Source organism: Defluviimonas aquaemixtae (assembly GCF_900302475.1).
In the GTDB taxonomy this organism is placed as follows: domain Bacteria; phylum Pseudomonadota; class Alphaproteobacteria; order Rhodobacterales; family Rhodobacteraceae; genus Albidovulum; species Albidovulum aquaemixtae.
Genome location: NZ_OMOQ01000001.1, coordinates 1,110,580 through 1,164,909, shown reverse-complemented (window position 1 = coordinate 1,164,909; position 54,330 = coordinate 1,110,580). Strand labels below are relative to the sequence as shown.

Below are 54,330 nucleotides of genomic sequence, written 5' to 3'. Positions count from 1 at the left end.
CCAGAACCTCGTCAACGCTCACGCCTTCGGGGCCGTAGTTGCGCTTAACGATCAGAGTGCCTTCGTGCCCGTCTACCGTCGCACGGGTGTAGAACGTCTCGAGCATCATGCCATGCGGATCGGTGCCTTCGTAGGGAAACGCCATCAGCGCACCGTCGCCAACGAGCTTCTCGGCCACCATGACGTCCCACAGGAGTGCCGCGTAGGCCGCGTCGTCCTCGCTACCAAAAGGTGCGTCTTGCGCCATGGCGCCCGTGGCCGCACAGATCGCCGCGACGGTCGTAGTGATGAGATGCTTCATCACTTCCCTCCCTTGTTTCGGTTTCATCCACGACTCAGCGTAGCGGAACAGGGCGGCGGCCTCGGTCAATCCTGTTGACGCTCATCCACAATGCCGTGAGGCATCGTGAGTCGACTTGCGGCATCGAGGAGGCGCAGACTGCTTCGGGAGGCACCGATCATGCGTACTGCCGCTAGTCTCATTGCCGTGATCGTCCACGCCGCCCCGGTCATGGCCGATATCTGCGTGACGAATGCCGGCGATCAACGGATGCTGTTCGCGGCCGAGACCGACGACGGCGAGCGCATAGTCGGATGGCTCGAACCCGGCGGCCGGCTCTGTGCGCCGGGTGATGGCGCTGGCCGGGTCAGCGTGTTCGAAAGCGAAGACACTTTGGAAGGTTGCACCCGCCTCGTCGCGCCCGGCGGTTCGGATACCCTACTTCGCTACGTTGCCTTCGACCGCTGCCTCTGGCAGTCCCACGTCGACTGACGCCCTGTGCAGAACGTGACGCTTGTCCTGCGACCGCGCTGCGGTTGCAGCAGGCGTGTGGCCGACAGCGAGCGGAGGGTTGCCGTGTCACCGATCCCGAGGCGAATGAGCGTACGCGACCCCGTCGGGCCGCATCGCTCCGCCACGGCGCTTGAGCTTCTCGTCGACCTCGTCAGAGTGATCTCCATCGCGCCGATCGCAGTGGGCATTTGTGCTTCCTTGTCCCGAACACCGCATACGAGGGCACGCGCTGACGGAACTCGACCTGAAGCTGACGCTTCCGGACATCGTAGCCAAGACAATTGTCACTAGTTAAAGTCTGCGACAGGACATCCGGAGACCGCCATGACCGCCGATCCCCTCGTCATCTTCACGCCTTCGGGAAAGCGCGGCCGGTTTCCGGTCGGCACTCCTGTCCTGACAGCCGCGCGTCAGTTGGGCGTCGATCTAGATTCAGTCTGCGGCGGACGCGGCATCTGTTCGAAATGCCAGATCACGCCCGGCTATGGCGAGTTTCCCAAGCACGGCGTGACGGTCAGCGAGTCCGCGCTGTCCGACTGGAATGCGGTCGAGGATCGATACAACCGCATCCGCGGGCTCGCCGAAGGGCGCCGACTTGGCTGCCAGGCCAAGATCGAGGGCGATGTCGTGATCGACGTGCCGCCGGAAAGCCAGGTCCACCGACAGGTGATCCGCAAATCCGCGACTGCCCGGACCATCATCATGGATCCGGCGACTCACGCCTACTACGTCGAGGCGTCCGAACCGGACATGCACGAGCCGTCCGGCGACTTCCAGCGGCTGTGCGACGCGCTTCGCGACCAGTGGCAGATCGAGGGGCTCGAGGCCGATGTGGCATTGCTCGGCAAGCTCCAGCCCGTGCTCCGCAAGGGCGAGTGGAAGGTGACGGTGGCCATCCACCGCGACCACCGCGACAAGCCGCGTATCATCGACATCTGGCCCGGCTTCTACGAGGGCCGGCTCTACGGCCTTGCTATCGACCTCGGCTCCACGACGATCGCCGCCCATCTCTGTGACCTCAGGAACGGCAAGGTACTCGCCTCCTCCGGTCTCATGAACCCCCAGATCCGCTTCGGCGAGGACCTCATGAGCCGCGTGAGCTACGCGATGATGAATCCCGGCGGCGACCGGGAGATGACCAACGCCGTCCGGCAAGCGGTCAACGGGCTTGCGGAGGCCATCGCAAGGGAGGCGGAAATCGACCCCAAGCAGATCGTCGAGACGGTCTTCGTCTGCAATCCGGTTATGCATCACCTGCTTCTGGGTATCGACCCGGTAGAGCTCGGCCAGGCGCCGTTCGCGCTGGCGACGTCGGACAGTATATCGATACCGGCCCGCGATCTCGACCTCCATGCGATCCACGAGCACGCTCGGATCTACGTGCTGCCTTGCATCGCCGGTCATGTCGGCGCCGACTGCGCTGCGGTGGCGCTTTCGGAGGAACCGAACAAGTCCGAGGACATGGTGCTGATCGTGGACGTGGGCACCAATGCTGAAATTCTGCTTGGCAACAAGGACCGAGTGCTCGCCTGCTCGTCTCCAACCGGCCCTGCCTTCGAAGGCGCGCAGATCTCGGCCGGCCAGCGCGCGGCACCCGGCGCCATCGAACGCGTGGAGATAGACCCGGAGACGAGGGAGCCGCGATTCCGCGTCGTCGGCTGCGATCTGTGGTCGGATCAGGAAGGTTTTGCCGCCGCCACGGCCCAGACCGGCATTTCCGGCATCTGCGGCTCGGGCATCATCGAGGTAGTGGCCGAGATGCGGATGGCGGGCATTCTGGATTCCGGCGGACTCGTTGGCTCGGCCGAGCAGGTGGGCACGCCACGCTGCATCGCGACGGGACGGACGAATGCGTATCTGCTCTACGACGGCACCGCGGAGGGTGGGCCGCTGATCACCATCACGCAGGGCGATATCCGGGCGATTCAACTCGCAAAATCAGCGCTTTATGCCGGTGCGCGACTGCTTATGGATGAACTAGGGATCGACAAGGTGGACCGGGTCGTTTTGGCGGGCGCCTTCGGGGCTCACATTTCGCCGAAACATGCTATGGTCCTCGGCATGATACCGGATTGTCCGCTCGACAAGGTGACCTCAGCCGGCAATGCCGCCGGCACAGGCGCGCGGATCGCGCTGTGCAATATTGCCGCGCGCGCGGCGATCGAGGACGAGGTGCGCCGCATCCACAAGGTGGAAACCGCGATCGAACCGCGCTTCCAGGAGCACTTTGTCGCGGCGAACGCGATTCCGCATGCCACCGCTCCCTTCCCCGAGCTCTCGGCCGTCGTGACGCTGCCGCATGTGAGCTTCAACGCGGGATCAAGCGGCACCGAAGGCGGACGGCGCCGACGGCGCGGGTAGGTATATGGCGGAACCCGATCCGATCTCAGGGTTGATCGCAGGATGCGCTCGTGCTGATCGGGCGGCGTTTCGCGAACTTTATTCCGCGTCCTCGGCGAAACTCTTTGGTGTTTGCCTTCGTATGCTCAAGGACAGGGGCGAAGCCGAGGAAGCCGTGCAGGAAGTCTTTACCAGGGTCTGGTTGAACGCCCGCCGCTACGACGCGGCGAAGGGACGCGGAATGACGTGGCTCATCGCCATCGCCCGCAACCATGCGATCGACCGCCTTCGGGCCCGCGCAGTGCCCGAAGGCGACGAAGAGGCGGTTGCGGCCCTGCCCGATCCTGCGCCCGGACCCGAAGCGCGCAGCGTCGCGAAGGGCGAAGCGCGGCGCATCGCCGAATGTTTCGAACTACTTGACCCTGCCCGCGCCGAGGCCGTACGGGGCGCTTATCTCGACGGAATGAGCTATGACGCGCTCGCCCACCGCTACGAGGTGCCGCTGAACACGATGCGATCCTGGCTGCGAAGAGGTTTGCAGAAGTTGAAGGAGTGCCTCGAGGCATGACGGAGCGCAACGGTCATATGCCCGAACGCGAAGCGCTGGCGGCCGAATACGTCCTCGGCACGCTGTCATTCGCCGAGCGTTTGACGGCCGAGGCACTGATCGAGAGCGACGTCAATTTCGCCCAATCGGTCGAGTCTTGGCAGGAACGACTTTCGCCATTGAACGAGGACTATGCCGAGATCGTTCCTCCGCAGGGTCTCGACAAGCGAATCGAAGCGCGACTTTTCCCGAAGGCGCCGCCCGCGCGCAAGGTTGGCTGGCTCTGGGGTCTGCTCGCGGGCGCCGCCGTTGCGGTTGCGGCGTTCTTTGTCTTCGTTCCGCCTCAGGCGCCGCCAGCCACAGTTACCGCGACTCTGACGGGCGAAGGCCAGGAGCTCGTCGTGGCGGCGAACTACGACCCGGATCAAGGCGAATTAACCGTGAGCCGCACGGCGGGCCCAGCCGCGGGCGAAGATCAGGACTACGAACTGTGGGTGATCCCCGAAGGCGAAACGCCAATATCCCTCGGCCTTCTGCGCGAGGAGACGTTGCGCGTCCCGCTCGACACTTTGCCGGCCGGTGCGACGCTCGCCATTACGCTTGAACGTGCGGGCGGCTCGCCCACGGGTGCTCCGGAAGGGGAACTAATCGCCGCGGCCGTTATCGGGGACCAGTAGGCCTCCCGCTCGAATGCGGTCAGCTCTCTAGTTGCCGATCATCCATTTCCCTTTCGGGTGGAACGCCTGAAAGACGAAGGCGAAAACCACGTCATGCACGACATCGCGACCGCTCGAGGCATCGCGCACCCGGACATTGCCGACGTCCTTGCCCTGCGCGATCCGGCCCGAATCCAGCGCCGAGGCCTGGCCCTTTGTCCAACTGATCGTCACACCCGCCTCGGTCAGCGCTCCGGCGCGGGCGACGCGCTCCAGCGGCCAGGCGCGTTGGCCGACGCGCACGACGCGTGACAGCGGCGGAATGCCGTGCGGCGGGTTCTCGCCGCGATAAAGGAACGGCTGTGACGCGCTGTCATAGCCGACATAGGGATTGCGGCCATAGCTTCTCGGCCAGTCGGGCTGATCCATCACGATGCCGTCCGGATTGCGCGCACGGAAGGAACCCCAGCTTTCCATCCAGCCCGGAAGCTGTTTGAGCTGCTTGCCGGTCATCTTCCCGACGATCCCCTCACCCAGCGCCTGCTGCCACCAGCTTTCGGTCTGGCGGTCATACATGATCAGGTCGGAGTTCCTAAGCTTGCCGGTCACGCCAAAGCTCAGCACCTGCCCTCCGAGCCGCCGGTCGAAAATCATCGCTGCATTGCACAAGGGGCAGAAGGTGACGGCGACGGGAGTGCCGCCGACCTGATCGTTCACGATCTCGTGCCAGGTGAGGTATCGGATCGGCCAGGCATGCGCAGGCTGACCGCTGAGTTCGAGCACCAGGACGGGTTCGGTATCGGCAAGCCGCGTTTCGCGCCCGACCGGTATCATACGCGGATCGTCGAGCGCCGGAATGCCATCCTTGGGCGGGCCGCCGGACAGGATCTCGCGAAAATCGACGGCGCTGCGGCCGAAATCCGTCTTCGGCCATTCACCGCGCCATTCGTCGGGCGAGGCGAAAGCGACGGCGCCCGCAAGGATCGCTGCGGCGGCGATCAGGATGAAGCGTGTGTGGATCATGGCGCACCCCCTGTCCGCGAAGTGTTGCGCGGACGGGGCTGCTTGACCAGCCGCCAGGTCGGCGACTCACCCGAAGGTGAAATAAAGTGTAGGCCCGCGCCGCCAGGCGGCGCGGGCACTGAAGCCTACTGCTCGACCGTGACGCGCTGCATGCGGTCGGGATTCTCTACCGCGCCGTTCAGGTCCGGATCGCCCTTCTTGATGGCGTCGATCACTTCCATGCCCGAGATGACGTGACCCACCACGGTATACTTGCCGTTCAGGAACTCGCCCGGCTCGAACATGATGAAGAATTGCGAATTCGCGCTGTCGGGGCGGTTGGACCGCGCCATGCCGACGACACCGCGCATGAACGGAATATCCGAGAACTCCGCCGGAATGTTGGGAAGCTCGGACTTGCCGGTCCCGGCGAGCGACACGTCGCCACCGTACTTTCCATGCTGAACATCGCCCGTTTGGGCCATGAAGCCGTCGATCACACGGTGAAAGACGATGCCGTCATAGGCGCCGGTCCGCGCAAGCTCGGTCAGTTGGGCCACATGATTTGGCGCGACTTCGGGCAGAAGGTCGATGACCACAATCCCGCTCGCAGACTCGCCCGCGACCTCGATCACCAAATTGGGTCCGGCGCCGTCTTCGCTCGCTATCGCCCCGTTGGTGGTCTTCATGTAGATGAAGAGAGCTGCTGCGATCGATGCAAGCGCGGCCAAACCCGCGCCGACGAATACCCTGGTATCAGACGTCATCGGCGGCCACCTTCATCGAAATCATGCGATCGGGCGAGGCAGGCGGTTCACCGCGTGCGATCCGGTCGACGTGGTCCATACCCGAGATCACGCGGCCATAGACCGTGTATTGCCCGTTGAGGAAATGGTTGTCCTTGAAGTTGATGAAGAACTGGCTGTTCGCAGAGTTCGGATTTGCCGAGCGCGCCGCACCCAGAGTGCCTCGGTCGTGCGGAAGCTTCGAGAACTCGGCCGGAAGGTCGGGAAGATCCGAGCCGCCCGTGCCGGAGCGCCCGGGGTTGTAGCTGTTCTCCATATTGGCGTGCTGGACGTCGCCGGTCTGCGCCATGAAGCCTTCGATCACGCGGTGGAAGGCCACGTTGTCGTACTTGCCGGCGCGCGCCAGTTCTTTCATCCTCTCGGAATGCTTCGGCGCCACGTCGGGCAGAAGTTCGATCACGACGTCGCCGTCCTTCAGCGTCATGATGATCGTGTTTTCGGGATCCTTGATCTCTGGCATGGACGCCTCCTTCGATGTCGGGCGCGACCCTAGTGCGACAACCGCGCGGAGAAAAGGGCAAACCGGCGTGATCGGTTGACCTTCGCCGAGGCTTGGGGTGATTTGACGCTCAAGCCGACGCCCGGCCCCGTGCACAAGGACGCTGAAGATGAACTGGAAAACCCTCGACGACATCGACATGGCAGGCAAGACGGTGCTTGTCCGGGTGGACATCAACGTGCCGGTCGAGGCGGGCAAGGTCACCGACGCCACGCGGATCGAAAAGATCGTGCCGACGATCAAGGACATCCAGGCGAAGGGTGGCAAGCCGGTGCTCATGGCGCATTTCGGACGGCCCAAGGGCAAGGTCGTGCCCGAGATGAGCCTCGCGGTGACGCTTCCGGCGCTTGAGGCGGCGTTGGGCCAGAAGGTCGCCTTTGCGGAGAATTGCATCGGTGCGCCGGCCAAGAAGGCTGTGGCGGCGATGGAGACAGGCGACGTTCTCTTGCTGGAGAACACTCGCTTTCATGAAGGCGAGGAAAAGAACGACCCGGCCATGGCGGCCGCGCTTGGCGCGCTCGGCCAGATCTACGTCAACGACGCCTTTTCGGCCGCGCACCGCGCCCACGCCTCGACCGAAGGGATTGCGCATTTGAAAGTGTCTTGCGCGGGGCGGTTGATGGAAGCGGAGTTGAAGGCGCTGACCGCAGCGCTCGGCGATCCCGCCCGGCCGGTCGCGGCCATCGTGGGGGGTGCGAAAGTGTCGACCAAACTCGACCTGCTCGGCAACCTCGTCGAGAAGGTCGACCATCTCGTAATCGGTGGCGGCATGGCCAACACGTTCCTTGCCGCGCAGGGCATCAATGTCGGCAAGTCGCTGTGTGAACACGAGATGGCCGAAACCGCGCGCGCCATTCTGACGAAGGCGGGCGAAACGGGCTGCGCCGTTCACTTGCCGACGGACGTGGTCGTCGCACGCGAGTTTCGCGAGGGTGCGCCGCACGAAGTCGTCGCCGCAAATGCCTGCCCAGACGATGCGATGATCCTAGATGCGGGGCCCGAGACGGTCACCGCGTTGTCAGACGTGTTCGAAACATGCCGGACGCTGATCTGGAACGGCCCGCTCGGCGCATTCGAGATCGAGCCTTTCGATGCCGCGACAAACTCGGCGGCGCGCAAAGTCGCGGAGTTGACCGACGCGGAACGCCTTGTCTCGGTAGCCGGCGGTGGCGACACCGTCGCGGCGCTCAACAAGGCAGGCGTCGCGGACCGGTTCAGCTACATCTCCACCGCAGGCGGCGCGTTTCTCGAATGGATGGAGGGCAAGACACTGCCCGGCGTCGCGGCGCTGGAAGGTTGAACGGCTGACCCTCATCCATTCACCCGGTCGGCGCCGCACGCTCGGACCGCTCCACCCTCTCCGATGTCTCGCCTCATTGTTTCCCAAACCGCACCCGACGCGCCGGCGTTAGCGCCACCACATTTGCAACGTCCCCAGCTCTCGCCTAGAACCGGCTGAGGCCCTGCAATCGCGCGGCCCATCGGTTTCACGCTTCCGCTCGGAGAGAGACATGTCACGGCAAGAACAGGCAGAAAAGATGCGGTCCGGCAGGGGTTTCATCGCCGCACTCGATCAGAGCGGCGGCTCTACGCCGAAGGCACTGAGGCTCTATGGCATCGGCGAGGACGCGTGGAAGACGGACGATGAGATGTTCGCGCTTATCCACGAAATGCGGTCGCGGATTGCGACCTCGCCCGCCTTCACGGGGGAGCGGGTCATCGGTGCAATCCTGTTCGAGAAGACGATGGACGGGAAGATTGGCGGCAAGCCGGCGGCACAGTTCCTGTGGGAAGATCGCGGCGTCGTGCCGTTCCTGAAGATCGACAAGGGGCTCGAGGAAAAGGCCAACGGCGTCAGGATGATGAAGCCGATCCCGGATCTCGATTCGCTGCTCGACCGCGCGGTCAAGGCTGGGATCTTCGGCACCAAGGAGCGGTCGGTGATCGACGCCGCGTCGGCATCCGGGATCGCCGCGAACGTCGCCCAGCAGTTCGACCTGGCCAAGCAGGTCTTGGCCAAGGGACTCGTTCCGATCATCGAGCCGGAGGTCACGATCACCATCCCCGACAAGGCGGATGCCGAGGACATTCTTTTGACGGAGATCAAGAAACAGCTCGACGAATTGCCCGAGGGGAGCGAGGTGATGCTGAAGCTGACGCTGCCGTCAAAGGCGAACCTCTACAAGCCGCTCATCGACCATCCGCGGGTGATGCGCGTCGTGGCACTTTCGGGGGGCTACAGCCGGGAGGAGGCGAATGCACTCCTTGCCCGGAATAGCGGCATGGTCGCGAGCTTCTCGCGCGCCTTGACCGAAGGCCTGTCGGCCAGGCAGGAGGACGCAGCCTTCAACAGTATGTTGGACTCGACGATCCAGAGCATCTACGACGCCTCGGTCGCGGGCTGAACGGCCCCGGTCGCGTCAGAACATCCCGTTCAGATTGGCACTTTCGGCAGGTACGGTCTGTAGCACGTCCCAGTGTTCGACCACCCTTCCCTCTGGATCGAGGCGAAAAATGTCGATTCCGGCATAATCGTCGCCGCCCGGCCATGTCTGGTGGCAATGCAGCACGACGAGATCACCCTCGGCGACGGCGCGGACAAATCGCACGCTCTTGCCCGGATGCTCACGCGCCATGCGTTCGAAATACGCGATGAACGCCTCCTTGCCGTCGGCGACGTGCGGGTTGTGCTGAACATATTGGTCACCCACGTAGCGCTCCACCGCCTCACGCGGGCGGGAGCGATTGAACATAAGGTCATAGAAGGCCATGACGGTCTTCTTGTTGCCCTCGGTGTCGGTCATTCCTGCCCCTCTGGTCTGAGCCGCGATAGGATCGTGCCGGTGTCCAGCCCGTCAACCGAGCCCATGACTTGGCCGCGCTGGCCCGCCACGCGGGTCGCAACGAAGCCGTCGGCCACGGCGGCGGGGACATGACGCAGGAGGACCGAGGCCGCGAGCAAAGTCGCGAATGTCTCGGCAAACCAGCGCGCCTCGGCTTCATCGGGATGTCCGGGCCAACGCTCGCGTGCGCTGGCCAGCGCGGCATCGTAGCGCCGGTCCGCGCCCTTGGCGGCGTCCAACTCGGCCATCAGCGTCTCGGCCGCGAGGGGTTCCTTCGCGAGTGTGCGGAGGATGTCGAGGCAGATGACGTTGCCCGAGCCCTCCCAAATACCGTTGAGCGGCGCCTCGCGGTAGAGCATCGGCATCGGCGTCTCCTCGACGAAGCCCATGCCGCCCAGAATCTCCATCGCCTCGACGATGACGGTCGGAGTGCGCTTGTTGTTCAAGAACTTCGCAAGCGCCACCGCGATCCGGGCGAAGGCGCGGTCGGACTCGGACTCGCCGTCGAAGGCATGTGCCACCCGCATCGCGAGCGCGAGAGCGCCTTCCCAGTCGAGCACGAGATCGGCGAGTACCGCGCGCATCAGCGGCTGATCGATGAGCCGCCGTTGAAATGCACTTCGCCCATCTGTCCACCAGAGCGCTTCACCAAGCGCAGCGCGCATCAGGCCCGCCGGCGCCACGGCCGTGTCGAGCCTTGTGTGATGAACCATCTCGATGATCGTGGCGACGCCGCGCCCCTCCTCGCCGAGGCGATGGGCAAGCGCACCGTGATACTCGATCTCGGAAGAGGCGTTGGCATGGTTGCCGAGCTTGTTCTTTAGGCGCATGAGTTGGATCGCGTTCCGCCCGTCGGGCAGCCAACGCGGCACGAGGAAGCAGGTGAGCCCCTTGGCCGTCTGCGCGAGCGTCAGGAACCCGTCCGACATGGGCGCCGAACAGAACCATTTGTGCCCGGTCAACCGCCAGGCCCCGCCGTCCGGTTCGGCGCGGGTCGAGGTGCCGCGCAGGTCCGACCCGCCCTGCTTTTCCGTCATCGCCATGCCGAGCGTTGCGCCCTTCTTCTCGCTGATGGGACGCAGGGATGGGTCGTAGTCGCGCGACGTCAAGCGTGGTCGCCAGATCGCTTCGAGTGCGGGATCGGCGGCGAGCGCCGGGACCCCCGCATACGTCATCGTCAACGGGCACGCGATGCCGGGCTCTACCTGGCCGAACATGTAAAGGATCGCGGCATGGCCGAGATGGCCGCCGGCCTTCCCCTCCCAGGGCAACGCCGCATAGCCGGCCTCGAGCCCCAATGCCAAAACACGGTGATAGCCGGGATGGAAGGCGACCTCGTCGAGCCTGCGCCCGGCGCGGTCGAAGGTGACAAGCTCCGGAGGATGATGACGGGCATTTTCTGCCGCCTCATGGATCTGCGGATCGGCCAGTTGCCGACCGAGACGCGCTGCATCCTCGGTAGCGCCGCCAAATGCCTCAAGCCAACCACGGAGCGCGATGTCGGTCACCCAGAGATCGGCGCAGGGGGGCGCGCCGGGCTGGTTCGACACGTCGTGCGTCGGGAGTTCGGATCGCGGGGCGAGCGTGTCGCGGGTCATGGGCGGTGTCCTTAGCCGCTTCACAAACAGGCGCACCGGCATTCTATGTCACAACCCGCACGATTTCCTAAGAAAAAGCCTCGACGGGGGATTCCCTTGGCGAATCGGTTGTGACATGATTCGGCTTACGCGCCCGTCAGAGGCGATCCGAAGAGGCAGTTGATGACCTTATCGAGCACACGTCCGACCCTAGGCGTCGTCCTGTATTTCGGGCTGGCATTCTGCCTCGGCTTCTACTTCACCTTCGCCGCCGTTCAGGGTGAATACGGCGTGTTCCGGCGCGTTCAGGCCGTGGCCGAAAAGCAGGCGCTTGCGGAAGAACGCGGCCGGCTCGTGGTCGAGGTCGCGAGGATGAAGAACCTCACGCATCGTCTGTCGGATGACTACCTCGACCTCGACCTTCTGGACGAACGTGCGCGCGACGTGCTGGGCCTCATTCGCGCCGACGAAGTCGTCATCCATTGATCTGCCGTTTCTCAAGTTGAGCGCCTGCGGTGCAGTGCTTTACTGTCACCGAGGCCTCGCGGCCGCCGCCTTCGCAATAGCCTCAGGCGCAGGTAGTTAGCCCATGATGAAGCTGCCTTCCCTCTCTCCTTGGCTGAGTCATCTCGGGGCTGTAGGGTCAGCGCCCCTCTTCGGTCGCCGCGCGCTCCGCTCACACAAACCGATCCGAGGAAATTCCACTCGCGATTTCTTGAGTTTTGCGTTATAAGATAGTTTAACGTTGAACTACTTTCTTGCCGATGGGAGGTTCTCGGTATGGCCGCAAGAAAAAGCGCCGCAAAATCAAATACATCTAAAGAAGAATTGCTCAACTATTATCGTGAGATGTTGCTGATACGGCGATTCGAAGAAAAGGCTGGCCAACTCTATGGAATGGGTCTGATCGGCGGTTTCTGCCATCTCTACATCGGCCAGGAAGCGGTGGTGGTCGGCCTAGAAGCCGCGGCTGAAGAGGGTGACAAGCGGATTACTTCCTACCGCGACCACGGGCACATGCTGGCCGCCGGGATGGATCCCAAGGGCGTGATGGCCGAACTCACCGGCCGCGAAGGCGGATACTCCAAGGGCAAGGGCGGCTCGATGCATATGTTCAGCCGCGAGAAGCACTTCTACGGCGGCCACGGAATTGTCGGTGCTCAGGTGCCGCTTGGCGCGGGTCTCGCCTTCGCCGACAAGTACAAAGAGAACGGCCGCGTCACCTTCACCTATTTCGGAGACGGCGCCGCAAACCAGGGTCAAGTCTACGAGACCTTCAATATGGCCGCTCTCTGGCAGCTGCCAGTCGTATTCGTGATTGAGAACAACCAATACGCCATGGGCACTGCGCAGAAGCGGTCGACCTCGACGCCCCAGCTGCACACGCGCGGCAAGGCCTTCGGCATTCCCGGCGAGACGGTGGACGGGATGGACGTGCTGGCCGTGAAGGCCGGCGGCGACAAGGCGGTCGCGCATTGCCGCTCCGGCAAGGGCCCCTACATCCTCGAAGTTATGACCTATCGCTATCGCGGCCATTCCATGTCGGACCCTGCGAAGTACCGGACCCGCGAGGAGGTTCAGAAGATGCGCGAGGAGCGTGACCCGATCGAACACGTGCGCGAGCTTATCGTGCAGGGCAAGCATGCGAGCGATGACGACCTCAAGGCGATCGACAAGGAGATCAAGGCCATCGTGAACGAGGCGGCCGAGTTCTCCAAGGAAAGCCCCGAACCGGCGCTCGACGAGCTCTGGACGGACATTTACGCCGAAGAAGTACCGCAGACCGCCTGAGGGGGACACAGATTATGGCAACCGAGATTCTCATGCCCGCACTGTCGCCCACGATGGAAGAGGGCACGCTTGCGAAATGGCTCGTGAAGGAGGGCGACGCGGTGTCGTCCGGCCAGATCATCGCAGAGATCGAGACCGACAAGGCGACGATGGAGTTCGAGGCCGTCGATGAAGGCACGGTCGGGAAAATCCTGGTCGACGAAGGGACAGCGGGCGTGAAGGTCAACACTCCGATCGCCGTACTCGTCGAAGAGGGCGAGAGCGCCGACGACATTAAGGTGTCCGCGCCAGCCGCGAAAAGTGCCGCTCAGCCGACTGCGGCGCCAGCAGAAGCTAAAGCGCCCGAGGCGAAGGCCGCGGCGCCGTCCGCACCTCAGGTCGACAGCTCACCCGACTGGCCCGAGGGCACAGAGATGAAGACCATGACCGTGCGCGAAGCGCTGCGCGAGGCGATGGCCGAGGAGATGACACGCGATGCGGACGTCTACCTCATGGGCGAGGAAGTCGGCGAATATCAGGGCGCCTACAAGATCAGCCAGGGGTTGCTCGACCAGTTCGGCGCCAAGCGCGTCATCGACACGCCGATCACCGAGCATGGCTTCGCCGGAATCGCCGTCGGCTCCGCCTTTGCCGGCCTTCGCCCGATCGTGGAGTTCATGACTTTTAACTTCGCGATGCAGGCGATCGACCAGATCATCAATTCGGCGGCCAAGACGCTTTACATGTCAGGTGGCCAGATGGGTTGTCCTATCGTCTTCCGAGGACCGAACGGCGCGGCGGCCCGCGTCGCAGCCCAGCACAGCCAGGATTACGCGGCGTGGTATGCGCAAGTTCCGGGCCTGAAGGTCGTGCAGCCCTACTCCGCCGCCGATGCAAAGGGGCTTTTGAAGACCGCCATCCGCGATCCAAACCCGGTGATCTTCCTCGAGAATGAGATCCTCTATGGGCGTTCTTACGAAGTGCCCGATCTGGAGGATTTCACCATACCCTTCGGTAAGGCGAGGGTCTGGCGTGAGGGTGCCGACGTGACGCTCGTCTCGTTCGGGATCGGGATGGGCCACACACTCGAGGCGGCAGACAAGCTCGCCGCCGAGGGCATCGAAGCCGAGGTGATCGACCTTCGGACGCTCCGGCCGATCGACACCGCCACGGTGATCAAGTCGGTCATGAAGACCAACCGCTGCGTCACGGTCGAGGAAGGCTGGCCAGTCTGTTCGATCGGCAACCATATCTCGGCCGTGCTGATGACAGAGGCCTTCGACTATCTCGACGCGCCTGTCATCAACTGTACGGGCAAGGACGTCCCGATGCCCTATGCGGCGAACCTCGAAAAGCTGGCGCTTATTACCTCGGACGAGGTCGTGGCGGCCGTCAAGCAAGTGACCTATCGGTAAGGAGGGAGAGAAATGGCAACCGAAATCCTGATGCCCGCCCTTTCCCCCACGATGGAGGAAGGCACGCTCGCGAAATGGCTGGTGAAGGAGGGTGACACCGTCTCCTCCGGCGACATCATGGCCGAGATCGAAACCGACAAGGCGACGATGGAGTTCGAAGCGGTTGACGAGGGCATCGTCGGCAAGATCCTCGTCGCCGAAGGCACGGCGGGCGTAAAAGTGAACACGCCGATCGCCGTTCTTGTCGAGGAAGGCGAAAGCGCCGATGACGTGCCCGCGACCAGGACTGAGGCCCCAAGCAGCCCCGCTCCTTCCCCGGCACCAGCGTCCGCGCCGGCCGCGGCACCCGCGCCTGCTGCCACACCGGCTCCGGCCGCCCCAAGCGCCGCGGGGACGCGGGTTCTTGCCTCACCGCTCGCGCGGAGGCTCGCGAAGGAGAAGGGGATCGACATCGCCATGCTGACTGGCTCGGGTCCGCATGGCAGGATCGTGAAGTCGGATGTGGAGGCGGCCTCATCCGCGCCGAAAGCTGCGGCTCCCGCAGCGGCGGCCACCCCGACCGCAGCATTCGCGACGCCTCCCGCCGGGCCGTCCGCCGAGATGGTCGCCCGGATGTACGAGGGCCGGGAATACGAGGAAGTTTCGCTCGACGGGATGCGCAAGACAATCGCTGCGCGACTCACCGAAGCCAAGCAGACCATCCCTCACTTCTACCTGCGCCGTGAGGTGCAACTCGATGCGCTGTTGAAGTTCCGTGGAGAGTTGAACGGTCAGCTCGAAGCGCGTGGCGTGAAGCTCTCGGTGAATGATTTCATCATCAAGGCCTGCGCGCTGGCGCTTCAGGACGTGCCAGACGCCAATGCTGTCTGGGCTGGCGACCGGATGCTGAAGCTGAAACCTTCCGACGTGGCCGTCGCGGTGGCGATCGAGGGCGGGCTCTTCACGCCGGTGCTGAAGGATGCGCATCAGAAGACGATTTCGGCGCTGTCGGCCGAAATGAAGGACTTGGCCGCCCGTGCTCGGGACCGCAAGCTCGCACCGCACGAATACCAGGGCGGCAGCTTCGCAATCTCCAATCTTGGCATGTTTGGCATCGATAATTTCGACGCGGTTATCAATCCGCCCCACGGCGCAATCCTAGCGGTCGGCGCGGGAGCGAAGAAGCCGGTTGTGAAATCGGATGGGGAAGTTGGCGTCGCAACGGTTATGTCGATGACGCTTTCGGTCGATCACCGGGTGATCGATGGCGCACTCGGCGCCGAACTTCTGAAGGCCATAGTCGGATACCTCGAAAATCCGATGTCGATGCTGGCCTGAATAAACTCGAACGGCGAAAAGGCCGGAAAGCACGCTCCGGCCCTTTCAAGAGTCATGACGCGGCATCCTCAGATGCCGTCGTCGATCAACTGATCCATGTTCAGCGCCGGTTGCGCGCAACCGGCTTCGCCGATCACCTTGGCGGGAACGCCCGCAACGGTCGTGTTCTTTGGCACCTCGTGTAGTACGACCGATCCGGCTGCGATGCGCGAGCAGTCGCCCACCTTGATATTGCCGAGAATCTTCGCGCCGGCCCCGATCAGGACGCCGTTTCCGATCTTCGGATGGCGATCGCCGTCCTCCTTGCCGGTACCACCCAGCGTTACCGAATGCAGCATGGAGACATTGTCGCCCACCACGGCCGTTTCGCCGATAACGATGGAGTGCGCGTGATCGATCATGATCCCCTTGCCGACCCGGGCATTGGGATGAATGTCGACGCCGAAGACTTCGCTAACCCGCATCTGAACGAAGTAGGCAAGGTCGCGACGGTCATGCTTCCAAAGCCAATGGCCAATCCGGTAGGCTTGGACGGCCTGATAGCCCTTGAAGAAAAGAACAGGCTGGAGGAACCGATGGCAGGCCGGGTCACGGTCATAGACCGCTACGGCATCGGCCCGCGCCGCCTGTCCCAGTTCGGGATCCTCCGCATGCGCCTCATCGGCAATCTCGCGAAGGATCTGCTCGCTCATTTCGCCGGACGCGAGCTTCAGCGAGAATCTGTACGCCAGCGCCCGTTCGAACGTGGCGTGATGCAGGAGTCCCGAATGGATGAATCCGCCCAAGAGCGGTTCATCGCGGACGGCGGCCTTGGCTTCCTCGCGGATGTGCGACCAGACAGGATCGACCTGGGTGACATTTGGTTTACGTTCGGCCATCGCGCGCACTCCCGGTTGCTGATCAACTTATATCAGATAGGGCGTACGCGGAAAACCGGAAGGGTGTAGCCGAGAATCATCTCCGATGCTTCCAGTCGAGAAGCGTTTCGATGACGACGGCGAGAGCAGACAGGTGCTCAGGATCGGACAGAAACGGCTCCGCCCGGACCGGGCTGCCCTTCAGGACCGCACCCATCAGGCTCCCGTCGCCCCAGAACGGATGCGCGCGACCCGTCCGCTTCCGGAACAGGTCGGCCGCGTGTGCGCGGTCGAGGAAACGCAGCACCTCCGCACAGCGCGCGTCAGACGGCAAACTCCGGACGGCATTTGCTGCGACGGCTACATCACCATGGGTCAGCGGACGCATACCTCACTGATCCGGCAGTGCAATTTGCATGAAGTGGACGGCAATGCGGACCGATCCGCCGGCAAAGTTGCCACCCGCCGCGTCAAGCTGCATGGCTTCGGGCGAATAGAACGCCGTCGGCTGTGCGAGAACGCCGCGCGCAAATGACCCCGCGCCCAGTCCAAGGCCGGAACCATAACGGCCAACGGCGCCAGGGTTGCCCAGCGACCAGCTCGAAAGGGACCCCGTGATCGCCGTGACGACACGCGCGGTCGCGCCGATAACGACCGAATTTGCGGGGATGATCGCAGTGGTAAGCGACACGGTTCCCGCCGAAATCGAATGGTCGGTCTCGGCGACTCCGAAAGCCAGCCCGGCGTTGCTGGGCGACAACGTCACCATCCCCGCACGCCAGTCGCTGCCATCATGCAGCGCCTGGACACCCTCATCGAGGATCGTCGCGCGCCAGCCGCGCTTGGGATCCGCGAAATCCCATCCGCCATTCGCTCCGATGGCGATCCGTCCATCGTGTCCTGACCACTCGTTCACCGCACCGGACGGCACCCCGTAGCACGCACCATCGGCGATAGCAGCCGGCGGCAACGCAACGCTTCGCGACGCTAGCGAGAGCATGACTAGTCCATCGAGTCGGGCCATCGCCTCATTCACGGTGACGTGCTTTTGTGCCTGCGCCGGCTGAACGAGCGGCAGGCCGAGTTGGTTGGTACTAGACATCGATCGCGATCCTTCTGAAAGGGCCCGGCCCGAAGACATCGGACAGCTGCGCCACATGAATTTCGAACGGCTCGGTAATGCCGTCGGCTGCCTGCATTCCGGCGGGATACGTCCAGCTGGACTGCCCAAGCGTCAGCTCGCGCTTCACAAGTCCGCCCTCGACGACACGCAGCGCATAGGCCTCGCTCGTTTCGCCCAGCGGTACCTCGACCCCTGACCAGCTGTCGCCGTCAATCCGCGTACGGCGGATCCAACTCAGCACGAGATCACCCGCCGCGCTTCGTTGCGCCCGCAGATGAGCGGGCGACAACGGCCGAAGCCCGGTCCCGACAAACGCCTCCACCCGGTGCACAAAGGATGGGTCATCGTAGCCGCGCCGCGACGGCCCGATTCTGTAGTGACGCGCGAGGTCGCGCGCGGCCGCAGGAAGGTCGATCTGCTTGGGTGCGCCGTTCATTAGGACAACGTAGCTACCGACTGGCCACCCTGATGGTGCGACTGACTCGGTACCTGCCTGACCGCGCAGCCGCAGTGTTAGATCGTACGTCCCAGATGCGACCAGAGTGGCATTCGCGAACTGGAAAAGCTCCCAACGGTCAGAGGAGCCGTCGCCGATCGCCATCAAGTTGGCGCCGTTCAACAGCTGGTCGGGCCCGACGGAAATCAGGGCACCGCCCGAGACCTTGACCCGAAGCGCGCCCCCCCTGTCCCACAGTCCTGGCACCGCGACACCGAGAGCGCTCTGAGTCCGCCCAATCACCGAACGCGTGGCGATCACCCGGTTCAACTCGTATCCCGCGTCACTGTCAGAAGAATAGACAGCCGCAGATCCCGGCCAGGGCGTCGCAGTCACAGCCAAATGCGGCTGATGCGGGACCTCCCGTCCGGTCATCAGCGGCAGATCGAGAAACAGCGGGAACACCGGCACAGGCGCGGCGAAACTGCGCGGCGTGACACGTTCCTCCGCCTCGTCGGAGGGCTCGTACACCGTCGGCTCGACTCTGACCGCCTCCATGGCGATCGCGCCCGCATGCTCGACTTGATCGATCCGGTAGCGCCCGGCACCGCCGAGGTCGACCACGTCGCCCGCGCCCAGATGGCCCAGGGACGGCGGCAAGGCGAAGCGCGCGCCATCGCGCGCCACCCGCGCCTCTGCAAGCCAACGCTCGACGATCCGCTGCCCCTCCGACCGTGTGAGAGCCAAGGCGAGCTCAGACTGCGCCACACCACTCGTCACTTCATCAGGAAAGACCGCTTCCGATGCGCGCGCTTCGTAGTCACCCTCCGCTTCGACATAATTTAGCCGAACGCGGCCAGCGACCTCCGCCTCAGTCGCGCGCTGGGTCTCCACCCAGCCGCCGGTTTCCTCACCAACCGCAAAGTCACTACTCCCCAGCGTGGCATCAACCAGCCCGTCGCGCATCGCGAAGCGTAACACCCCGTCTCGCTCGACCGCCTCGAACCCATAGCCGAGCATCAGCGGCTGCAATGCCGAACGCCCGGTCGCAATGTCGGCGACGCTGTAGCCACGAACGAGACCGTAGAGCCCGCCAACGTCGACGGCATCGACACTTGAGCGTGCGCAGATTTCGGCCACGACGCTCGACAACGGCTGCGCCGATACGCGCCCCGTGATCCAGTGGCCGCGAGGGTAATTGTCTCCGTCCGCCCAGACATCGACATTTGCGGGGAACTGTGGGAATGGCCGCGCGTCCCACGCCCAGACGTGGGCGCGGTCCATATCAATCATCGGCGCGCCGTATTCGGAGGAAACCGGGTTGTTCGCCGGATCGCGCCAGAAATCGATCATGGCGCGCAGGTACTGCATCTGGATCAAGTCATCGCGCCGGCCGTCGGAGTAGTTCGGAAGGACCGATTCCGAGGACTTGGGGTCAAGGAACTTGTTTGGCTCGTTCGAACCCTTGTCGATCGCCGCGCAACCGAACTCAGTAAACCAGATCGGCTTCGATTGCGGCACCCACGGGCTCTGCGCACCCATTGCACCGCCCACACGGTCGATGTGGGCGTTTTCCCACCAAGACCGAATGTCCTTGTAGCGCCAGATCCAGTCATCGCCATAGGCACCATCAATGATCGGCGTGCGGATCTGGGCATCGCGATGTGTCTGGCTTTCGTAATACCAGTCGTAACCCTCGCCACCTGCGATGTTCGCCTTCAGATAGTCGAGATTGTAGATCGATCCCCAATCGGCATCGACATGGTCCTCCTCGTCGCGCCAATCGGACAAGGGCATGTAATTGTCGATGCCGATGAAATCGATGTTCGGATCGGCCCAAAGCGGGTCGAGGTGGTAGTAAAGATTGCCCGTTCCCTCCTGATAGCCGAAATACTCCGACCAGTCGGCGGCGTAACTGATCTTGGTGCCGGGGCCGAGGACGGCCCTAACCTCAGCCGCCAGCGCCCGCAGCTCTGCAACCGCCGGAAAGACATCGCCTGCCCCCCGGATCTGCGTTAGCCCGCGCATCTCCGAACCGATGCAGAACGCATCGACCCCGCCCGCCGCGGCACAGAGATGGGCGTAGTGCAGCACGAAGCGGCGATAGGACCACTCCGCAGGCCCGGAATAGCTGATCGACGTCCCGCTGGCCGAAAAGTACGACGGTTGCACGGTCCCGAAGAACGCGGCTACTTCCGCTTCAGCGGCGGCCGTCCGGTCGGGCGTTCCCGCCTGACCCGGCGCGGTCGAAAGCGTAATGCGACCACGCCACGGCAGGACAGGCTGATCTGCCGCGCCGGTCCATGGATCGGAAAGGCCATTTCCTGCAAGTTGCTCCATCAGAATGAACGGATAGAAGACGACCTTTTTTCCCTCGGCTTTTATGGCTGCGATCGCCTCCACGACCGCGCGATCCGCCGGGGTACCGCCATAGATCGGCCGACCGGCATCCCGTATGACCTCTTCCGCCTCGGCGCGCGCGATCCCGCCTGACCGCCACGGCATGCCGACACCGTCGAAGCCGGTATCCTCGACCTTCGGCTTCACCGAACATTGGCCACACCGCAGGTCATCCCCAAACCACGACACGACAAGCGAGACCGAGCCGCAGCCTGGCAGTTCCTCGGCGAGGGTCTCAAGCGACACCGCCAGATCAGTCTTACCTCCCGGTGTGTGGATGTTCGCCGATACGTTCTGCCCGATGCCATGCGCGTAGTGCACTGGCGTCGTGGCAAGCGAGTATTCCCCCGTCCCCGGTATCAGCGCGACGCCACTGATCCCACGCGTAAGGTCGGTCACCTCGTCGATCCCGGTGCCCTGCGCTGGCCGCGCGACTTCGAAGTTGAACTGCGGTACCCGGTTACCGAACTGGCCGAGGTCCAGATCCTCGAACACAACGTATGCCACGCCGCGATAGGCGGGCACCTGCCCTGCGCCTTCGACGGCTTCCATCTTCGGATCGGGAAGCTGGTCTTCGGACCCGGCATAGATGCGCATCGTCACGTCATCGCGTGAGATCTCGACGCCGTCCGCCCAGATCCGCCCGACCCGCGTGATCTCGCCCTCGCAGAGCGCGACCGCAAGGCTCACCGAATAGGAATACTCCGTCACCCGCGGCGTGGCCGGCGCACCCTTGCCGCCGCCGCCCGACGTGCTCGTCGTCTCCAGAAAGCGCGACGCCCAGATCACCTGACCCGCCACTCGCATCCGGCCCCAGACGAGGCCGACGGGCGCACCTTCGCTCGCACCAGTGAGACGGAATCGATCCACGCGCCCGGTCTCGACCGCGCGCGCACCCGACCCCAGCAGCCGCTGATCGATCGCCCGACCAAGCGTCGCACCGATAGCGCGCCCGATCATCGCTCCCGACAAGCCCAGGACAGAGCCTCCGAAACCGGCTCCAGCCGCAGCCCCGGCGGCTGAAAGCAAAATGGTGGCCATGTCGACCCTCCTTCAGGGAAATTCGAACCGCGCCACGACGCGGCGTTGCCACGGGGCAGAGAACGGGCTCTCGACCACTCCGTGCCCGGAATAGGCGTGAATGAACGTGGCCCGGCTGCCGGTTTCGCCCACTAGTCCTAGATGCTTGGCGACCGACCCCGCCCGCATGCGGAACAGAAGCACCTCTCCTGCGTGGGGAGAATCCTCAGGGTCGCACTCCCGCAGATGCCGAGTAGCCGCCGCCCATAGTCGTTCCGTCCCTTCGGGCTCGGACCAGTCTCGAGTGTAGGCCGGAACCGCCTCCGGCTCGGCCCCGTAAAGACCGCGCCAAACACCCCGCAACAGGCCTAAGCAATCCGCACCCGCGCCCTGGGAGGATGCTTGATGGCGATACGGCGTCCCGATCCAACTTCGCGCGATCTTGACCGCGCGCGGACCCGCCGCGCTCATCCGCGCCGGCTCCCGCCATCGTTGACGCCCGCGCTGAGCGGATAGGACATGAGCCAGTCCTCGCCCGGAATTTCAGGAAAACCCCGGAAGTTATCGAAGTTTGCGAACTTCAGCCGACAGGTCTCGGCCCGCTTGTCGCAGCCCGCCTCTATCCGAACCATGTCGCCCGGCGCGGGCGCGATGCCAAGCGCCTGCCACAGTTCCACCTCACGCGCATCTCCCGCAACAAGCCGATCATTCTTGATCGCTCCAATAAGCCCCGCGGCGCTGCCGGTCAGCACTCGGAGCCGACCCTTCTCGAACCATCGATCCTCATAGCCAGCGAACGACGCGAAACCGAACACGTGCGCGTTTTCGGCCGTCTCGACAGGCCGCGCCTCGGAATAGCCAGGCTGATCGAGATCGAACCGACAACGTCCATCCCCAAGCACCGCTGAACAGCGCGCGTGATAGATCTGCCCCTGCGGCTGGTTGAGCCCCTCGGCAAGACCACGCAACTCGGCATTGAACGCCCCACCCGACCGCACGATCTCGCCGAGCGTGCCCCTGAATTGAAGCACCCGGACCGAGACATCGGCCCAGTTAACCAGCCAGCCTGTCACCTCGGCGCCATCATAGCGGCCGGCAAGAATATCCTCCTCGGTGATCGCGTCGGAACGTAGCGCGCCGAAGGCTTCACTGTTGTCGACCGACAGGCCCGTCGCCTGCTGAATCGCCTTCGCAGTCAGACCGGAATCGGCGCGAAACGCGATGCCGTCGAACGCAATGTCGCGGTCGTGATCCGTGAAGCCAAAGACCTTACCATCCTTGCGCGACACGGCGAACGCGCGCGCCACCGTCGTCGCCCCGCTGGCCAGATGGTCCTTCATCGTCTGCGGATAGCTAGTCACAGGCGCACCTCGACGACGGGAACTTGCGGCACGTCGCCTGCCTGAAACGAAGCGACCGATACCTGAATCCTGTCGGTGTCGAACCGCACCGGGACATCGAATTCGCAACCCGCTGTGATCCGCTCATCGACGGCGGGCGGACTCGCGAAGGTCACGACGCCGGTCGCCGCGTCCACCGAATAGTGCACGCCGTCCTGCAACTCGTCGCCCTGCAGCCCGATGCGCACGGTGCCGGCGACGGGTTTGGCGATCACCCGAACCTGCGACTCGGCCCCCGACGCATAGGTCTTGATCAGCTGATAATCGGTCGTGCTGCCATCGCCGATCCCGATCAGCTGGTCGTCGAAGCGCACCTCCGCCGAGGCCCGGCAAGACTTGAAGTCCGACCAGTCCTTCCAGCGAAACGCATTGAGCTGTCCCTGCCGCGCCTCGAAGAACGCAATCAGCTCGCCGATATCGTCGAGACTGCGCAGGCTCACGCCCGCGTCGTAGCGCCTGCGCGATTGCGCCCAGGGCGTGTTCCGCTCCTCGTAGCCGTTGGTCAGCGCGACGATCTCCGTCCGCCGCTCCGGTCCGCCGACCGAGCCGAAGCTCAGATTGGCCGGAAACCGCACCTCGTGAAACGCCATGTCGCCCTCCTCACCTGTTCCTGTCGCCGCGCGAGAGAGCGCGCGCCATCTGCGCCGCGATCTGGCTCTGGCTGCGGGCGAAGCCCTGCACGTCCGGCGTCGTCACATTCATCACGATGCTGACCGGACGCCCGCCGCCCGATGCCTGAACGCCCAGCCGGCCATCTGCGCCGCGCGCCAGCGGCATGATTGCCTCGGGCCCCGCCTCGCCCATCAGCCCGCGACCATTTCGCATCGGGAACATAGTGGGCGACGACACGATGCCGCCCCTCGCGAAGGGCATGACGCGGCCTTGCGAAAAGCTTCCGCCCTTCTCGAAGGGAAAGAGCCCGCTCAGCAGCCCGTTCATCCCCTGCGCGATGGCGCCCCCGACCGCGTCCTGAATCGGCTTCATCGCCACGCCGTAGACGCTGTTCACCATCGTCTGGGCAACCTGCTTCAGCGCATCCGACAGTTTCATCCCGTCGAAGATCAGCCCATCGAACGCGCGCCTCAGCCCCCCGCCGATGCTCCTCGACAGGGTGCCGACCTCGCGCCCCGTGAAAATTATGCTTTCCCGCATGCGGCCAAGCTCGGCGTCGAAAGCCGCCGCCATCGCCTGCGCGCCGCCGAGGCTCGTCTCCAACGCCGCCGCCTGCGCGGCGAGCCCCTCGATCCCGTCCAGTCCGTCCGTCATCGGCATATCAGTTGTCCCTTGTCTCAATGGGCGCATCCGGCCAGGCCCGCGCAAGCTCTTCGAGCCGCGCGCGGTTGAGCGGCGGTACCGCCGCCGGATCACCCAGCAAGATGACCAGCTCCGCCGGCGTCAGCCGCCAGAACGCATCCGGCGTCAGCCCGAGCCGGCCGAGACCCGCCCGCATTAGCCCCGGCCAATCCACCGCGCTCACCCCGCCTCCGGCACCGTGAAGGCACGTGTTAACAATTCCGCCGCGACCCGTGCCGCCTCGACTGGCCCGCCGCCGACCTCGACCTTCAGAAGGTCCGCGCCCGAACCCGTCCAGCCACCGCCCCGAAGGCCGGCGACGATCAGCATCAAGACGTCGCGCGTCGAAAACCCGCCCGCCTCGAACCGCTCGACAAGCTCGATCAGCGTCCCGGTCCGAAGCCCCGCCTCCAGCTCCGCCAGCGCCCCAAGTGTCAACTTGGCCACGTGGCGCTCGCCATCGAGCCAGACCGCGACCTCCCCCGTCCAAGGATTGGCCATCAGATCGCCGTGAAGTTCAGCGCGCCCGCCGAGGCCAAAGACAACTCATAGGTCGCCTCGCCGTTGTAGCTGCCCGCATATTCGATCGACGTGATCTGGAACGGCCCCTCGACGATCCCAAAGTCCGGGATGATCACCTGGAACTGCTCGACCGTGCTCCCGAAGAAGATCTGCCGCGCCCGGTCATCGGTCGCGCTGTCCACGAAGACGCCCGACCCCGAAACCGAGGCCGACCGCACCCCGGCACCGCCCAAAAGCTCACGCCAGCCGCCCTGGCTTTCCAGACTCGTCACATCGACCGTCTCGGCGTTGAAGCTGATCCGCGTCGCCCTCAGCCCCGCGATCGTCGTGAATTGCCCGCCCCCGGTCAGGTCGAGCTTGATCAGAAGGTCCTTGCCGTTCTGGGCAGCCATATCCGTTCTCCGATAAGTGAAAGAAGTGGGCGGTCAGCAAAGAACCGACACCCGAAATTGTGGATGGCGCGAACTCGCACCGATGCAGTCCCGGGTCAGGCCCGGAGCCTCAGCCTCAGTCCTCGATCCGCGCTCTGAAGGTCAGGTCGATCCGCCGCACATCCGCCTTCTCGACTCGCCGCGCCCGCGCCGCCAGGAACCAGATCCCCACGAGCCGCCCGCGCGCCAGGATCAGCGTCGCCCCGGTCAGCGCATCCGACACCGCAGCGGCCACAGCCTTGGCGTTCTGAAATCCCGCCTGATCAGTCACGACGGAGACCGTAAACTCATGAAATGCGCCCCGGCTGACTTGATCGGAAGCATCGCGCACGTCCTCGGGCCCGATCGAGACATAGGTCCCCGTCACCGTCCCCGGCGGCACCGCATCGTAGATCGCGCCCGAGACAAGGGCGTCCAACGCCGAATCCGCCGTCAGCCGCTGGTAGATCGCCGCCTGCAACGCGGCCGCCGCTCCGTAGCTCATGCCACAACCTCCTCCTGCGCGAAGCAGGTCAGGTAATGCCCGCCGGCATCGGCTTCCGTGACGGCGGTGATGCGGAAGATCCGCGTCCCGTCCCTGAACCGCTGATCGGGCTTCGGCCGAGACGGCGCGCCCTGCGGAGTCGCCCGCACAGTGATCTTGTAGCCGACCGACGAGACGGTCACGAATTCCCCCGCCCGCTCTCGGCCTGAGCCGGGATCGACCTCGGCCCACAGCGCGCCCAAAGCGACCCAGTTCAGTGTCCAGCCGCCTGCGCCGTCCGGCACGCGCTGCGCCTCTTCAAGCACCAGCTTCCGGTTCAGCCTCGGCGCGCTCATGCCGCACCCCCGCCAAGAACGCGCACCGTCCGCCACCGCTCGATCAAGGCCATGACGCCGAAGGGCATCGCCTGTCCGGTCCCGGCCTCGTGCCGGTTCTCGTGATACTGCGCCGCCAGAAGAAACGCCGCCTGCCCGAGGTCCACCGGCACATCGGACCAGGCCGGCCCGAAGCCCGCAGTGAAGACCACTTCGGCCACCCCACCCACCGGGATCCCCGGCAAGAGCGCGCCATTGGCCACGATCTTCGGCCGGTGCGCATCCCGCTCCAGCCGGTACCGCGAAGGGTCGATCAGATCGGCCACGCCGTCGCGGTCCCTCACTGTGACCGACACAACCGCGCTGACTGGCGCCACCGGAAAGGCCTGGCAATCTGGCCAACGCCACGCATTCAGCTCCAACAGATGGTCCCGCGAGATCAGCGCCTTGCCGATCCTCCCTTCCACAGCCGCCAGGGCCGCCCTGAGATAGCTTTCGACTAGCGCATCCTGCGACCCGTCATCGGCGAACCCGGTGCCAAGCCGCAGATGGTCCTTGAATTCCGCCACCGGCAAGACCGCCTGCGGCACCGGTGTCATTTCGCTCAGCATCATGGATATCTCCGATCGTCGCGCCCCTCGCCTTGAAAGACGGACGCGGGCCAACCTCGCATTGCTCGGACGGAGGGAGCAGCTAGACAACACGAGGGCAAAGGCGACCCGCGCCCGAACGGCCGGGACCCGAAAGCCCCGACCAACTCGCGAGCCTCTTACGAGACGGCGAATTTCAGAAGCTTGATTGCGGCAAAGTCGCTCACGTCGCCGCCCACGCGCTTGGAGGCGTAGAAGAGGACATGCGGCTTGGCCGAGAACGGATCGCGCAGCACCCGCATGTCAGGTCGCTCGGCGATCGTGTAGCCATTGTAGAAATCGCCGAAGGCGATGGCATAGGCGTCAGTGCCAATATCCGGCATGTCCTCGGCCACCAGCACCGGATAGCCCATGAGCCGCGCGGGCTCGCCGGCGGCAAGACCGTCCGACCACAGGAACCGACCATCGGCATCCTTCATCTTCCGCACTGCACCTGCGGTCTTCGAGTTCATCGCGAAACTTGCGTTCGCTCGGTACTCGGCGTTCAGCGCGTAGACGAGGTCGATGATCGCGTCCGACGCATTGGTGGCCGAGAAATCGCCTGCAGCCCCCGTCGGCACATAGCCGAGCGATCCCCAGGCCCAGACTCCATTGTCCACCGCACTGTGGGTCAGGAAGCCCTTCGGCTTGTCCAGCCCGTCGCCCGAAATGAACGCCTGCGCCTCGGCGCGCGAGAACTTGTCCGCGATCCGCTCGGCGAGCCAACCCTCGACATCGAAAGCGCTGTCGTCCAGCAGACGCTGGCTCGCCTTCGGCATCGCCGACAACTCGTGCAGCGGGATCGATATGCGGTCGATCTGCGGCGTCCCCGTCTCGCTGATCGAGCCGGTTTCTGTTGCCCAGCCCGAGCCGAGATCGGTGTGATCAACGAGGACGTCGAACGAGGTCGCCTCGACGCTCACGACATTCGCGATGGCGCGCAGCGAGGAGGTCGACTTCAACACGCCCCGGATACGGTCGGACGTTTGCGGATCGACGAGGAACCCGCCCTCTGCATTCACTTGCGAGTTCAACGCCTTGCCCTCAAGGGTCAGCCCTCGGAGCCCATCGTCATCGCCCGAACGCAGATAGGCCGCGAACGCCTTTTTGTGAGGCGCCTCGCAGTCGACGGCCGTCGAAAGAACCGGGCGCCCGGGAGTGTACGATTTGCGATCCAGCATGGTCAGTCGCTCTTCCTGTTGTTGCAGCTTCGATTTCATGTCGTCCTGAAAGCCCTTGAACTCGCTCAGGAAACCCTGCAGCGCAGACTTCACCTCCTCGGCCGGCGCGTCGGACACGCCTTCCCCGGCCCGAGCCTTCGTCTCGGTCTTCTTCATACCCATCACCTCAAGTCAGGGGTTGCGTCGCACGGGCTGATTCATCGGCCCGCGACTGTCCGGCGCGCCTGATCGAACAGCGCCGCCAGTTCACGCAGTTCGATGGCTTCTGGCGAATCGCCTTTTGCCCCGAACCGCGCCTCGGGAAGCATCGGAAAGGTCACCAGGGACACCTCCCAAAGCTCCACCTCGCGAAGAAGCCGTAGCCCCTTCGCGTCCTTCTCCGCCGTTACCGTGCGGTAGCCGATGGACAGACCGTCGATCGCGCCCGCCGTAACCAGGGCCGCCGCCTCGCGCCCCCTCTCGACCTCGGTCAGAAGACGGCCCTTGACCTTCAGCCCACGCCTGTCCTCGACGATCTCATCCCAGACGCCGATCGGCTGGGCGGGATCGTGCTGCCACAGCATCCTCACCGTCCGGCCTTCCGTCTTCATCCGGGCGAGCGACTTACCGTAGGCGCCGGGCATCACGACATCGCCGCCCTGATCTGTGATGCCAAAAAGCGAAGCGTAGCCCTCGATCCTGCAGCCATCCGTGACGGCAATGTCCTCACCCAGCCGGCAGAACTTCATCTCCAACCCGTAATCACTTGTCATCATGTGATATTTCCTATTTCGGCCCGAATTCAATCACCGACTGCACCGCTTGACTAAGGATCACTCCGACGACCCCGAAGACCGTCATCCAAAGCCGCTTTTCGACCCCGAGGATCATCGCCTCGATCCGCTCCAGCCGTTTCTCGACCGTCTCGAACTGCAGGGCCATGATCCTTTCGGTGGCCTCAAAGCGGTGCTCATGGGCGCACTCGAACGGCTCCTTGAGATAGCGCGACCCCGCCCCGGCCATCGTTAGCCCTCGTCCGCGAGGGGCGGCAGGCCGAGAATGCTCCGCTTCTCGGCATCGGTCAGGAACGCCGCCTCGCCGACGCGCCTCCACTGCTGATCCCGTTCGGCTGCGAGCGCGGGCACCTGGTCCAGATCGGGTCGCAGCTCGATATGTTCGCCGAGATGCGTTGACAGCCAGTAGCTGACCGCCGCCGTGACCCGCGTCGCAAGCGGCAGGATCGTCAGCCGATAGAACGCGCGGTTCGCCTCCTGGTAGTTGGCGTAGGTCGCGTCCCCTGGAATGCCCAGAAGCATCGGCGGCACTCCGAAGGCCACTGCGATCTCGCGCGCCGCCGCCTCCTTGGTCTTCTGGAACTCCATGTCCGAAGGCGAAAAGCCCATCGGCTTCCAGTCGAGCCCGCCTTCCAGCAGCATCGGGCGGCCCGCGTTCCGCGCCCCCTGATGGTGCATCTCCATCTCATGGATCAGCCGGTCGTACTGGTCGCCCGACAGCTGAGCCTGCCCGTCCGCGCCCTTGTAGACGATCGCCCCCGAGGGCCGCGCGGCATTGTCCAGAAGCGCCTTCGACCAGCTCGACGCCGAATTGTGGACATCCACCGCCACCGCCGCCGCCTGCATCGGCGACAGACCATAATGGTCGTCCTGCGGATGAAACGACTTGATGTGGCAGACCGGATCGACCGGCCCGGTCATGTCGAAGCGATGCTTGCGCCCGCCGACCGTGTAGTCATAGGCCACCGGCCAGCCATCCGCTCCCGGCACGAGGCTCATCCGGTCCGAACGCAGGATGTGCAGCTCCGTTGGCAGACCGCCGCCTACAGCTTCGACATAGCCGTTCCCGCTCAGCAGAAGCTGACCGTACAACGCCTCGAACAGCTCCGCCCGCCCCTGACCCGGATTGGGCCGGCGCATCAGCTCGATCACCGGATGCACATCGTAGCGCCGCTCCCCATCCTGGCAGATCAGCGGCAGGGCGGCGGCCGCCTCGGCGATCAGCTTCACCGCCCGAAAGCCGACCGGATTGCCCGAGAACCCAGTCTTCGTCAGGCTCACCGCGTCCCGCGGCGACCATGCCACGCGGCCCGACGATCCCCAGGCCACGACCCGCCCCGTGGCCGAAGCCTTCTGCTCCGGAACCGCGCCCTCGGCGCGCCGGAAGAAATTCCATGCCATCGCAATTCTCCTGTGTCCGCCCGCATCGGGACCCGCCGGCCTCGACCTCAGGCCCGCTCTTCATCTTGGCCGAAATGCCTTTGGGGGAGCCCCGGACCCGATCCGGGGCGCGGGGGGCAGACAGCCCCCCGTCCGGCGCGCGTCACAAGCGCCTGACCTGCGGTCTCCGCCACTTCGCCGCCGGCTCCACGATCAGCTCGGTCAGCGCCCAGACCAGCGCATCCACCCGGTCGGGCGATCCGTTGCCTTCAAAGCCACGCGCCGTCATGCGGCACATCTGGTCCTCGAGCGGCCCGAGCCCCCGCACATGCTGAACCCGCCCCTGCTCGTAAAGCGCCGCCACCGGCTCGGCCCGCGCGACCTTGCCGCGCGATGCGTGGACCGCCCGGTAGGCCACCGTCGGATCGACCTGTCGCACGACGCTTTCGACGAGTGCCCCGCCCTGGTTGACTTCCGCCACCAACCGGTCCGCGCCGTGCCGCTCCATCGCCGCGACCGCCGCCCGCGCCCAGGTATCGGGGCTCGCCGCGCTCACCGAGGCATCCTCCAGAACCCAGGCCCGCCACTCCGACGGCGGCCCATCGGTCACCGCCCCCACGACGACGATGCCGCATTCGTCCGATCCCTTGTGCCCGGTAACCGGCGGATCGACCGCCACGACGATCCGACTCAGCCGCTCGGGCGCCCTGGACCGGCAGGCCTCAAGCCCGCCCGTGGTCCAGAGCGCCCCTTCCGCATCCTCCAAAAGCACGCCGTCCAGTTCCTGCCGGCCCAGCCGCGTGCCCGCATAGCGCGCTCGCACCTCTTCAATGAATGACGCCGCCAGATAGGCCTTGTTCGCTTCCGTCGGCGCCTGCGTAAGCACGGTCGAGGGGTTCTGCAGGATCGCTTTCAGCACGCCCACGTTCTTTGGCGTCGTCGTGACGACCTGCTGCGGATGAGTGCCGAGACGCAGCGCAAATTGCAGCATGTCCCAGGTTTCCTGTGCCTTCTGCCACTTTGCCAGCTCATCGACCCAAGCGGCGTCGAATTGCGGGCCACGCAGACTGTCAGGGCTGAAGGCGGAATAGACTTCGCCCACCGCCCCGTTCGGCCAGACGAGGCGCTTGCGCGTCGCCTCCCAGACCGGCTTCCGGTCGGGCGGCGACACGTCGAGGATTCCGCTATCCCCGAAGATCATGACCTCGCGGACCTGATCCACCGTCTCGCCGACCAGCGCCACCCGCCGGGCCTGACCGGGGTCCAGCGGCCGTGGCCCCTCGACCTGCGACCGGACCCACTCGGCGCCGGCGCGCGTTTTGCCCGCGCCGCGTCCGCCCATGATGACCCAGGTCTTCCAAGCGCCCTCCGGTGGCAACTGGTGCGGCAGCGCCCAGAACTCGAAGAGCCAGGGCAGCGCCATCAGCGCCTCGTCCGACAGCCCCGCAAGGAACTCATCCACCATCTCCGGCGTCGCGGAGGCGAGCCAGGCGGCGGCCGATTTCATCCCGGGCCGCATCGAGGTCGAGCGCGTAGTCGTAGGCGACTCCGGCTTCCAGCTTGTCGAGTTTCGCAACCTTCGCCCTTTCCTCGAAGACCATCAGAAGCGCCTGCCGCAGATCCCGGCAGGACCGCGTGGCCTCCTTTAGCTCGTCGAATTGATTCCGTTTCAGTCGCTCCATCGCGGCATCGATCTCCGCGATCAGCGCCCCGAGAAGCCCCACGGCCTGATCGACCATGGACTGGTCTTTCGGCCCTTCGACCGCATTCCCCGTTGTCATTCAGTCAGTGCCCGCCTCTCATGCCTGTCCGCACGAGCGAAACGGAAAAGCGGCCAGAGGGTTGCCCCTCGGCCGCTTGCCCACTTCTTCTAGCATGCCCGAAGGTATATCCGGGTCCGTTCGCGAAGTCAATAAATTTATTATTATCAGATAGTTAATGAACCGTACGCCGAAACGCTAACGGCAACGCCACCTACTGCCCCGCCTCCTGTTCGGCCTCCTGCTCCGCCTCGATCGCGCGCCAACGCGCGACGTTCTCGTTGTGCTCGGCCAGGGTTTGGGCGAAAACGTGCCCGCCCGTGCCGTCAGCCACGAAGAACAGGAAGTCGGAGCTTTCGGGGTTCAGCGCCGCTGCAATGCTCTCACGGCCCGGATTGGCGATCGGGGTCGGTGGCAGCCCGTCGATGACATAGGTGTTCCACGGCGTCCGTCCGCGCAGTTCGCTCTGCCTGAGCCCGCGGCCCAGCACGCCCTGCCCCTTGGTAAGCCCGTAGATCACAGTCGGATCGGTCTGCAGCTTCATGCCCTCTCTCAGCCGGTTGACGAACACGCTCGCGACCAGGGGCCGCTCTTCCGGCACGCCGGTTTCCTTTTCGACGATCGACGCCATGATCAACGCCTCTTCGGGCGTCGAATAAGGCAGATCGTCCGACCGTCCAGGCCAGAGCTCGGCTAGAACCTGTTCCTGCCGCGTCGACATCTGGTTCAGAATCTCCGCCCGCGCTACGCCCTTCGTCACCTCGTAGCTGTCAGGCGCGAGCGTGCCCTCCGGAGGCACCTCGCCCGGCTCACCGTCAAGGAAGTCGGCGCGCTTCAGCGCCTCGACCACCTGCCAGCTCGTGACGCCCTCGGCGAGCGTCACGCGGAACCTCAGATCGGGGTCCTCCAGCCGGTCGACATAGGTCTGCGGCGCGGCCTCGGCGGCGGGATCGAACTTGGCGACCTCTGCATAGCGGTTCGTCGCGGGATCGAGTTCGCGCATCAGCATCTCTGCGTCGTTGACCCCGATGCGGTAGTTCACCTCGGTGCCGCAGGTCGACTGGCCGCTTTTGGTGATTGCCCCGACGATGCCAGCCATCGATTCCCCGGGCCCGATCAGGAACGATCCTGCCTTCAGGTCGCCCGCCTTGCCTTCATAGTCCGCGCCGACACGGAAGATGTAGTCCGACCGGATCGCGCCCTCTTCCTTGAGCGATTGGGCCACGCCCCGCATGGTCGCGCCCCGCTCGACCTTGAAGCAGATCGCCTCGGTCAAAGGCCCAAGTCCGGAATACTGGTTCTTGCCCCACGCGATCGCCGCCGCCACGGCGGCCAGCATCACAATGGCCACGGTCAGGAAGTTCGAAGCGATGGCCCGCCACATTAGTCCCGCGCCCGCCCCATGATAAGCGAGGCATTCGTGCCTCCGAAGCCGAAAGAATTCGACAGCGCCACGTTGATCTCGCGTTTCACGGCCGCGTTCGGCGCCAGATCGAGCTTCGGTTCGACCGCCGGATTGTCGAGGTTGATTGTCGGCGGCGCCACCTGGTCGCGCAGCGCCAGAACGCAGAAGATTGCCTCGACCGCACCCGCCGCTCCCAGCAAGTGACCGATCGCCGATTTCGTCGAGGACATCGTCGCCTTCGCGGCTGCGTTGCCCATTAGCCGCTCAACCGCGCCAAGCTCGATCGTGTCTGCCATGGTGGAGGTGCCGTGGGCATTGATGTAGTCGATCTCTGACGGCTCCAATTCCGCCCGGGCCAGCGCCGCCTTCATGCAGCGATAGGCGCCGTCGCCGTCTTCGGAGGGCGCGGTGATGTGATAGGCGTCACCGCTTAGGCCATAACCCAGTATCTCGGCGTAGATCTTCGCGCCGCGTGCCTTGGCGTGCCCGTATTCCTCGAGCACGACGACGCCCGCGCCCTCGCCCATCACGAACCCGTCGCGATCGGCGTCATAGGGCCGCGAGGCCTTTGTCGGATCTTCGGGCCGCTTCGTCGACAACGCCTTGCAGGCGTTGAAGCCCGCGATCCCGATCTCGGAAATCGGGCTCTCCGCGCCGCCTGCGATCATCACGTCGGCATCGCCCCATTGAATCAGCCGCGCCGCGTCGCCAATCGCGTGGGCGCCGGTCGAACAAGCGGTGACAACTGCGTGGTTCGGTCCCTTGAATCCGTACCTTATCGAGACCTGACCCGAGACGAGATTGATCAACGCTCCGGGGATGAAGAACGGCGAAACGCGCTTCGGCCCCTTCTCCTTGATCAGGACCGCCGTGTCAGCAATCGACGACAGCCCGCCGATGCCCGACCCGATCATCACGCCGGTGCGCATCCGGCTTTCTTCGTCCTCGGGCGTCCAGCCGGCATCCTTCACCGCCTGGTCGGCCGCGGCCATTCCGTAGAGGATGAAATCGTCGACCTTGCGCCGGTCCTTGGGCTCCATCCAGTCGTCGGGATTGAAGGTGCCGTCCGTGCCGTCTCCCATCGGGATCTCGCAGGCATAGGTTGTCGTGACATTCGACGTGTCGAACCGGGTGATCGGTCCCGCGCCTGATTGTCCCGCGACCAGCCGGCTCCAGGTTTCCTCGACGCCGCACGCCAGCGGCGTGACCATACCAAGACCCGTTACGACGACCCGACGCATGCTACCTCCGGCATTCGGTTTCGTTCCGCTCCTTCTATCCGAGCGTCTGGACAGTGAAAACCCCGCTTGACCCTTGCCGATCGCGCCGGCTGGGCGAAGACTTGCCGCGTCCCGGACGCGCCGTTCACGTTCCCGCAGTTTCCGGCGGCAGCGCCGCCTTCGGTGTTCTCAACTACAACTGGCTCGCCCAGGTCCGCATAGAATATGGCGCCGACCCGCGCTCAGACGTCGACCGGACCGAACTCGTCCATGCGTTCGGATTCTACGACCGGCCCCATTTCATCCGAGAAGTCCTTCGACTGTGCGGGCTCCACCCCAGCGCCATCTCGCCGAACGCCGCGCCAATCCCGGTTTCGGCCTCGGCAAGCATGTCGTCTTCGCTCCGCACGAACTTCCGTGATCTTCAAGCCGGTCGTTCCGGCGCCCCGCTACAATGCGCTCGCGACATTCAACGAGGAATCGACGAAAGCGCCACCCTTTGGCACAATCTCACAACGCCGGACGATATGGCGCAATGGATAGGCAACGTCGCAGCCTTGCAAACCGACGGTGGTTCCCCGCTCAGCCCGGGCGCGGTGCCGATCTTTCACGCCTGCGGCAAACGCCGCGCGAGCGAAGGGATTGAGTGCTAACCTCAACGCCGGCTCGGCGGTCGCTCCGTTCGGGGCCCAGTCACCGCGATCTGCACCTATTCGTTGTCGGGCTCGAACCTGACATCCGCCGGGCTGGAAATCGACTTCCGCGCAAGTGGCCCAATGGCGCTCCTCGTGCCGCTCCTACGGCCGATGATCCTGCGCGCGGACGGCGCTCAGATGATCCGTCCCAAGGCGCTTGTCGAACCTCGGCGCAACGCCGGCTAGAACCCAGCGACCTGCCAACTTGCCATTTGGCCCGCGTCCGTCAGATGAACTCCGCCACGTGCGAGGTGTCAGGCCGCGCCTCTTTCAGCGCCTCGCCGAGATCGAGCGTCTTGTGGTAAAGCGCCCGCCCCACGATCGCGCCCGACACCGAGCCGAGCAGCCTCAGCCGCGAGATGTCATCGAGCGTGCGGACGATCCCCGAGGCGATGACCGGCACCTTCGACTTGTCGGCGATCTTTGAGATCAAACCGAGCGAGCGGTCGGATTCATCTAGGTCGGCGTCGATATCCGTGACGATCATCGCGGCGAAGGGCGTGCCCTTGAACGCGTCCACGAAGCCTTCCGGCGTGTAGACGCTCTGCTGCTTCCAGCCCTCGATCAGGACATGGCCTTTCCAGATATCGACGGCCAGCACGATCTGGTCGGGGTGATGGTCGGCGAGTTCCTTGACCAGGTGCGGATTGTTCGCGGCCAACGTGCCAACGACGATGCGGCCCGCGCCAAGATCGATCCACTCCTCGATCCGGTCACGCGATCGGAAGCCGCCACCGAGTTGCACCGGGATGCCCGCGCCCCGGATGATGTTCAGCACCGTCTGACGGTTGATGTCCTTGCCCTGCATCGCGTCGAAATCGGTGACATGCATCCATTCCGCGCCGGCATGGGCGAATTCCTGCGCCTTCGCGACCGGATCGACATGCCAGATCGACGGCTCCTCCAGCCTGCCCCGATGCAAACTCACACACCGGCCGTTCATCAATTCGATCGTAGGATAAAGGATCATCTGCGCGCCTCCCATGTTTCCCCGAGGGCAACGCCATCCGGGGGTTGCGGCCAACCGCATCGCCATGACGCGTTGCCCGCCGGCAGATGGTAAGTCTGATAAGGTCAAAGCCAAAGGCGATTCCGACGTTTTTTGAGAAGATTCCGCCAGAATCGATCTGGCGGCGGCGGCCCGCAAATCGCGCGTCAATGGCGAATGCGCGTGATTGCGGCGCCGGGACAAGGCGTTCGGAAGAACGCTCGCCGAAGAGAACGGTCCCGGGACGCCCCTGCCCGAAGATAGCGCCAGATGTCCGCCTTCGGGACGGATCGGACACTATCCGGAAGCGCGCCGGGCGGAGTGGGGGGTTCGGTGCCGGTATCCGAGCGGCCGCAATGTTCCGCGAAGCACTCCAGCGTGGCTGAGTGACAGGCGCAAGAAAAAACCGCGCCGGAAGGGCGCGGTTCTCTGTTTTGCGGGGGAAGTCCCGGATTACTCCGGGCGCGGTTCGACTTCGGGCTGCTCGGCTTCGCCGAGGTCCTGTCCCGCGGCACCGATATCGTCGAAAAGTTCGGCGATCTCGAATTCCGCGGCTTCCTGTTCCGCATGTGCGAGGTCCTGGATCGACTTGCCTGCGGCCTGAAGTTCGGCCTCTTCGTTCGAGCGCGCGACGTTCAGCGTGATCGTCGCCGAGACCTCCGGGTGCAGCACGATTTCGACCTCGTGCAGACCAAGCTCCTTGATCGGCCGGCTTAGGACCATCTGCTTGCGGTCGACAGTGAAGCCCGCGTCGATGGTTGCATCGGCCACATCGCGCGGCGTGACCGAGCCGTAAAGCGCACCCGCGTCGGAGGCCGACCGAATCACGATGAAGGTCTGGCCGTCGAGTTTCTCGGCGACCTTCTCGGCCTCCTTGCGGGTCTCGAGGTTCTGGGCTTCGAGCTGGGCCTTCTGAGACTCGAAGCTCTTGATGTTGTCTTCCGAGGCGCGGAGCGCCTTGCCTTGGGGCAGCAGGAAGTTGCGCGCGTAGCCGTCCTTGACCTTGACGACTTCGCCCATCTGGCCAAGCTTGGCCACGCGTTCGAGAAGGATCACTTGCATCGTCGTGTCTCCTTACTTTACGGCATAGGGCAGCAGCGCGAGGAAGCGCGCGCGCTTGATGGCGCGGGCCAGTTCACGCTGCTTCTTCGCCGAAACGGCGGTGATGCGGGCGGGTACGATCTTGCCGCGCTCGGAGATGTAGCGCTGCAGAAGACGGACATCCTTGTAGTCGATCTTCGGCGCGTTGTCGCCCGAGAAGGGACAGACCTTGCGGCGGCGGAAAAACGGCTTGTTCGCCATGTGTTGGGCTCCTTTCCTCGAGGCTCAGATCAGCGACGGTCGCGGCGGTCGCCACGGTCGCGGTCATCACGCTTCTGCATCTGCACCGAGGGACCATCCTCGTGCTTGTCGACCTTGATCGACATAACGCGCATCACGTCATCATGCAGACGGGCGAGGCGCTCCATTTCCTGAACGGCGTCCGACGGCGCGTCGGTGCGCAGGAAGGCGTAGTGACCCTTGCGGTTCTTGTTGATCTTGTAGGCCATCGTCTTGACGCCCCAGTACTCGTGATCGACGACCTTGCCGCCGTTGTCTGCAAGCACAGTGGAGAAATGTTCGACGAGGCCTTCGGCCTGCGCGTTGGAAAGGTCCTGACGCGCGATGAGGACATGCTCGTAAAGCGGCATGCGTTCTCCTGACTTTTCAGGCGGCTTCAACGGCGGGTATCGACCCTCCGCGACCCGCCACGAGAGGCTACGCCGGTTCCCATGAATGCGGAAGGATGGGGCCTTATACATGGATCGCGACGCGATGCAAGCGGCGGGCTTGCTGCGCGCTCCGGGCTGGTAAAGCTGTGCGTCCCGCGCTATCGGAGTGTTGAACGTCATTGGGAGGGGCATCGCGATGCGCGCATTCGTATTTCCGGGCCAGGGAGCGCAGGTGATCGGCATGGGGCACGCGCTGGCCGAAGCCTATCCCGCCGCAAAGGCGGTCTTCGACGAGGTTGACGAGGCTTTGGGCGAAAAGCTCTCCGCCCTGATCTGGGACGGCGAACAAGACACTCTGACGCTGACCGAGAACGCCCAGCCCGCGCTGATGGCGACCTCGATCGCGGCAATGCGGGCTCTCGAGGCCGAGGGGATCGCCGTCACGTCTGCGGCTTACGTCGCGGGACACAGCCTTGGCGAGTATTCGGCGCTTTGTGCCGCAGGCAGCCTGACAATCGCAGATACCGCAAAGCTTCTGAGGCTGCGCGGCAAGGCGATGCAGGGGGCCGTGCCGGTCGGCCAGGGTGCGATGGCAGCACTTCTGGGCCTCGATTTCCACACGGCCACGGCGGTGGCGAAGGAAGCCGCAAAGGGCGAGATCTGCCAGGCGGCGAACGACAACGACCCCGGACAGGTGGTCGTTTCGGGTCACCGCGGCGCGGTCGAGCGGGCGGTGGAGATCGCCAAGTCCAAGGGGGCGAAGCGAGCGCTGCTCCTGCCGGTTTCCGCGCCCTTCCACTGTGCGCTCATGGGGCCTGCGGCGGCGGCGATGGCCGATGCCTTGAGCCACGTCCACATAGAGGAGCCGGCAGTTCCGCTGGTTGCCAACGTGACCGCGCATGACGTGACAGACCCGGCGACCATCCGCAGCCTTCTGGTGGAGCAGGTCACGGGATCGGTCCGCTGGCGTGAGAGCGTGGAGTTCATGGTATCAAAGGGTGTAACGGAGTTCTGGGAGGTCGGCGCGGGCAAGGCGCTATCGGGCATGATCCGCCGGATCGCGAAGGAAGCCGAGACGCGCGCCGTCGGCAACCCGGAAGACGTTCAGGCCGCGAAAGGCTGAGGCGACGCGGAGAGCGGTGCCCTCCCCAATCCCACCCGAGGTATTTGCGTAAGAAAAGGAGAGGCGCATGTTCGATCTGACGGGAAAGGCGGCGCTCGTAACCGGCGCGTCGGGCGGGATCGGCGGCGCAATCGCAACGGCGCTGCACGGCGCCGGCGCCACGGTTGGCCTGTCCGGAACGCGCGAGGCGCCGCTTAAGGAGCTGGCCGGCGAACTCGGTGAGCGCGCGCATGTTCTGCCCTGCAACCTCTCCGATCCCGAGGCGGTGGAGGCCCTGCCCAAGCAAGCGGTCGAGGCGATGGGGGCGGTCGATATCCTCGTGAACAACGCCGGGATCACGCGCGACAATCTCTTCATGCGAATGTCGGACGAGGAGTGGCAGCAGGTCATCGACGTCAACCTGACCGCGACCTTCCGGCTGTGCCGCGGGGTTCTGAGGGGCATGATGAAGGCGCGCTGGGGGCGGATCGTCAACGTGACCTCGATCGTCGGCACGACGGGCAATCCCGGTCAGGGCAATTACTGCGCGACAAAGGCCGGTCTGACGGGCATGTCGAAGTCGCTCGCCCAGGAGGTCGCGAGCCGGGGTATCACGGTGAATTGCGTCGCGCCGGGCTTTATTGCGACGGCGATGACCGACAAGCTGACCGACGATCAGAAGGCGCGGATCTCAGCGCAGATTCCTGCCGGCCGCATGGGCAACCCGGACGAGATCGCCTCCGCCACGCTCTATCTGGCGAGCGCCGAGGCTGGCTACGTCACCGGCGCAACTCTGCATGTGAACGGCGGCATGGCGATGATCTGAGGCTGGCCGGCGATCCGTGCGGGACGGCACATTATCCGCGATTGCGAAAGCGTTTGCCTCGGGATTAGACTGTGCTATAGGCGGCCACGATGCGCCGGCGGGCTGATGCTCCGCACCGGCGGCCTTCGCGAAATAGGCGGGGCGTGAGCCGCTCGGACAGAGCAAGGGACTAGAAGGCGGGAAACCCCGCGAGAATGAGGATTTGACATGAGCGACATCGCAGATCGCGTAAAGAAAATTGTCGTCGAGCATCTGGGCGTCGAAGAGGACAAGGTGACGGAAAGCGCCTCGTTCATCGACGATCTGGGCGCGGACAGCCTCGACACGGTCGAGCTGGTGATGGCGTTCGAGGAAGAATTCGGGATCGAGATTCCCGACGACGCGGCCGAAACGATCCAGACTTTCGGCGATGCGGTGAAGTTCATTTCCGAAGCCGCCTGAGCGGATACGGAGCGAGCTTGAAACGGCGCCCCTTCGGGCGCCGTTTTCGTTGGACATGCCCTGAAACCGTCCTGCTGCTCCCAGTGCCGCTGGACAGAACGGTCAATCAGATTCCGGCATTGAACGCCTGCTCCGCCCGGCTTTGCCGCGCCAAGCATGCGCCGGTTTCGGATCTGCTCACCCACGCGCGTCGCGATCCCGGCTCAAACCGGACCCAAACTCGCGGCATGGGCTATGCTTGGCCGGGCGCACCGGTCGGCGCTTCGCAAGTGCCGTTATCGCTCCCCGTTTAGACTCCTCCGCCACAGAGCCCACTGGGCCGAGCTCGCATCAGCTTCCCGTCCGATCGCAGGAGTTTTCCGCGCTACCGATGAAAAAAGGCCGCGCTACCGCGCGGCCTTTCGCAATTCGTGGGTTCTCCCCGGTCAGATCTCGTCCAGCGCCTCGACGGCCTTCTGTAGCTTGTCCTTCGAGACCTCTTTTTCGGTCACCTTCGCGCCCTCGACGATCAGATCGACGACCTTGTCCTCGAAGATCGGCGCGCGCAGCTGCTGCTGCATCTGCGGGTTCTTCTGCACAAACTCGAAGAAGGCCCGCTCCTGACCCGGATACTGCCGCGCCTGGTTCATCACCGCCTGCGTCATTTCGGCGTCGGTGACCTCGACTTCCTTCTTGCGCCCGATCTCAGCCAGCAAGAGGCCAAGCCGGACACGGCGTTCGGCGAGCGACTTGTGCTCCTCTGTCGGCTTGATCTCGGGGTGATCGTGGCCCTCGTGGTCAGGGTTCTCGTCGTGCCACAGCTGATGCGCGATCTGACCCGCCTCGGTCTCGACGAGGCTCGGCGGCAGGTCGAATTTCACCATCTTGTCGAGCTCATCGAGAAGCGCCCGCTTCATTACCGAACGGGAGGCGCCGGCATACTCGGCCTCCAGCCGCTCGCTGATCTGGCCCTTCAGCGCTTCGAGGCTCTCGGCCCCGAACTGCTTGGCGAGCTCGTCGTCGATCTCGGCCGGCTTTGGCCCCTTGACGGCTTTCACGGTGCAGTCGAAGACCGCTTCCTTACCAGCAAGATGCTTCGCACCGTACTCATCCGGGAACGACACCTTCACCGCGACCTCGTCGCCCGCCTTCACTCCGACGAGCTGTTCCTCGAAGCCCGGGATGAACGAACCGGAACCGATTTCCAGCGGGTAGTCTTCACCCGCCCCGCCTTCGAAGGCCTCGCCATCGATCTTGCCGACGAAGTCGATCACAACCTGGTCGCCGTCCTTGGCCTTGGTGCCCTTTTTCTTGTCCTCGAAGTTCTTGGCCGACTTCGCGAGATTCTCGAGCGCCTCGGCCACGGCCTTGTCATCGGCCTTCACGATAAGCTTCTCGAGCTTCAGCTTCGAAAGATCGACCTCCGGGATCTCCGGCAACGCCTCGTAGGACATCTCGACAACGACGTCGTCGCCTTCCTTCCAGTTCTCGCCGCCCTGCATTTCGACCTTCGGCTGCAGCGCAGGCCGGTCTCCGGTCGACTCGAAGTGATCCTTCATCGCGCCGTCGATCGCGTCCTGCATCGCGTCGCCGAGGATGCGCGGGCCGAACTGCTTCTTCAGGAGCCCCATCGGGACCTTGCCTTTGCGGAAGCCCTTCAACTCGACTTCCGGCTGCGCCTCGGCGAGCTTCTCGTTGACCTTCGCGTCCAGATCGGCGGCCGGCACGGTGATCGTGTAGCTGCGCTTCAGACCTTCGTTCAGGGTCTCGGTGACCTGCATTCCTACGTCCTTTTTCCTCTTGGTGCGGGTGGAGGGACTTGAACCCCCACGCCTTGCGGCGCCAGAACCTAAATCTGGTGCGTCTGCCAATTTCGCCACACCCGCAATGCCTGAAAACGGCCCGCCCGTTCAGCGTGGCGCCGGACCGCTCCCGAAATCCGCGTCCTTCTAACAATATCGCACCGCGGATGCGAGCGGAAAAAGCGCCCCGGAAATGGACCGCGCGAAACCAAATCTTGACACAGTCGGAATGAAGAATTCGGGGTGGGAACATAGGGGTGACGACATGACGTGGATGACGGAAGAGCTTGCGGTTCGCACCGCCCCCGGCGCGGGCCGGACGGATGGGACAAGGGGCATCGCAGCGGGGACCATCGTGCTCACGCTCGAGGGCGCGTTTCCGGTGGAGTTCCTCGTACCCGGCGACCGGGTGATCACGAGGACCGGCCTCTGCATCCTTCGCGACATCAAGGTGCACCGCTATTCCGGCCCCGCGATCCGCCTCAGGGCGGGCGCGCTCGGCCACGACCGGCCCGACCAGGACCTCCTCCTGCCCGACGAGACGCCGATCGTATTGCGCGACTGGCGGGCCCGGGCTCTGTTCGGCGCGCCCGAGGTGGTGGTGCCGATCCGCCGCGTCGCCGACGGCGAATTCGTCGCGCCGACAACAGTGCTCTCGATGCGGGTCTTTGACCTGAGGTTTGACACGGCCGAGGTTGTCTATGCCGAGGGGCTGGAACTGGTCTGCGAACCGGCCCGGTGCGAGATGGCTAGCGCCGCCGGGTAGCCCTCAGAGCCCCAGATCGCGGAAGACGGCCGGCACCGCTTCCGGCAGGTCCTCGGCGATCAGTCCCGGCCCGAACCTGCGGGCACATTCGACATGCAGCCAGGCGGCGATCTCGGCGGCCTGCATGGGCGCGAACCCGCGCGCCAGAAGCCCCGCGATGAAACCCGACAGCACATCGCCCGACCCCGCCGTCGCAAGCCACGGCGCGGCGCGCTCGTAGTGAGCGGAGTTGATCGAACAGCGCCCGTCGGAATCCGCGATCACCGTATCCGGCCCCTTGTAAAGCACGACGCAGCCCGCCCGCTTCGCCGCCTCGCGCGTCGCGTCCACCTTTGAATAGGCCGGTCCCTTGGCGGCCGGCGCGGCGAGCTTCTCAGCAATATCCGGGAACAGGCGTCCGAACTCCCCCGAATGGGGCGTGAGGACGCATGTATCATGCAGCGCGGCCAAAAGATCGGGCTTGCCCGCGAGAATGGTCAACGCATCCGCATCCAGCACCGATGCCCGCCCTGCCCCGAGGACACCCGCGACCAGCGCCGCTTCCCGCTTCCCCGTCCCAAGTCCTGGCCCGAGCCCAAGCGCGTTGATCCGCTTGTCCTCCAGCACCACCGCCAGTGCATCCGCATCCGCGATGGGCTCCAGCATCACCGCATCGAGCCGCGCGGCGTTTTCTGTGAGCGCCTCGGGCGGGCAGCCCACGGTGACAAGCCCCGCCCCGATCCTGAGCGCCCCCCGCGCGGCAAGGCGGGCAGCGCCGCCCTTGGCCGGTCCGCCGGAGAGGATCAGGGCATGGCCGTGGGTGTACTTGTGAGCATCCACCGTTTTCGCGAGTCGTTCCCGCATCGCTGGCCCGCCCGCAACCGCCTGAGGCTCACGAAACATGTCCGTCTCCCACCGTTGCACCGGCGTCGCCGAAGTGTGACGCGCCTGTCATTCAACGATCCCCGCGTAACGATCCCACGGGCCAAGGCCAATATCCTTGACGACCACATGGCCGCAGAGCCGCCGTCCCCAATCGTTCTTATGTCCGATCTTCTGTTTGTGAAACGTGACCGTTAGGTTGGCGGGGACGGCCATCCGGGGATCGGCAGTCCCCACAATCTCGCCGGTGTCGGAGGAGATTCCGCTTGGAATATCAACCGCGACAGTTCGTACGTCGCTCAATTCCGGCATCGCAGCATACAGGTCGGTGAGTTCCAGAATCGGCAATAGACCTTCAATCGAACGGGTAAGTCCTGTTCCGAATAGGGCGTCGATCAACAATGGCTGGTCTTCGCGAACGCGAACATACATCGCTTCGTTGAAGGATTCCCCGTCTGCGTCAGTAAGATTGGGGAAGTCGAGAAGGCGCACCTCCCCCATCCCGCACCACCGCTCATAGTTCACCTTCGCATCCGGCGGCAGATTTTCGGGGTCGCCATAGAGAAAAACTTCCACCTCCCAGCTCCACTCCTTCAGCAGCCGCGCCGCGACAAACCCGTCGCCGCCATTGTTGCCCGGCCCGCAGAGCACCACCGCTCGGTGCGATGTCGCCTTCAGCTCTGGCCATTCCTCGAATATTGCCTCGACCACGCCCCGCCCGGCGCGTTCCATCAACTCGAGACCAGTAACCTCGCCCGAGGCGATCGCGGCCTCTTCGATGGCGCGCATCTGTGCGGCGGTAAGAAGTTCGGTCATCGATCGCCGCCCCAAGAGTTATTAAACTGCCCTGCCGACGGGCGAGTTGCACAAAATTTAGGCAACAGCACCAGAATCCCGGACGCCACCGCCCTGCCCCGACCCTAGCCAATTGTGCTGGCCGAGCGGAAGTGCTGACAGGGGCCGGACCGCAGGAACTGGCCCCGGGGAGAGTCGCCGATGAAGAAGATCGAAGCCATCATCAAGCCTTTCAAGCTCGACGAGGTGAAGGAAGCGCTTCAGGACGTCGGCGTACAGGGGCTGTCGGTGATCGAGGTCAAGGGCTTCGGCCGTCAGAAGGGCCACACGGAACTCTACCGCGGCGCCGAATATGTCGTCGACTTCCTGCCCAAGGTAAAGATCGAGGTCGTCCTGCCCGACGATCTCGTCGACGCCGCGATCGAGGCCATCGTTTCGGCCGCCCGTACCGACAAGATCGGCGACGGCAAGATCTTCGTCTCCCCCGTCGAACAGGTCATCCGCATCCGCACCGGCGAGACCGGCGAGGACGCGATCTGAATCCCGGGCCCCCGCCCGATCCAAGAACACGGCAATGAAAAGGACAGACATCATGAGCGCAAAGGACGTTCTCAAGCTGATCAAGGATGAAGAGGTCGAGTATGTCGACGTCCGCTTCACCGATCCGCGCGGCAAGCTTCAGCACGTGACGCTGATCGTCGATATCATCGACGAGGATTTCTTCGAGGAAGGTTTCATGTTCGACGGCTCGTCGATCGCCGGCTGGAAGTCGATCGACCAGTCCGACATGAAGCTGATCCCGGACACGTCGTCGGTTTATATCGACCCGTTCTACGCCGAAAAGACGCTCTGCGTGCACTGCAACGTCGTCGAGCCCGATACCGGCGAACCCTATAGCCGCGATCCGCGCTCGACCGCAACGAAGGCGGAAGCCTATCTCAAGGCCTCCGGCATCGGCGACACGGCATATTTCGGACCCGAGGCCGAATTCTTTGTCTTCGACGACGTCCGCTACTCTGTCGCGATGAACAAGGTCTCGTTCGAGGTCGACGCCGCAGACGCCGCCTGGAACACCGACACCGAATACGAAATGGGCAACTCGGGCCACCGCCCGGGCGTCAAGGGCGGCTACTTCCCCGTCAATCCGACTGACGCGGCGCAGGACCTGCGTTCCGAGATGCTGTCGACCATGAAGCGCATGGGCATGAAGGTCGACAAGCACCACCACGAGGTGGCGTCGTGCCAGCACGAGCTGGGGCTGATCTTCTCCTCGCTGACCGACCAGGCCGACAATATCCAGAAGTACAAGTATGTGATCCACAACGTGGCGCACGCCTATGGCAAGTCGGTCACCTTCATGCCGAAGCCGATCAAGGGCGACAACGGCACGGGAATGCACGTCAACATGTCGATCTGGAAGGGCGGAAAACCCTTGTTCGCCGGCGACAAGTACGCCGATCTCAGCCAAGAGGCGCTGTGGTTCATCGGCGGCATCCTCAAGCACGCCAAGACGCTGAACGCCTTCACCAACCCCGCGACGAACAGCTACAAGCGCCTGATCCCTGGCTTCGAGGCACCGGTCCTGCGCGCTTACTCGGCCCGCAACCGCTCGGGTTGCGTGCGCATCCCGTGGACCGAAAGCCCCAAGGCGAAGCGCGTCGAGGCCCGCTTCCCCGATCCGGCGGCCAACCCCTATCTCGCCTTCTCGGCTCTGCTGATGGCCGGTCTCGACGGGATCAAGAACAAGATCGATCCGGGCCCGGCTTCAGACAAGGACCTCTACGACCTGCCGCCCGAGGAACTGGCCGACATCCCGACCGTCTGCGCGTCGCTCCGAGAAGCGCTGGAATCGCTCGAGGCCGACCACGACTTCCTCCTTGCGGGCGACGTATTCACGAAAGACCAGATCGAGGGCTACCTGGCGCTGAAGTGGGAAGAGGTCTACGCCTACGAACACACGCCGCACCCGGTCGAGTACCAGATGTATTACAGCTGCTGATCCCACCCAGAACCATCATGGAAAGGGCGCCTCCGGGGCGCCCTTTGCCTTTTTTAGCCCGCTCACCAGATCACGTGCGGTTGCGGATGCAGGACCGCCGCGAACGGCCCGGCCGAAAAGTAAAGGATCAGCTGCCCTCGCTCGGAGGCGTTGAGCGGCTGCGTCAGGTCGTAGATGCGGTATCCATGCCCGCCAACCGTCGAGGATGCATAGACATTCGGCAGCGCCCCATCCGACGGATAGTCGTCGGGGATCGTCTCCAGAACATCCAGATCGGCGCCCTTCAGGTTTCCGATCCGGACATAGGCCCGCGCGCCGGGCTTCGCGCCTGTCGCGATCCTGACCCGGATGATGTCGCCTGTCATCCGGCGCGGGATCTCGAACTGCGCGGGCGGCTTCGGCGTGCCCTCGATTTGCTTGTCGGGCATCGGGACCTCCTCGCCCGGGCCGGTCTGAACGGGCGGGCCCACGACCTCGACTACCTCGGCAGGATGGCTCATCATGATCTGCGCGCCCGGCGCAACCTTCATGCTTTCCTTCACAGTCCCGCCGAGGTCGCAATGCTCGACCTCAAGCGCGACCGCGCCCTCGGACCTGCCGGTGAGCCCCTGGCTTTCGATGCTGATCGCAGGCAGGACGAGCCGCAGTTCCTCCCACACGTCGCGGATGCGCTCGGCCGCTTCCAGTAGGTGCTTCGGAAATTCGAACGGGACATCTTTTGCCATTGTCTCCACCTCTTTTCGGCGCCGGGCGCCGTCACATGAGCCGACCCGGCAAGACGCCAAGACAATAGCAGCCGCTCCGGAACCGCTCTTGATCGCCATCAATCCTGCGCCGCGGATTGATGGCGATCTCAGCCAATTTCCGACATCGCGGGTCGCGAAAGGCAAAGCCCCTGCCGTGCCCCGCGCCGAAGCTTCGCGCGACACCGGAAGGCACGTACCATGGATACTCACTACGCCCACCGCCGCAAGATTGACCCCACGAAGGGCGCTCACCTGCCCGACGGGAGCCCTAACGACAACGACCGGGTCGAGATCGGACCGACCCAGCTTGCCTTTCGGGAATGGGAGGCAGCGGGGCTGACGCTGCCCAACCTCGAACGCATGCGCGAATTTCGCTGGAAGCGGATGACCCAGGCCATCGTCGACCGCGGCTGGGGCGGGCTCCTCATGCTCGACCCCCTCAACATCCGCTACGCCACCGATTCCACCAATATGCAGCTATGGAATACCCACAACCCGTTCCGCGCGGTCCTGATCTGCGCCGACGGCTACATGGTGATATGGGACTACAAGAGTTCGCCCTTCCTGACCGAGTTCAATCCGCTCGTCCGCGAGCGGCGTTCGGGCGCGTCGATGTTCTACTTCTCCGCCGGCGACAAGGGCGACGCGGCCGCTAAGGGCTTCGTCGCGGAAGTCGACGAACTGATGCGCGCCCATGCGGGAACCAACCGCAGACTCGGCGTCGACAAGATCCTTGTTCATGGGCTCCGGGCGCTCGAGGCGTCCGGCTTCACCGTCGAGGAAGGCGAGGAATGCACGGAAAAGACCCGCGCCATCAAGGGGCCGGACGAGGTCCTCGCGATGCGCTGCGCCAACGACGCCTGCAACAAATCCGTCGCCGCGATGGAACTCGCCTGTCGCGAAGGCGTGCCGGGTGGCAACATGAGCGAAGACGACGTCTGGGCGGTGCTTCACGCCGAAAACATCAGGCGCGGCGGCGAATGGATCGAGACGCGACTTCTCACCTCCGGTCCGCGCACCAATCCGTGGTTCCAGGAGTGCGGCCCGCGCATCATCCAGCCGAACGAGATCGTGGCCTTCGACACTGACCTCGTCGGCTCCTACGGCATCTGCATCGACATCTCGCGCACCTGGTGGGTGGGCGAGGCCAAGCCCACGAACGCGATGATCTACGCGATGCGCCACGGGCATGAGCACATCATGACGAACATGGAAATGCTGAAACCCGGTGTCAGCTTCCGCGAGCTTGTCGAAGGCGGCCACCGCCTCGACGACCAGTTCCAGATGCAGAAATACGGCTGCAAGATGCACGGTGTCGGGCTTTGCGACGAATGGCCGCTCATCGCCTATCCCGATCAGGCCGTCGAGGGCGCGTTCGACTATGTAGTCGAGCCGGGCATGGTCTTCTGCGTCGAGGCGCTCGTCTCGCCCGAGGGCGGCGATTTCTCGATCAAGCTCGAAGATCAGGTGCTGATCACCGAGACAGGCCACGAGAACCTGACGACCTATCCGTTCGACGAACGCCTGATGGGGCTGGCCTGAGCCAGCCCCGCCGGCGGGCGCCTACGGCGTCCAGTGCGACCGCCTGACATTGCCGTGCCAGTCCTCGACCGCCGCCGCCTGGGCGGCGCGGTCGGTCGGCAGCGGCGCGTCAGCGCCTGAGGCGAACAGAGCGAACGTCCCGAGAAGGACGAGGACGACGGCTCCGACAGCCCTGTCGCGTCGATGGCTCGACACGGTGGGGCGGCGGCTTTCGAGGCAATCTGTGCAGGTCATCGGTTTTCTCCAGCGTGACTAAATCATCATCCGCAATCTACCCGAGCTGACACCATCATGAAAACGAATGTATTTGATCGAGTACATCATGCTTCATGATGAACCGCCTACGCCGCCGAACATGACATCCGCTCACCTGTCTGTGACGCCCTGCCCTGCTCCCTTGCCGCGAAGCCGCTTCGCCCGCAGTCTTCAGCCGTCAGCGATCAGAGGAGACGGACATGGCGACCGAACGGATCACCTTCCCCGGACATTCCGGCGCCGAGCTTGCGGCGCGGCTCGACCTGCCTGAAGGCGAGCGTCTCGCCACGGCACTCTTTGCGCATTGCTTCACCTGCGGCAAGGACGTGGTCGCCGCGCGCCGGATCGCGGGCGCGCTCGCTGCAATGGGCATCGCCGTCCTCAGGTTCGACTTCACCGGGCTCGGCCAGTCCGGCGGCAAGTTCGCCGAAACCGGCTTCCTGTCGAACGTCTCGGATCTGGAAGCCGCAGCGTCCTATCTCACGGATCGTGGCATGGCGCCGTCGCTCCTGATCGGCCATTCGCTCGGTGGCGCGGCCGTGCTGAAGGCTGCCGGCCAGATCGAAAGCGTCCGGGCCGTCGTCACGATCGGCGCGCCCTACGATCCCGGCCACGTCACCCACAACTTCGCCGACGCGCTCGACCGGATCGAGGAAGAGGGCGAGGCCGAGGTCGATCTTGGCGGCCGCCCTATCCGCATCGGCCGCGACTTCGTCCGCGAGGTCGCGGCCGAAGAGTTGTCCGGCCCCATCGCCAGCCTCAAACGTGCGCTTCTCATCCTCCACGCCCCGCGCGACGCGATCGTCGGCATCGAGAACGCGGGCGAGATCTTCAAGGCGGCGAAGCACCCGAAAAGCTTCGTCACCCTCGACGGCGCCGATCATCTGATCTCTGACCCCGCCGATGCCGACTACGCCGCCGAGGTGATCGCCGCCTGGTCGGCCCGCTATCTCGACCTGAAGGCGCCGGAGCCGCCGAAAGGCGCGCCTGAGGGCATCGTCCGCGTGTCCGAGGCCGATCCAGACGGCTTCCTCCAGAACGTCAATCACGGGCCGAAGCACCACGCGCTTGCCGATGAGCCCACGGATTACGGCGGCACCGATCGCGGCATGACGCCCTACGGCTTCCTCGCGGCCGGACTCGGCGCCTGCACCTCGATGACGATCCGCATGTATGCGCGGCGGAAGAAATGGCCGCTCACCCATGTCCGGGTCGACGTGAGCCACGACAAGGTCCATGCCGAGGACTGCGCGGACTGCGAAAAGGGCGCGAAGATCGACGTCTTCAAGCGCGAGATCACGCTCGAAGGCGATCTCGACGAGGAACAGCGCGCGAAACTTCTCGAAATCGCCGACAAGTGCCCGGTTCACCGGACCCTCGAAAGCGCCTCACACATTGAAACGCGACTCGCCGACTGAGTCGCGCCGCCCCGGCGCGCAGCGCCACCGCAGGGCTATGTCCTTCCGCGCTGATGCAATCTGCGCGGATTGCGGCCCGTGAAAGTTCGGCACCCGGGCCGGCTTCCCCCGCACATCGCAAATCTCTGGCGGCAAAAACCGTGCTACCATGGGGACTTCCGCGCGAACGTTCAGGCGCGGTCTGAATGGGAGGGACATCACATGAAAGCGTTGCTTGCCATCGCCGCCGGACTGGCGGCGGGCGCCGCTGCCGCCGAACCTTCAGTGGAGCGCGGCAGTTACCTCGTGACCGGACCTGCCGGCTGCGGAAATTGCCACAGCCCGCTCGGTCCCGACGGGTTCACCCCCGGCAAGGAACTCAGCGGTCGCCTGGTTCTGGAAGTACCCGAATTCACCGCCTATTCGGCGAACATCACGCCCGCTGGGCGGGTCGCGGACTGGACCGACGAGGAGTTCGCCCGCGCGATCCGCGAGGGTCTTCGCCCCGACGGATCGCTCATCGGGCCGCCGATGCCATTCGCGATGTATCGCGGGCTCAGCGACGACGACGTGATGTCGATCGTGGCCTATCTTCGCACGATTCCGGCGGTCGAGAACGAGGTGCCGGAAAGCATCTACAATATCCCGCTGCCGCCCGATCACGGGCCAAAGATCGACCACGTCGCGGATATCCCCGCGGGCGTCACGGTCGAATATGGCGCCTACCTCGCCGGACCCGTTGCGCATTGCATGGAATGCCACACGCCCATGGGACCCGAGGGCCCGATGCTGGACACCGCGCTCGGTCAGGGCGGGTTCGCCATACCGGGGCCCTGGGGCGTTTCCGTCTCGTCGAACCTCACGACACATGTCGATGGCCTCGCAGGCTACAGCGACGACGAACTTGCAACAATGATCACCAAGGGGATGCGTCCGGATGGATCGCAGATGATGCCGCCGATGCCCTACCCGTTCCTCGCGAAGATGACTGAAGACGATCTCGCAGCGATCATCCTCTACCTGCGCACCCTGCCACCGTTGCCGGACTATGAGGGATAGGCCAAGCCGCAATTCGCGGGCGGCGCGGCAGCGCGCCGTCCGCATTATTCTATCCCGCGTCGCTCTCGCGCGAATAGCGGCTGATCATCGTGTAGTCCTTGCGCGGCCCAGAGACGACCCAGACGGCGCTCCAGTTGGGCCAGCCGCTGAAATCGTAGCGCACCCGGTACTCGTCAGGGGCGCAACGATGCCGCGCTTCCGGCTCGACGGGATCGAAGTCGTGAAACGGCTGCCCGTCGCCATAGTCGACCGCGATGCGCCCGTCGGCCTCACGCCAAAGGTAGTCGCGAACCGCCTTCATCTCGGGGCCTGGCCCAAGCTTCAGATGGCCTTCCTCGTGATAGTGCAACCCGACCGGCGCGGGGCGGAACACGGCCCGGCCCTCGAACCGCCCCTCGGTCTTGCCCATCCGGTCCTGTATCACACGCCTTAGTTGCCATAAACCTTCAAAATCAGCAAGTTGCGGAGAAAATCTCATTTTTCTTGATAAGCTCCCACCGTGATATCTCCGGCGCTGCCCACGAAGCGCAACCGCCCGGTTTCCGTGTCGCGCTCAAGCGCATAGCAACTCCATCTCTCCGACGGCGGCCAGACCGAACAGTACCGGCCGCTTTCCGCCCGCCAGCGCCCCTCGCTTTCACCCGCGCCCGCTCGGTAGGTCGTCCCGCCGCCGTCGCGGAAGTCCTGGCGCGCGCCGTCCTCATAGGCGAGGCTGCGGCCGGTGAGCGCCTGAAGGATCGCGGCGGCGTCCAGCGCCTGCCAGTCCTCCGCCGCGACTGGCCCGGCCAGTCCCGCAATGAGGCCGCAGACCATGGCCCATCGCCGCATCGGCCTTCCCCTTCTTGCCACCCGTCCCGGCCCAGTCTAGGACACGCCCGCACGCCCCTCAAACGGAAAGGCCCCCGGATGATCCCCCGCTATTCCCGCCCCGAAATGGTCGCCATCTGGGAGCCGGCCACAAAGTTCCGCATCTGGTACGAGATCGAGGCCCATGCCTGCGACGCGCAGGCCGCGCTGGGGGTGATCCCGAAAGCGAACGCCGAGGCTGTATGGAAGGCCGGGGACGTGGAGTTCGACGTCGCGCGCATCGACGAGATCGAGGCGGTGACGAAGCACGACGTCATCGCCTTCCTGACCCATCTCGCCGAACATATCGGATCCGAGGACGCCCGCTTCGTCCATCAGGGCATGACCTCGTCGGACGTCCTCGACACGACGCTGAACGTCCAGCTCGTCCGCGCCGCCGACATCCTTCTGGCCGACATGGACCGCGTGCTCGCCGCGTTGAAGACGCGCGCGCTTGAGCACAAGGATACGATCCGCATCGGCCGCAGCCACGGCATCCATGCCGAGCCGACGACGATGGGCCTCACCTTCGCGCGCTTCTACGCCGAGATGAAGCGCGGCAAGGCGCGGCTGCAATATGCCCGCGCCGAGATCGGCACCGGGGCGATCTCCGGGGCGGTCGGCACCTTCGCGAATATCGACCCCGCGGTCGAGGCGCATGTCTGCGAGAAAATGGGCCTGCGCCCCGAACCGATCTCGACCCAGGTGATCCCCCGCGACCGCCACGCGATGTTCTTCGCCACGCTCGGCGTCATCGCCAGCAGCATCGAGAACATCGCGACCGAGATCCGCCACATGCAGCGCACCGAGGTGCTGGAGGCGGAGGAATTCTTCTCGAAGGGCCAGAAGGGCTCCTCGGCGATGCCACACAAGCGCAATCCCGTGCTCACCGAAAACCTCACCGGCCTCGCCCGCCTCGTGCGCATGGCGGTGATCCCGGCGATGGAGAACGTGGCGCTCTGGCACGAGCGCGATATTTCGCACTCCTCCGTCGAACGGGGTATCGCGCCGGACGCGACGATCACGCTCGATTTCGCGCTGAACCGGCTCGCGGGCGTGATCGAGAAGCTCGTCGTCTATCCTGAGAACATGTTGAAAAACATGAACAAGTTCAGAGGCCTCGTAATGTCGCAGCGTGTTCTTCTCGCGCTCACGCAGGCCGGCGTCAGCCGCGAGGATGCCTACCGGCTCGTCCAGCGGAACGCGATGAAGGTCTGGGAAGAGGGCCGCGACTTCAAGGAAGAGCTTCTGGCCGACCCCGAGGTCACCGCCGCGCTTGCCCCGGCTGAGATCGAAGAGAAGTTCGACCTCGGCTATCACACCAAGCACGTCGATACGATCTTCGCGCGGGTCTTTGGCGACTGAGCCCGAACGCACACGAATACGTGAACGCTCCGCCCGCCGCACAGGAAAGGCTTGCCGCAACGTCACCTCGGCTGGCACTATGCCGACGACAGCCAGGAGGACCATGCACATGAAAACCCTTCTCGCCGCGTTCGCCCTCGCCGCTGGCCTTGCGCCGGCCGTCGCCTATGCCACTTGCACGGGCCACGACCGGCAGGCGCAGATCAGCTGCGCCGAGGGTCAGACCTGGGACGCCGAGACGCGCACCTGCGTGACCGTCGGAAGCTGACCGCGCGCCGTTTCGAGGGACGGGCTGGGTGTAACCAGCCCTTAACGCTCGTCTGCGAGCCTGCACCGGACTCCTGTCCGTGAGAGGTTCGCATCGATGACCGCGCTTGCGCCCCTGAACCGCAGGGGCGACCCATCTTCTTCATCTTCGCTCGCGGCCCGGCCCGTCGCCGCGCCTGGCGTGGCCGATCTCAGCGGCCGGCAGAAAGCCGCGATCATCGTGCGGCTTCTCCTCTCCGAAGGCAGCACCCTGCCCCTTCAGGCCCTGCCCGACCACATGCAGGCGGCGCTCACCGAGCAGATCGGCTCGATGCGCAGCGTCGACCGGTTCACACTGCGCGCGGTCGTGGAGGAGTTCCTGACCTTGCTAGAATCGGTCGGGCTTTCGTTCCCCGGCGGCATCGACGGCGCGCTCCGGATGCTCGACGGGCACATCTCGCCGACCGCGGCCAGCAGGCTCCGCCGCCTCGCCGGTGCCTCGGCCAAGGCCGACCCATGGGACCGCATTGCCGCGCTTGACCCCGAAAAGCTTTTGCCCGTGCTGACCGAGGAAAGTGTCGAGGTCTGCGCGGTGATGCTGTCGAAGCTCGCCGTGCCGCGCGCGGCCGAGCTTTTGGGCAAACTCCCCGGCGACCGTGCGCGCCGGATAGCCTATGCCGTCAGCCGCACGGGAAACATCGACCCTGAGACCGTC

Annotated in this window: 59 protein-coding genes, 1 tRNA gene and 1 pseudogene (2 of these 61 cut by a window edge); 22 read left to right on the top strand and 39 right to left on the bottom strand. The window is 64.7% G+C overall.

Translation table 11 applies throughout. The features are described 5' to 3' along the window. Window positions 1-301 carry the 5' portion of a cytochrome P460 family protein gene (locus DEA8626_RS05785; protein ID WP_108852071.1) on the bottom strand. The gene continues 251 nt to the left of window position 1, outside the view, so the window shows 301 of its 552 coding nt (coding positions 1-301); it begins with the start codon at window positions 299-301; the stop codon falls past the left edge of the window. 159 nt (window positions 302-460) lie between these two features. Here DEA8626_RS05785 and DEA8626_RS05780 point away from each other — a divergent pair, with 159 nt between their 5' ends. The 4 genes from DEA8626_RS05780 (at window position 461) to DEA8626_RS05765 (ending at window position 4,357) form a co-directional block, all read left to right on the top strand. Next, entirely contained in the window at window positions 461-772 is a 312-nt protein-coding gene (locus DEA8626_RS05780) for a hypothetical protein (protein ID WP_108852070.1), read from the top strand. A 345-nt stretch (window positions 773-1,117) separates the two neighbouring features. Then, on the top strand, window positions 1,118-3,154 hold the full coding sequence (locus DEA8626_RS05775; RefSeq protein WP_108852069.1) for an ASKHA domain-containing protein: 2,037 nt from the start codon (window positions 1,118-1,120) through the stop codon (window positions 3,152-3,154). A gap of 4 nt (window positions 3,155-3,158) precedes the next feature. Then, window positions 3,159-3,701 carry a sigma-70 family RNA polymerase sigma factor gene (locus DEA8626_RS05770; RefSeq protein WP_108852068.1) on the top strand — a complete coding sequence of 181 codons (543 nt, stop codon included), beginning with the start codon at window positions 3,159-3,161 and terminating at the stop codon, window positions 3,699-3,701. Next, a complete protein-coding gene (locus tag DEA8626_RS05765; RefSeq protein WP_108852067.1) occupies window positions 3,698-4,357 on the top strand; it encodes an anti-sigma factor in 660 nt (219 codons plus the stop codon). Before DEA8626_RS05770 ends, DEA8626_RS05765 begins: the two co-directional genes overlap by 4 nt. Before the next feature lie 27 nt (window positions 4,358-4,384). Here the strand turns inward: DEA8626_RS05765 and DEA8626_RS05760 are convergent, their stop codons facing one another. From DEA8626_RS05760 to DEA8626_RS05750, 3 genes are all read right to left on the bottom strand, one after another. Next, window positions 4,385-5,359, bottom strand: coding sequence for a DUF3179 domain-containing protein (locus tag DEA8626_RS05760; protein ID WP_108852066.1), 975 nt, complete (start codon window positions 5,357-5,359; stop codon window positions 4,385-4,387). 125 nt (window positions 5,360-5,484) lie between these two features. Continuing rightward, on the bottom strand, window positions 5,485-6,105 hold the full coding sequence (locus tag DEA8626_RS05755) for a peptidylprolyl isomerase (protein WP_108852065.1): 621 nt from the start codon (window positions 6,103-6,105) through the stop codon (window positions 5,485-5,487). Then, window positions 6,095-6,604: a peptidylprolyl isomerase gene (locus DEA8626_RS05750; protein ID WP_108852064.1), complete on the bottom strand. Its 510-nt coding sequence runs from the start codon at window positions 6,602-6,604 to the stop codon at window positions 6,095-6,097. Before DEA8626_RS05750 ends, DEA8626_RS05755 begins: the two co-directional genes overlap by 11 nt. A 148-nt stretch (window positions 6,605-6,752) precedes the next feature. Between DEA8626_RS05750 and DEA8626_RS05745 the strand changes: the two genes are divergently transcribed. Then, entirely contained in the window at window positions 6,753-7,943 is a 1,191-nt protein-coding gene (locus DEA8626_RS05745; RefSeq protein WP_108852063.1) for a phosphoglycerate kinase, read from the top strand. Between the two features lie 211 nt (window positions 7,944-8,154). Then, window positions 8,155-9,048 (top strand): fructose bisphosphate aldolase, encoded by an 894-nt coding sequence (locus tag DEA8626_RS05740; RefSeq protein ID WP_108852062.1) that lies wholly within the window; start codon window positions 8,155-8,157, stop codon window positions 9,046-9,048. Between the two features lie 15 nt (window positions 9,049-9,063). On the opposite strand, the gene DEA8626_RS05735 is transcribed toward DEA8626_RS05740, so the two are convergent. Both DEA8626_RS05735 and DEA8626_RS05730 read right to left on the bottom strand, forming a co-directional pair. Further along, a complete protein-coding gene (locus tag DEA8626_RS05735; RefSeq protein ID WP_108852061.1) occupies window positions 9,064-9,447 on the bottom strand; it encodes a nuclear transport factor 2 family protein in 384 nt (127 codons plus the stop codon). Continuing rightward, window positions 9,444-11,084: an acyl-CoA dehydrogenase family protein gene (locus tag DEA8626_RS05730; RefSeq protein ID WP_108853337.1), complete on the bottom strand. Its 1,641-nt coding sequence runs from the start codon at window positions 11,082-11,084 to the stop codon at window positions 9,444-9,446. Before DEA8626_RS05730 ends, DEA8626_RS05735 begins: the two co-directional genes overlap by 4 nt. A gap of 162 nt (window positions 11,085-11,246) precedes the next feature. Here DEA8626_RS05730 and DEA8626_RS05725 point away from each other — a divergent pair, with 162 nt between their 5' ends. From DEA8626_RS05725 to DEA8626_RS05710, 4 genes are all read left to right on the top strand, one after another. Then, window positions 11,247-11,549, top strand: coding sequence for an FtsB family cell division protein (locus tag DEA8626_RS05725; protein ID WP_108852060.1), 303 nt, complete (start codon window positions 11,247-11,249; stop codon window positions 11,547-11,549). 294 nt (window positions 11,550-11,843) lie between these two features. Then, complete coding sequence (gene pdhA, locus DEA8626_RS05720) at window positions 11,844-12,854, top strand: pyruvate dehydrogenase (acetyl-transferring) E1 component subunit alpha (RefSeq protein ID WP_108852059.1); 1,011 nt, start codon at window positions 11,844-11,846, stop codon at window positions 12,852-12,854. 14 nt (window positions 12,855-12,868) lie between these two features. Continuing rightward, window positions 12,869-14,248, top strand: coding sequence for a pyruvate dehydrogenase complex E1 component subunit beta (locus DEA8626_RS05715; protein ID WP_108852058.1), 1,380 nt, complete (start codon window positions 12,869-12,871; stop codon window positions 14,246-14,248). 12 nt (window positions 14,249-14,260) lie between these two features. Then, entirely contained in the window at window positions 14,261-15,565 is a 1,305-nt protein-coding gene (locus DEA8626_RS05710) for a pyruvate dehydrogenase complex dihydrolipoamide acetyltransferase (protein ID WP_108852057.1), read from the top strand. Between the two features lie 68 nt (window positions 15,566-15,633). On the opposite strand, the gene cysE is transcribed toward DEA8626_RS05710, so the two are convergent. From cysE to rpsF, 26 genes are all read right to left on the bottom strand, one after another. Then, on the bottom strand, window positions 15,634-16,443 hold the full coding sequence (cysE, locus tag DEA8626_RS05705) for a serine O-acetyltransferase (RefSeq protein WP_108852056.1): 810 nt from the start codon (window positions 16,441-16,443) through the stop codon (window positions 15,634-15,636). 76 nt (window positions 16,444-16,519) lie between these two features. Then, complete coding sequence (locus DEA8626_RS05700; RefSeq protein WP_108852055.1) at window positions 16,520-16,810, bottom strand: DUF7742 family protein; 291 nt, start codon at window positions 16,808-16,810, stop codon at window positions 16,520-16,522. Window positions 16,811-16,813: 3 nt separating this feature from the next. Next, a complete protein-coding gene (locus DEA8626_RS05695; RefSeq protein ID WP_108852054.1) occupies window positions 16,814-17,524 on the bottom strand; it encodes a DUF2793 domain-containing protein in 711 nt (236 codons plus the stop codon). Continuing rightward, a complete protein-coding gene (locus DEA8626_RS05690) occupies window positions 17,517-21,422 on the bottom strand; it encodes a baseplate multidomain protein megatron (RefSeq protein WP_108852053.1) in 3,906 nt (1,301 codons plus the stop codon). The genes DEA8626_RS05695 and DEA8626_RS05690 overlap by 8 nt, the downstream gene beginning before the upstream one ends. 12 nt (window positions 21,423-21,434) lie before the next feature. Continuing rightward, window positions 21,435-21,872 (bottom strand): C40 family peptidase, encoded by a 438-nt coding sequence (locus DEA8626_RS05685; protein ID WP_108852052.1) that lies wholly within the window; start codon window positions 21,870-21,872, stop codon window positions 21,435-21,437. Then, window positions 21,869-22,741: a phage/gene transfer agent baseplate hub protein gene (locus DEA8626_RS05680; RefSeq protein ID WP_108853336.1), complete on the bottom strand. Its 873-nt coding sequence runs from the start codon at window positions 22,739-22,741 to the stop codon at window positions 21,869-21,871. Before DEA8626_RS05680 ends, DEA8626_RS05685 begins: the two co-directional genes overlap by 4 nt. A 17-nt stretch (window positions 22,742-22,758) precedes the next feature. Then, window positions 22,759-23,391 (bottom strand): DUF2460 domain-containing protein, encoded by a 633-nt coding sequence (locus DEA8626_RS05675; protein WP_108852051.1) that lies wholly within the window; start codon window positions 23,389-23,391, stop codon window positions 22,759-22,761. Between the two features lie 10 nt (window positions 23,392-23,401). Beyond that, window positions 23,402-24,067, bottom strand: a complete 666-nt coding sequence (locus tag DEA8626_RS05670; protein WP_108853335.1) for an RcGTA-type gene transfer agent tail tape measure protein — start codon at window positions 24,065-24,067, stop codon at window positions 23,402-23,404. Between the two features lie 7 nt (window positions 24,068-24,074). Next, window positions 24,075-24,278: a rcc01693 family protein gene (locus tag DEA8626_RS05665; RefSeq protein WP_181366364.1), complete on the bottom strand. Its 204-nt coding sequence runs from the start codon at window positions 24,276-24,278 to the stop codon at window positions 24,075-24,077. Continuing rightward, on the bottom strand, window positions 24,275-24,595 hold the full coding sequence (locus DEA8626_RS05660; protein ID WP_108852049.1) for a gene transfer agent family protein: 321 nt from the start codon (window positions 24,593-24,595) through the stop codon (window positions 24,275-24,277). The genes DEA8626_RS05665 and DEA8626_RS05660 overlap by 4 nt, the downstream gene beginning before the upstream one ends. Further along, window positions 24,595-25,008 carry a phage major tail protein, TP901-1 family gene (locus tag DEA8626_RS05655; RefSeq protein WP_108852048.1) on the bottom strand — a complete coding sequence of 138 codons (414 nt, stop codon included), beginning with the start codon at window positions 25,006-25,008 and terminating at the stop codon, window positions 24,595-24,597. Before DEA8626_RS05655 ends, DEA8626_RS05660 begins: the two co-directional genes overlap by 1 nt. A gap of 115 nt (window positions 25,009-25,123) precedes the next feature. Next, window positions 25,124-25,531, bottom strand: a complete 408-nt coding sequence (locus DEA8626_RS05650) for a DUF3168 domain-containing protein (protein WP_108852047.1) — start codon at window positions 25,529-25,531, stop codon at window positions 25,124-25,126. Then, window positions 25,528-25,866, bottom strand: coding sequence for a head-tail adaptor protein (locus DEA8626_RS05645; RefSeq protein WP_108852046.1), 339 nt, complete (start codon window positions 25,864-25,866; stop codon window positions 25,528-25,530). The genes DEA8626_RS05650 and DEA8626_RS05645 overlap by 4 nt, the downstream gene beginning before the upstream one ends. Beyond that, window positions 25,863-26,459, bottom strand: coding sequence for a head-tail connector protein (locus tag DEA8626_RS05640; RefSeq protein WP_108852045.1), 597 nt, complete (start codon window positions 26,457-26,459; stop codon window positions 25,863-25,865). The genes DEA8626_RS05645 and DEA8626_RS05640 overlap by 4 nt, the downstream gene beginning before the upstream one ends. 155 nt (window positions 26,460-26,614) lie before the next feature. Continuing rightward, window positions 26,615-27,811: a phage major capsid protein gene (locus DEA8626_RS05635; RefSeq protein WP_108852044.1), complete on the bottom strand. Its 1,197-nt coding sequence runs from the start codon at window positions 27,809-27,811 to the stop codon at window positions 26,615-26,617. A gap of 41 nt (window positions 27,812-27,852) precedes the next feature. Further along, entirely contained in the window at window positions 27,853-28,407 is a 555-nt protein-coding gene (locus DEA8626_RS05630; RefSeq protein ID WP_108853334.1) for an HK97 family phage prohead protease, read from the bottom strand. Window positions 28,408-28,420: 13 nt separating this feature from the next. Next, window positions 28,421-28,657 carry a GTA head formation protein, RCAP_rcc01685 family gene (locus DEA8626_RS05625; protein ID WP_108852043.1) on the bottom strand — a complete coding sequence of 79 codons (237 nt, stop codon included), beginning with the start codon at window positions 28,655-28,657 and terminating at the stop codon, window positions 28,421-28,423. A 2-nt stretch (window positions 28,658-28,659) separates the two neighbouring features. Beyond that, a complete protein-coding gene (locus DEA8626_RS05620) occupies window positions 28,660-29,829 on the bottom strand; it encodes a phage portal protein (protein ID WP_108852042.1) in 1,170 nt (389 codons plus the stop codon). 142 nt (window positions 29,830-29,971) lie between these two features. Continuing rightward, entirely contained in the window at window positions 29,972-31,315 is a 1,344-nt protein-coding gene (locus DEA8626_RS05615; protein ID WP_181366363.1) for a DNA-packaging protein, read from the bottom strand. Next, the gene (locus DEA8626_RS05610) at window positions 31,263-31,589 is read right to left on the bottom strand and encodes a hypothetical protein (protein ID WP_108852041.1); all 327 of its coding nucleotides are present in this window, start codon (window positions 31,587-31,589) and stop codon (window positions 31,263-31,265) included. Before DEA8626_RS05610 ends, DEA8626_RS05615 begins: the two co-directional genes overlap by 53 nt. Before the next feature lie 193 nt (window positions 31,590-31,782). After that, the gene (mltG, locus tag DEA8626_RS05605; protein WP_108852040.1) at window positions 31,783-32,952 is read right to left on the bottom strand and encodes an endolytic transglycosylase MltG; all 1,170 of its coding nucleotides are present in this window, start codon (window positions 32,950-32,952) and stop codon (window positions 31,783-31,785) included. Then, window positions 32,952-34,214 carry a beta-ketoacyl-ACP synthase II gene (gene fabF / locus DEA8626_RS05600; protein ID WP_108852039.1) on the bottom strand — a complete coding sequence of 421 codons (1,263 nt, stop codon included), beginning with the start codon at window positions 34,212-34,214 and terminating at the stop codon, window positions 32,952-32,954. The genes mltG and fabF overlap by 1 nt, the downstream gene beginning before the upstream one ends. Before the next feature lie 900 nt (window positions 34,215-35,114). Beyond that, window positions 35,115-35,858, bottom strand: a complete 744-nt coding sequence (locus DEA8626_RS05590) for a 1-(5-phosphoribosyl)-5-[(5-phosphoribosylamino)methylideneamino]imidazole-4-carboxamide isomerase (protein ID WP_108853332.1) — start codon at window positions 35,856-35,858, stop codon at window positions 35,115-35,117. A gap of 471 nt (window positions 35,859-36,329) precedes the next feature. Then, entirely contained in the window at window positions 36,330-36,938 is a 609-nt protein-coding gene (gene rplI, locus DEA8626_RS05585) for a 50S ribosomal protein L9 (RefSeq protein WP_108852037.1), read from the bottom strand. Between the two features lie 12 nt (window positions 36,939-36,950). Further along, a complete protein-coding gene (gene rpsR / locus DEA8626_RS05580) occupies window positions 36,951-37,178 on the bottom strand; it encodes a 30S ribosomal protein S18 (protein WP_105514010.1) in 228 nt (75 codons plus the stop codon). A 29-nt stretch (window positions 37,179-37,207) separates the two neighbouring features. Next, the gene (rpsF, locus tag DEA8626_RS05575) at window positions 37,208-37,567 is read right to left on the bottom strand and encodes a 30S ribosomal protein S6 (protein WP_108852036.1); all 360 of its coding nucleotides are present in this window, start codon (window positions 37,565-37,567) and stop codon (window positions 37,208-37,210) included. A gap of 217 nt (window positions 37,568-37,784) precedes the next feature. Here rpsF and fabD point away from each other — a divergent pair, with 217 nt between their 5' ends. The 3 genes from fabD (at window position 37,785) to DEA8626_RS05560 (ending at window position 39,957) form a co-directional block, all read left to right on the top strand. Then, a complete protein-coding gene (gene fabD / locus DEA8626_RS05570) occupies window positions 37,785-38,711 on the top strand; it encodes an ACP S-malonyltransferase (RefSeq protein WP_108852035.1) in 927 nt (308 codons plus the stop codon). A 67-nt stretch (window positions 38,712-38,778) separates the two neighbouring features. Further along, entirely contained in the window at window positions 38,779-39,516 is a 738-nt protein-coding gene (gene fabG, locus DEA8626_RS05565; protein WP_108852034.1) for a 3-oxoacyl-[acyl-carrier-protein] reductase, read from the top strand. Window positions 39,517-39,723: 207 nt separating this feature from the next. Then, complete coding sequence (locus DEA8626_RS05560) at window positions 39,724-39,957, top strand: acyl carrier protein (protein ID WP_103256210.1); 234 nt, start codon at window positions 39,724-39,726, stop codon at window positions 39,955-39,957. Between the two features lie 425 nt (window positions 39,958-40,382). Here the strand turns inward: DEA8626_RS05560 and tig are convergent, their stop codons facing one another. Both tig and DEA8626_RS05550 read right to left on the bottom strand, forming a co-directional pair. Beyond that, window positions 40,383-41,717 (bottom strand): trigger factor, encoded by a 1,335-nt coding sequence (gene tig, locus DEA8626_RS05555; RefSeq protein ID WP_108852033.1) that lies wholly within the window; start codon window positions 41,715-41,717, stop codon window positions 40,383-40,385. Window positions 41,718-41,737: 20 nt separating this feature from the next. Continuing rightward, window positions 41,738-41,822, bottom strand: a tRNA-Leu gene (locus DEA8626_RS05550). A 181-nt stretch (window positions 41,823-42,003) separates the two neighbouring features. Between DEA8626_RS05550 and DEA8626_RS05545 the strand changes: the two genes are divergently transcribed. Beyond that, on the top strand, window positions 42,004-42,504 hold the full coding sequence (locus tag DEA8626_RS05545) for a Hint domain-containing protein (RefSeq protein ID WP_181366362.1): 501 nt from the start codon (window positions 42,004-42,006) through the stop codon (window positions 42,502-42,504). Between the two features lie 3 nt (window positions 42,505-42,507). Here the strand turns inward: DEA8626_RS05545 and DEA8626_RS05540 are convergent. Further along, window positions 42,508-44,181, bottom strand: a pseudogene (locus DEA8626_RS05540) (NAD(P)H-hydrate dehydratase). 180 nt (window positions 44,182-44,361) lie between these two features. On the opposite strand from DEA8626_RS05540, the gene DEA8626_RS05535 reads away from it, so the two are divergent. Together DEA8626_RS05535 and glnA are read left to right on the top strand one after the other, a co-directional pair. Then, window positions 44,362-44,700: a P-II family nitrogen regulator gene (locus DEA8626_RS05535; RefSeq protein WP_108852031.1), complete on the top strand. Its 339-nt coding sequence runs from the start codon at window positions 44,362-44,364 to the stop codon at window positions 44,698-44,700. 52 nt (window positions 44,701-44,752) lie between these two features. Beyond that, window positions 44,753-46,159, top strand: coding sequence for a type I glutamate--ammonia ligase (glnA, locus tag DEA8626_RS05530; RefSeq protein ID WP_108852030.1), 1,407 nt, complete (start codon window positions 44,753-44,755; stop codon window positions 46,157-46,159). Between the two features lie 62 nt (window positions 46,160-46,221). Here glnA and DEA8626_RS05525 read toward each other — a convergent pair whose 3' ends face one another. After that, entirely contained in the window at window positions 46,222-46,884 is a 663-nt protein-coding gene (locus DEA8626_RS05525) for a hypothetical protein (RefSeq protein WP_108852029.1), read from the bottom strand. Window positions 46,885-47,103: 219 nt separating this feature from the next. On the opposite strand from DEA8626_RS05525, the gene dddP reads away from it, so the two are divergent. After that, window positions 47,104-48,447 (top strand): dimethylsulfonioproprionate lyase DddP, encoded by a 1,344-nt coding sequence (gene dddP / locus DEA8626_RS05520; protein ID WP_108852028.1) that lies wholly within the window; start codon window positions 47,104-47,106, stop codon window positions 48,445-48,447. A gap of 21 nt (window positions 48,448-48,468) precedes the next feature. On the opposite strand, the gene DEA8626_RS05515 is transcribed toward dddP, so the two are convergent. Beyond that, complete coding sequence (locus DEA8626_RS05515) at window positions 48,469-48,681, bottom strand: hypothetical protein (protein WP_108852027.1); 213 nt, start codon at window positions 48,679-48,681, stop codon at window positions 48,469-48,471. A gap of 221 nt (window positions 48,682-48,902) precedes the next feature. On the opposite strand from DEA8626_RS05515, the gene DEA8626_RS05510 reads away from it, so the two are divergent. Further along, window positions 48,903-50,120 (top strand): bifunctional alpha/beta hydrolase/OsmC family protein, encoded by a 1,218-nt coding sequence (locus tag DEA8626_RS05510; protein WP_108852026.1) that lies wholly within the window; start codon window positions 48,903-48,905, stop codon window positions 50,118-50,120. A gap of 201 nt (window positions 50,121-50,321) precedes the next feature. Continuing rightward, on the top strand, window positions 50,322-51,158 hold the full coding sequence (locus tag DEA8626_RS05505; RefSeq protein WP_108852025.1) for a c-type cytochrome: 837 nt from the start codon (window positions 50,322-50,324) through the stop codon (window positions 51,156-51,158). A gap of 49 nt (window positions 51,159-51,207) precedes the next feature. On the opposite strand, the gene DEA8626_RS05500 is transcribed toward DEA8626_RS05505, so the two are convergent. Further along, complete coding sequence (locus DEA8626_RS05500; protein ID WP_108852024.1) at window positions 51,208-51,636, bottom strand: DUF6314 family protein; 429 nt, start codon at window positions 51,634-51,636, stop codon at window positions 51,208-51,210. Next, window positions 51,633-51,986: a hypothetical protein gene (locus tag DEA8626_RS05495; RefSeq protein ID WP_146188836.1), complete on the bottom strand. Its 354-nt coding sequence runs from the start codon at window positions 51,984-51,986 to the stop codon at window positions 51,633-51,635. Before DEA8626_RS05495 ends, DEA8626_RS05500 begins: the two co-directional genes overlap by 4 nt. A 78-nt stretch (window positions 51,987-52,064) precedes the next feature. On the opposite strand from DEA8626_RS05495, the gene purB reads away from it, so the two are divergent. The 3 genes from purB to DEA8626_RS05480 form a co-directional block, all read left to right on the top strand. Continuing rightward, window positions 52,065-53,369, top strand: a complete 1,305-nt coding sequence (purB, locus tag DEA8626_RS05490) for an adenylosuccinate lyase (protein ID WP_108852022.1) — start codon at window positions 52,065-52,067, stop codon at window positions 53,367-53,369. 109 nt (window positions 53,370-53,478) lie between these two features. Continuing rightward, window positions 53,479-53,637 carry an adenylosuccinate lyase gene (locus DEA8626_RS05485; RefSeq protein ID WP_108853331.1) on the top strand — a complete coding sequence of 53 codons (159 nt, stop codon included), beginning with the start codon at window positions 53,479-53,481 and terminating at the stop codon, window positions 53,635-53,637. 96 nt (window positions 53,638-53,733) lie between these two features. Next, window positions 53,734-54,330: the 5' portion of a flagellar motor switch protein FliG gene (locus tag DEA8626_RS05480; RefSeq protein WP_108852021.1), read on the top strand. 492 nt of this gene lie beyond the right edge of the window; the window shows 597 of its 1,089 coding nt (coding positions 1-597); its start codon is at window positions 53,734-53,736; the stop codon falls past the right edge of the window.

Excerpts from the sequence above, each read along its gene's own strand:
- DEA8626_RS05635 (WP_108852044.1), bottom strand. The coding sequence starts at position 27,811 with ATGAAGAAGACCGAGACGAAGGCTCGGGCCGGGGAAGGCGTGTCCGAC.
- DEA8626_RS05505 (WP_108852025.1), top strand. The coding sequence starts at position 50,322 with ATGAAAGCGTTGCTTGCCATCGCCGCCGGACTGGCGGCGGGCGCCGCT.
- DEA8626_RS05765 (WP_108852067.1), top strand. The coding sequence starts at position 3,698 with ATGACGGAGCGCAACGGTCATATGCCCGAACGCGAAGCGCTGGCGGCC.
- DEA8626_RS05750 (WP_108852064.1), bottom strand. The coding sequence starts at position 6,604 with ATGCCAGAGATCAAGGATCCCGAAAACACGATCATCATGACGCTGAAG.
- DEA8626_RS05655 (WP_108852048.1), bottom strand. The coding sequence starts at position 25,008 with ATGGCTGCCCAGAACGGCAAGGACCTTCTGATCAAGCTCGACCTGACC.
- DEA8626_RS05615 (WP_181366363.1), bottom strand. The coding sequence starts at position 31,315 with ATGAAATCGGCCGCCGCCTGGCTCGCCTCCGCGACGCCGGAGATGGTG.
- DEA8626_RS05690 (WP_108852053.1), bottom strand. The coding sequence starts at position 21,422 with ATGGCCACCATTTTGCTTTCAGCCGCCGGGGCTGCGGCTGGAGCCGGT.
- DEA8626_RS05700 (WP_108852055.1), bottom strand. The coding sequence starts at position 16,810 with ATGCGTCCGCTGACCCATGGTGATGTAGCCGTCGCAGCAAATGCCGTC.
- DEA8626_RS05525 (WP_108852029.1), bottom strand. The coding sequence starts at position 46,884 with ATGGCAAAAGATGTCCCGTTCGAATTTCCGAAGCACCTACTGGAAGCG.
- DEA8626_RS05495 (WP_146188836.1), bottom strand. The coding sequence starts at position 51,986 with ATGCGGCGATGGGCCATGGTCTGCGGCCTCATTGCGGGACTGGCCGGG.
- DEA8626_RS05630 (WP_108853334.1), bottom strand. The coding sequence starts at position 28,407 with ATGACAAGTGATTACGGGTTGGAGATGAAGTTCTGCCGGCTGGGTGAG.
- DEA8626_RS05725 (WP_108852060.1), top strand. The coding sequence starts at position 11,247 with ATGACCTTATCGAGCACACGTCCGACCCTAGGCGTCGTCCTGTATTTC.
- DEA8626_RS05680 (WP_108853336.1), bottom strand. The coding sequence starts at position 22,741 with ATGAAGGACCATCTGGCCAGCGGGGCGACGACGGTGGCGCGCGCGTTC.
- DEA8626_RS05640 (WP_108852045.1), bottom strand. The coding sequence starts at position 26,459 with ATGATGCTGAGCGAAATGACACCGGTGCCGCAGGCGGTCTTGCCGGTG.
- rpsF (WP_108852036.1), bottom strand. The coding sequence starts at position 37,567 with ATGCCGCTTTACGAGCATGTCCTCATCGCGCGTCAGGACCTTTCCAAC.
- DEA8626_RS05775 (WP_108852069.1), top strand. The coding sequence starts at position 1,118 with ATGACCGCCGATCCCCTCGTCATCTTCACGCCTTCGGGAAAGCGCGGC.
- DEA8626_RS05485 (WP_108853331.1), top strand. The coding sequence starts at position 53,479 with ATGAAAACCCTTCTCGCCGCGTTCGCCCTCGCCGCTGGCCTTGCGCCG.
- fabF (WP_108852039.1), bottom strand. The coding sequence starts at position 34,214 with ATGCGTCGGGTCGTCGTAACGGGTCTTGGTATGGTCACGCCGCTGGCG.
- DEA8626_RS05740 (WP_108852062.1), top strand. The coding sequence starts at position 8,155 with ATGTCACGGCAAGAACAGGCAGAAAAGATGCGGTCCGGCAGGGGTTTC.
- DEA8626_RS05715 (WP_108852058.1), top strand. The coding sequence starts at position 12,869 with ATGGCAACCGAGATTCTCATGCCCGCACTGTCGCCCACGATGGAAGAG.
- DEA8626_RS05695 (WP_108852054.1), bottom strand. The coding sequence starts at position 17,524 with ATGTCTAGTACCAACCAACTCGGCCTGCCGCTCGTTCAGCCGGCGCAG.
- fabD (WP_108852035.1), top strand. The coding sequence starts at position 37,785 with ATGCGCGCATTCGTATTTCCGGGCCAGGGAGCGCAGGTGATCGGCATG.
- DEA8626_RS05780 (WP_108852070.1), top strand. The coding sequence starts at position 461 with ATGCGTACTGCCGCTAGTCTCATTGCCGTGATCGTCCACGCCGCCCCG.
- DEA8626_RS05760 (WP_108852066.1), bottom strand. The coding sequence starts at position 5,359 with ATGATCCACACACGCTTCATCCTGATCGCCGCCGCAGCGATCCTTGCG.
- DEA8626_RS05590 (WP_108853332.1), bottom strand. The coding sequence starts at position 35,858 with ATGATCCTTTATCCTACGATCGAATTGATGAACGGCCGGTGTGTGAGT.
- rpsR (WP_105514010.1), bottom strand. The coding sequence starts at position 37,178 with ATGGCGAACAAGCCGTTTTTCCGCCGCCGCAAGGTCTGTCCCTTCTCG.
- DEA8626_RS05730 (WP_108853337.1), bottom strand. The coding sequence starts at position 11,084 with ATGACCCGCGACACGCTCGCCCCGCGATCCGAACTCCCGACGCACGAC.
- DEA8626_RS05545 (WP_181366362.1), top strand. The coding sequence starts at position 42,004 with ATGACGTGGATGACGGAAGAGCTTGCGGTTCGCACCGCCCCCGGCGCG.
- rplI (WP_108852037.1), bottom strand. The coding sequence starts at position 36,938 with ATGCAAGTGATCCTTCTCGAACGCGTGGCCAAGCTTGGCCAGATGGGC.
- purB (WP_108852022.1), top strand. The coding sequence starts at position 52,065 with ATGATCCCCCGCTATTCCCGCCCCGAAATGGTCGCCATCTGGGAGCCG.
- DEA8626_RS05735 (WP_108852061.1), bottom strand. The coding sequence starts at position 9,447 with ATGACCGACACCGAGGGCAACAAGAAGACCGTCATGGCCTTCTATGAC.
- DEA8626_RS05650 (WP_108852047.1), bottom strand. The coding sequence starts at position 25,531 with ATGAGCTACGGAGCGGCGGCCGCGTTGCAGGCGGCGATCTACCAGCGG.
- DEA8626_RS05625 (WP_108852043.1), bottom strand. The coding sequence starts at position 28,657 with ATGGCCGGGGCGGGGTCGCGCTATCTCAAGGAGCCGTTCGAGTGCGCC.
- DEA8626_RS05670 (WP_108853335.1), bottom strand. The coding sequence starts at position 24,067 with ATGACGGACGGACTGGACGGGATCGAGGGGCTCGCCGCGCAGGCGGCG.
- DEA8626_RS05675 (WP_108852051.1), bottom strand. The coding sequence starts at position 23,391 with ATGGCGTTTCACGAGGTGCGGTTTCCGGCCAATCTGAGCTTCGGCTCG.
- DEA8626_RS05645 (WP_108852046.1), bottom strand. The coding sequence starts at position 25,866 with ATGAGCGCGCCGAGGCTGAACCGGAAGCTGGTGCTTGAAGAGGCGCAG.
- DEA8626_RS05660 (WP_108852049.1), bottom strand. The coding sequence starts at position 24,595 with ATGGCCAATCCTTGGACGGGGGAGGTCGCGGTCTGGCTCGATGGCGAG.
- DEA8626_RS05745 (WP_108852063.1), top strand. The coding sequence starts at position 6,753 with ATGAACTGGAAAACCCTCGACGACATCGACATGGCAGGCAAGACGGTG.
- tig (WP_108852033.1), bottom strand. The coding sequence starts at position 41,717 with ATGCAGGTCACCGAGACCCTGAACGAAGGTCTGAAGCGCAGCTACACG.
- fabG (WP_108852034.1), top strand. The coding sequence starts at position 38,779 with ATGTTCGATCTGACGGGAAAGGCGGCGCTCGTAACCGGCGCGTCGGGC.
- DEA8626_RS05685 (WP_108852052.1), bottom strand. The coding sequence starts at position 21,872 with ATGAGCGCGGCGGGTCCGCGCGCGGTCAAGATCGCGCGAAGTTGGATC.
- DEA8626_RS05510 (WP_108852026.1), top strand. The coding sequence starts at position 48,903 with ATGGCGACCGAACGGATCACCTTCCCCGGACATTCCGGCGCCGAGCTT.
- DEA8626_RS05710 (WP_108852057.1), top strand. The coding sequence starts at position 14,261 with ATGGCAACCGAAATCCTGATGCCCGCCCTTTCCCCCACGATGGAGGAA.
- DEA8626_RS05755 (WP_108852065.1), bottom strand. The coding sequence starts at position 6,105 with ATGACGTCTGATACCAGGGTATTCGTCGGCGCGGGTTTGGCCGCGCTT.
- DEA8626_RS05515 (WP_108852027.1), bottom strand. The coding sequence starts at position 48,681 with ATGACCTGCACAGATTGCCTCGAAAGCCGCCGCCCCACCGTGTCGAGC.
- DEA8626_RS05560 (WP_103256210.1), top strand. The coding sequence starts at position 39,724 with ATGAGCGACATCGCAGATCGCGTAAAGAAAATTGTCGTCGAGCATCTG.
- pdhA (WP_108852059.1), top strand. The coding sequence starts at position 11,844 with ATGGCCGCAAGAAAAAGCGCCGCAAAATCAAATACATCTAAAGAAGAA.
- DEA8626_RS05500 (WP_108852024.1), bottom strand. The coding sequence starts at position 51,636 with ATGAGATTTTCTCCGCAACTTGCTGATTTTGAAGGTTTATGGCAACTA.
- cysE (WP_108852056.1), bottom strand. The coding sequence starts at position 16,443 with ATGGCCGAACGTAAACCAAATGTCACCCAGGTCGATCCTGTCTGGTCG.
- DEA8626_RS05535 (WP_108852031.1), top strand. The coding sequence starts at position 44,362 with ATGAAGAAGATCGAAGCCATCATCAAGCCTTTCAAGCTCGACGAGGTG.
- glnA (WP_108852030.1), top strand. The coding sequence starts at position 44,753 with ATGAGCGCAAAGGACGTTCTCAAGCTGATCAAGGATGAAGAGGTCGAG.
- dddP (WP_108852028.1), top strand. The coding sequence starts at position 47,104 with ATGGATACTCACTACGCCCACCGCCGCAAGATTGACCCCACGAAGGGC.
- mltG (WP_108852040.1), bottom strand. The coding sequence starts at position 32,952 with ATGTGGCGGGCCATCGCTTCGAACTTCCTGACCGTGGCCATTGTGATG.
- DEA8626_RS05770 (WP_108852068.1), top strand. The coding sequence starts at position 3,159 with ATGGCGGAACCCGATCCGATCTCAGGGTTGATCGCAGGATGCGCTCGT.
- DEA8626_RS05610 (WP_108852041.1), bottom strand. The coding sequence starts at position 31,589 with ATGACAACGGGGAATGCGGTCGAAGGGCCGAAAGACCAGTCCATGGTC.
- DEA8626_RS05620 (WP_108852042.1), bottom strand. The coding sequence starts at position 29,829 with ATGGCATGGAATTTCTTCCGGCGCGCCGAGGGCGCGGTTCCGGAGCAG.